The organism is Phaeodactylibacter sp. (assembly GCF_022763345.1).
In the GTDB taxonomy this organism is placed as follows: domain Bacteria; phylum Bacteroidota; class Bacteroidia; order Chitinophagales; family Saprospiraceae; genus Phaeodactylibacter.
In genome coordinates, this window is the sequence record NZ_JALEGS010000042.1 from 1 (window position 1) to 41,855 (window position 41,855).

The 41,855-nt window shown below is 51.7% G+C and carries 33 protein-coding genes and 1 tRNA gene; 19 read left to right on the forward strand and 15 right to left on the reverse strand.

Annotated elements, in window-relative coordinates:
- Nucleotides 1-153 precede the first annotated feature (153 nt).
- The gene (lnt, locus tag MRY86_RS11300; protein ID WP_293566108.1) at nt 154-1,932 is read right to left on the reverse strand and encodes an apolipoprotein N-acyltransferase; all 1,779 of its coding nucleotides are present in this window, start codon (nt 1,930-1,932) and stop codon (nt 154-156) included.
- Between the two features lie 98 nt (nt 1,933-2,030).
- Nucleotides 2,031-3,038, reverse strand: coding sequence for a GSCFA domain-containing protein (locus tag MRY86_RS11305; RefSeq protein WP_293566110.1), 1,008 nt, complete (start codon nt 3,036-3,038; stop codon nt 2,031-2,033).
- Between the two features lie 107 nt (nt 3,039-3,145).
- Between MRY86_RS11305 and MRY86_RS11310 the strand changes: the two genes are divergently transcribed.
- The 11 genes from MRY86_RS11310 (at nt 3,146) to MRY86_RS11360 (ending at nt 16,332) form a co-directional block, all read left to right on the forward strand.
- The gene (locus tag MRY86_RS11310; RefSeq protein ID WP_293566112.1) at nt 3,146-4,477 is read left to right on the forward strand and encodes a hypothetical protein; all 1,332 of its coding nucleotides are present in this window, start codon (nt 3,146-3,148) and stop codon (nt 4,475-4,477) included.
- A 62-nt stretch (nt 4,478-4,539) separates the two neighbouring features.
- On the forward strand, nt 4,540-6,924 hold the full coding sequence (locus MRY86_RS11315) for a TonB-dependent receptor (RefSeq protein ID WP_293566114.1): 2,385 nt from the start codon (nt 4,540-4,542) through the stop codon (nt 6,922-6,924).
- A 58-nt stretch (nt 6,925-6,982) separates the two neighbouring features.
- Nucleotides 6,983-7,480, forward strand: coding sequence for a 1,2-phenylacetyl-CoA epoxidase subunit PaaD (gene paaD, locus MRY86_RS11320; protein WP_293566116.1), 498 nt, complete (start codon nt 6,983-6,985; stop codon nt 7,478-7,480).
- Between the two features lie 33 nt (nt 7,481-7,513).
- Nucleotides 7,514-8,290, forward strand: coding sequence for an enoyl-CoA hydratase-related protein (locus MRY86_RS11325; RefSeq protein ID WP_293566118.1), 777 nt, complete (start codon nt 7,514-7,516; stop codon nt 8,288-8,290).
- Nucleotides 8,291-8,803: 513 nt separating this feature from the next.
- A complete protein-coding gene (locus tag MRY86_RS11330) occupies nt 8,804-9,688 on the forward strand; it encodes a prephenate dehydratase (RefSeq protein WP_293566120.1) in 885 nt (294 codons plus the stop codon).
- 40 nt (nt 9,689-9,728) lie between these two features.
- Nucleotides 9,729-10,919: an aminotransferase class I/II-fold pyridoxal phosphate-dependent enzyme gene (locus tag MRY86_RS11335; protein ID WP_293566122.1), complete on the forward strand. Its 1,191-nt coding sequence runs from the start codon at nt 9,729-9,731 to the stop codon at nt 10,917-10,919.
- A 91-nt stretch (nt 10,920-11,010) separates the two neighbouring features.
- Complete coding sequence (locus tag MRY86_RS11340) at nt 11,011-11,367, forward strand: four helix bundle protein (RefSeq protein ID WP_293566124.1); 357 nt, start codon at nt 11,011-11,013, stop codon at nt 11,365-11,367.
- A gap of 126 nt (nt 11,368-11,493) precedes the next feature.
- Nucleotides 11,494-12,333 carry a prephenate dehydrogenase gene (locus MRY86_RS11345; protein ID WP_293566126.1) on the forward strand — a complete coding sequence of 280 codons (840 nt, stop codon included), beginning with the start codon at nt 11,494-11,496 and terminating at the stop codon, nt 12,331-12,333.
- A gap of 21 nt (nt 12,334-12,354) precedes the next feature.
- On the forward strand, nt 12,355-13,446 hold the full coding sequence (locus tag MRY86_RS11350) for a bifunctional 3-deoxy-7-phosphoheptulonate synthase/chorismate mutase type II (RefSeq protein WP_293566128.1): 1,092 nt from the start codon (nt 12,355-12,357) through the stop codon (nt 13,444-13,446).
- Nucleotides 13,447-13,838: 392 nt separating this feature from the next.
- A complete protein-coding gene (locus MRY86_RS11355; protein WP_293566130.1) occupies nt 13,839-15,032 on the forward strand; it encodes a hypothetical protein in 1,194 nt (397 codons plus the stop codon).
- A 136-nt stretch (nt 15,033-15,168) separates the two neighbouring features.
- A complete protein-coding gene (locus tag MRY86_RS11360; protein WP_293566132.1) occupies nt 15,169-16,332 on the forward strand; it encodes a methylmalonyl-CoA mutase family protein in 1,164 nt (387 codons plus the stop codon).
- 85 nt (nt 16,333-16,417) lie between these two features.
- Here the strand turns inward: MRY86_RS11360 and MRY86_RS11365 are convergent, their stop codons facing one another.
- From MRY86_RS11365 to MRY86_RS11380, 4 genes are all read right to left on the reverse strand, one after another.
- Nucleotides 16,418-17,383, reverse strand: coding sequence for a fasciclin domain-containing protein (locus tag MRY86_RS11365; protein WP_293566134.1), 966 nt, complete (start codon nt 17,381-17,383; stop codon nt 16,418-16,420).
- A 146-nt stretch (nt 17,384-17,529) separates the two neighbouring features.
- Nucleotides 17,530-18,132, reverse strand: a complete 603-nt coding sequence (locus tag MRY86_RS11370; protein ID WP_293571458.1) for a hypothetical protein — start codon at nt 18,130-18,132, stop codon at nt 17,530-17,532.
- The gene (gene queG / locus MRY86_RS11375) at nt 18,122-19,078 is read right to left on the reverse strand and encodes a tRNA epoxyqueuosine(34) reductase QueG (RefSeq protein ID WP_293566138.1); all 957 of its coding nucleotides are present in this window, start codon (nt 19,076-19,078) and stop codon (nt 18,122-18,124) included. The genes MRY86_RS11370 and queG overlap by 11 nt, the downstream gene beginning before the upstream one ends.
- Before the next feature lie 30 nt (nt 19,079-19,108).
- On the reverse strand, nt 19,109-21,700 hold the full coding sequence (locus tag MRY86_RS11380) for an AsmA family protein (RefSeq protein WP_293566140.1): 2,592 nt from the start codon (nt 21,698-21,700) through the stop codon (nt 19,109-19,111).
- 188 nt (nt 21,701-21,888) lie between these two features.
- On the opposite strand from MRY86_RS11380, the gene MRY86_RS11385 reads away from it, so the two are divergent.
- Nucleotides 21,889-21,963 (forward strand) — tRNA-Val (locus tag MRY86_RS11385).
- Nucleotides 21,964-22,116: 153 nt separating this feature from the next.
- Here the strand turns inward: MRY86_RS11385 and MRY86_RS11390 are convergent.
- Nucleotides 22,117-22,605, reverse strand: a complete 489-nt coding sequence (locus MRY86_RS11390; RefSeq protein ID WP_293566142.1) for a sigma factor — start codon at nt 22,603-22,605, stop codon at nt 22,117-22,119.
- Nucleotides 22,606-22,968: 363 nt separating this feature from the next.
- Between MRY86_RS11390 and MRY86_RS11395 the strand changes: the two genes are divergently transcribed.
- Nucleotides 22,969-25,125 (forward strand): sigma 54-interacting transcriptional regulator, encoded by a 2,157-nt coding sequence (locus MRY86_RS11395; protein ID WP_293571460.1) that lies wholly within the window; start codon nt 22,969-22,971, stop codon nt 25,123-25,125.
- Between the two features lie 15 nt (nt 25,126-25,140).
- On the opposite strand, the gene MRY86_RS11400 is transcribed toward MRY86_RS11395, so the two are convergent.
- From MRY86_RS11400 to MRY86_RS11410, 3 genes are all read right to left on the reverse strand, one after another.
- Nucleotides 25,141-27,999, reverse strand: a complete 2,859-nt coding sequence (locus MRY86_RS11400) for a chemotaxis protein CheB (protein WP_293570184.1) — start codon at nt 27,997-27,999, stop codon at nt 25,141-25,143.
- A gap of 268 nt (nt 28,000-28,267) precedes the next feature.
- Entirely contained in the window at nt 28,268-28,651 is a 384-nt protein-coding gene (locus MRY86_RS11405) for a hypothetical protein (protein WP_293570182.1), read from the reverse strand.
- A 123-nt stretch (nt 28,652-28,774) separates the two neighbouring features.
- Nucleotides 28,775-29,230: a DUF2141 domain-containing protein gene (locus MRY86_RS11410; RefSeq protein WP_293570180.1), complete on the reverse strand. Its 456-nt coding sequence runs from the start codon at nt 29,228-29,230 to the stop codon at nt 28,775-28,777.
- A gap of 87 nt (nt 29,231-29,317) precedes the next feature.
- On the opposite strand from MRY86_RS11410, the gene MRY86_RS11415 reads away from it, so the two are divergent.
- Nucleotides 29,318-29,620, forward strand: a complete 303-nt coding sequence (locus MRY86_RS11415; protein ID WP_293570178.1) for a TIGR03643 family protein — start codon at nt 29,318-29,320, stop codon at nt 29,618-29,620.
- 7 nt (nt 29,621-29,627) lie between these two features.
- On the opposite strand, the gene MRY86_RS11420 is transcribed toward MRY86_RS11415, so the two are convergent.
- Nucleotides 29,628-30,866 (reverse strand): Pycsar system effector family protein, encoded by a 1,239-nt coding sequence (locus tag MRY86_RS11420; RefSeq protein ID WP_293570176.1) that lies wholly within the window; start codon nt 30,864-30,866, stop codon nt 29,628-29,630.
- Between the two features lie 143 nt (nt 30,867-31,009).
- Between MRY86_RS11420 and MRY86_RS11425 the strand changes: the two genes are divergently transcribed.
- Together MRY86_RS11425 and MRY86_RS11430 are read left to right on the forward strand one after the other, a co-directional pair.
- The gene (locus tag MRY86_RS11425; protein ID WP_293570174.1) at nt 31,010-31,831 is read left to right on the forward strand and encodes a hypothetical protein; all 822 of its coding nucleotides are present in this window, start codon (nt 31,010-31,012) and stop codon (nt 31,829-31,831) included.
- A gap of 162 nt (nt 31,832-31,993) precedes the next feature.
- Entirely contained in the window at nt 31,994-32,374 is a 381-nt protein-coding gene (locus tag MRY86_RS11430) for a DUF4783 domain-containing protein (protein WP_293570172.1), read from the forward strand.
- A gap of 4 nt (nt 32,375-32,378) precedes the next feature.
- Here MRY86_RS11430 and MRY86_RS11435 read toward each other — a convergent pair whose 3' ends face one another.
- Both MRY86_RS11435 and MRY86_RS11440 read right to left on the reverse strand, forming a co-directional pair.
- Complete coding sequence (locus MRY86_RS11435; RefSeq protein WP_293570170.1) at nt 32,379-33,152, reverse strand: TIGR02757 family protein; 774 nt, start codon at nt 33,150-33,152, stop codon at nt 32,379-32,381.
- Nucleotides 33,145-33,903 carry a glycosyltransferase family 2 protein gene (locus tag MRY86_RS11440; RefSeq protein WP_293571462.1) on the reverse strand — a complete coding sequence of 253 codons (759 nt, stop codon included), beginning with the start codon at nt 33,901-33,903 and terminating at the stop codon, nt 33,145-33,147. Before MRY86_RS11440 ends, MRY86_RS11435 begins: the two co-directional genes overlap by 8 nt.
- Nucleotides 33,904-34,012: 109 nt before the next feature.
- Here MRY86_RS11440 and MRY86_RS11445 point away from each other — a divergent pair, with 109 nt between their 5' ends.
- Both MRY86_RS11445 and MRY86_RS11450 read left to right on the forward strand, forming a co-directional pair.
- Nucleotides 34,013-35,344 (forward strand): DASH family cryptochrome, encoded by a 1,332-nt coding sequence (locus MRY86_RS11445; protein ID WP_293563371.1) that lies wholly within the window; start codon nt 34,013-34,015, stop codon nt 35,342-35,344.
- An 80-nt stretch (nt 35,345-35,424) separates the two neighbouring features.
- The gene (locus MRY86_RS11450) at nt 35,425-35,934 is read left to right on the forward strand and encodes a DNA starvation/stationary phase protection protein (protein WP_293563372.1); all 510 of its coding nucleotides are present in this window, start codon (nt 35,425-35,427) and stop codon (nt 35,932-35,934) included.
- Nucleotides 35,935-36,051: 117 nt separating this feature from the next.
- Here MRY86_RS11450 and MRY86_RS11455 read toward each other — a convergent pair whose 3' ends face one another.
- On the reverse strand, nt 36,052-36,990 hold the full coding sequence (locus tag MRY86_RS11455) for an energy transducer TonB (RefSeq protein WP_293571464.1): 939 nt from the start codon (nt 36,988-36,990) through the stop codon (nt 36,052-36,054).
- 130 nt (nt 36,991-37,120) lie between these two features.
- The gene (locus MRY86_RS11460) at nt 37,121-39,967 is read right to left on the reverse strand and encodes a DEAD/DEAH box helicase family protein (RefSeq protein WP_293568527.1); all 2,847 of its coding nucleotides are present in this window, start codon (nt 39,965-39,967) and stop codon (nt 37,121-37,123) included.
- Between the two features lie 126 nt (nt 39,968-40,093).
- On the opposite strand from MRY86_RS11460, the gene MRY86_RS11465 reads away from it, so the two are divergent.
- Nucleotides 40,094-41,701 carry a hypothetical protein gene (locus tag MRY86_RS11465; protein WP_293568525.1) on the forward strand — a complete coding sequence of 536 codons (1,608 nt, stop codon included), beginning with the start codon at nt 40,094-40,096 and terminating at the stop codon, nt 41,699-41,701.
- Nucleotides 41,702-41,855: the final 154 nt, after the last annotated feature.

A 41,855-nucleotide genomic window follows, 5' to 3' on the forward strand; every position in this document is an offset into this window, starting at 1 on the left:
CCCGGTGAGGCTGTCTCGCCCGGCGCTCTCCTTTCGCCGGGCGTGCTGACCATGAGACCCAGCAAAAAGCACACCGGGTGAATGCCCTGGCAACAGCTTGGCATAGTACACCCGGTGAGCTTCCTGCCCCTTTAACCTTATATACTTTAAAAATTAACCTTCACCCTTCCTCCCCGGCAACAAGCCCCGCACCAGGGTATTCAGCAGCAAAAGAGCCGACCCAAACAGGGCAATGCGCGCAATCAAATCTCCCCAAAGAACGTAGAAGGTCACGCGGTCGCTGAACAAGATGTCCTGCCGGATAGCCGCCGCCTCGTCGTAACGCGTAGGCTGCAGGATGTCCCCCCGCTGATCGATGAAGGCGGAAATGCCGGAATTGGCAGAACGGGCGATGCTGCGGCGGGTCTCAATGGCCCGCAGGGAGGCAAAGTAGAGGTGCTGGCGATGCCCGGCGGTATGGTCCCACCATCCGTCGTTGGTCATGATGAAGATGGCCTGAGCACCTTTTCGGATGTAGCCGTTGACGTACTCGCCAAAAATGGATTCGTAACAGATAGCCGGGGCAACCTTGCCGCTGCCACTGCTCAGTACCGAGCGCTCAGGCTGTGTGCCTACGCCTGCTGTAGTGCCTTCCAGTTGTTCCACCAGGGGCTCCAGAAAAAACAGCGCCTCCTTGAAGGGGAAAATTTCAGGCCCGGGCACCAGCTTGGACTTACGGTAGAGCGGGACTTCTTCCTTTCCAATTTCCACTTGTACGGCGGCATTGAGCACTTCGTACCTCAGGGTATCACCATTGCGGCGAACCTGCTCCCGGACATTTGGGCTCAGGGGCTCGCCTTCCTGAAAAACATGGTAGCCATCAATGCCGGTGATGAGCTTCAGCCCTTCAAAACCGCCCAGCTCATTGCGGATGCGGCGCACCGCCGGGTATCGGTTGATCTTTTGGTCATCAACCAGCCCGAAGCTCGTCTCCGGGTAGACCAGGTAGTCGGTCTCAGGGCGGACGACGGATTTGGACAACTCCAGGAAACGGCCGATCTGCTCTTCCTCAGACAGGCTGAACTTGACGTAGTGCGGCTCAAAATTAGGCTGGACAACAGCAACTTCCCGGGGCTCGCCTTCGGGCGTGAAGGTCGTGTACCATACCAAAGAAACCACCATAGGCACTAGGACAAGCGCCCCCAGCTGCAGCAGCGGCTTCCGGTAGCTTTCCTTCGCCTGGTACTTATTCCAGATGCTCAGGCCCAGCACATTCGCCACCCAAATCCACAGGCTGCCGCCAAAAACACCGGTATAGCTGTACCATTGCAGCAGGCTAGGGTATTCTGCGAAGCTGTTGCCCAGCGTAAGCCACGGCCAGGTCAGCTCCCAGTTGAGGTGGATGTACTCGAAAGTCAGCCAGTAGCAGATCAAAGCGGCGTACCTCAGCCCGGGCATGACCCAGCGTGTCGTATGGAACAAAAGCACCGGGATGGTCATCAGCAGGGCATTGACCCAAATGGCAAAGATACCCGCTGCGAAGGCCGTATTCGCCACCCAGTAGGTTGCGATGACATTCCACAGCACAAAGGTATGGTAGGTGTATTTGAAGACCGTCCAGCGGCGGGCTTTTCCGGCTTGTTCGCTCACCTCATTTTCCACGATGAGCAGGGGCACAAAGCCAATCAGCATCAGCCAGGGCACCGGCAGCAAATCCGGAAACCCTACACCGAGCAGCACCCCACTCAGGGTAGACAAGCCCAGCCATCGCCAGCGGGCGTTGCGGAACCACTTGATGCCCAGCACTAAAGCCCCCCACCCGGAGAGGAAAGCCAGCAGCGGCCGGTAGCCCCAAAGCTGCCCCATGCCCCCTCGTTCCACCATATCGATACCGGCATAGGCGCACAGCAGCGCGAATACAATAAGCAAAGTCAGGTGCAAGGGCTTCTTCATGGATGGATTGTGGATTGAGTTGCTGCAAGTTTAAGGAAAAAAGCGCAGGAATCGGGTGCCGGGCTCAAAGGCTTAACCGTTTGTTGACATTGCTGAAATCACTTGAGCAGTGCGGACTGCAGCCGCTCCCGCTCCGGGGAAAAGTCAGCCCGGGGCAAATGAACTTCCAGCTGCTCAATCCGCTGCAACTGCTGCCGCACGAATGCCTGATGTGCTGCCGATGCCGGAAAAAGAGGGCGGTGCTCACTGCCACGTACGATGGCCTCCACTGCATTGAGCTGTTCCAGGGTGTCCTCCTCAAAGGCGACAGAGGCGAAGCAGGACCAGATGTAATCCACCGCCTCCTCAGAGGGGTGCACAAAGTCCGTCTTGTAAAACCGGTAGTCGCGCAGTTCGTCCATCATCAATTCGTAGGAAGGGAAGTAGTGGACATATTCAGCTTCCGCCAGTGCTTCCGCAGCCAGCAAAAGGGCCGCCTTACTCCGCTGATTCTCCACCACCCCGTCCCGGATGTGTCGTACCGGGCTGACAGTCAGCACTACCTCCAGTCCGGGCCGGAGGGCTTTGCAGGCTGCAAGTACCGGTTGCAGCGCGTCCACGATTGCTTTTGGCGAAAGCCGGTACTTCCGAAAAGCATGAGCGGGTACTTTATGACAGTTGGCCACCACCTGCCCGGAGGCCCGGTGCTTGTAAACAAAAGCGGTGCCCAGGGTAATGATCAGGCGGTCCATCCCTGCAACCGCTATTTTCAGTTCCTCCACAGCCAACTGCATCTGCCGAGCCGCCACTTCACGCTCCGGATGCCCCAGCACCCCGTGAAAATCGAAATGCTGCCAGATGCCCTGACTTTCAATCAAATCGTCTTCAGCAAAGGCTACTTCTCCGAGCCCATACTGCAATGCCCGGCTGAGGGCCAGCGGGTTATACTGAATGCCCATAGGGTTGAGGGCAACGGGAAGCTTGAGGCGCTGCAGGCGGGCACCTACTGCTTCGACAAAACAGGAACCCAATCCCACAGCAGGCGTAGAGTACCCAAAAGCCGGAAAAGGATCCGGCAGCGGCACTTTGAGCCTTAATGGTTGCGATTGAGGGTGCTTTTTGGGCATCTGTTTAGTGGTAATGATTTAAAAGTAGTATTTTCCGCTTCGAAATCAGGCGCAATTTAAAGATATTCACCCGGAAAGCCCGGGCTCCTTAATTTTCAGGTTTCAATATGGGATTACTCGACCGCCTTTTCAGGAATGCTGTACAACATACGGAACAACCGTCCATACGCTTCGGCCGGTATACGGATTCCTATAAGGCGCGCTCCCGATATGACGCCTGGGACCGCGCACAGGACCTCTTTGAAGAGGAACAGTTTCTGGAAAGCTACAAGCATTTTCTCCTCTACCTCCGGGATGACGAGGAAGACAACGTACATTGGAAAGAAATACCCGGCGGGCTGGAATTCGAGCTGTATCAGGGGTCCAAAAAGCTGACGGGTAAAGCCACGCCCCACAAAATCCGGGTGCAGGCACCGGTCGTTAAAGCCGAGTCCTTCAACATAGGCGTACTGCGCCGCCTGCTCGAGCAAAACTTCGACCTGAAGTACTGCCGTTTCACCCTCGACCCGGAAGGCAATATCGTCATCATTTTCGACACCTACACCCTCGACGGCTCGCCTTACAAACTCTACTACGCCCTGCGCGAAGCCGCCATCAAAGCCGACAAGCAGGACGATCTTCTGATCGAGGAGTTCCGGAATCTGCAACCGGTGGAAATCACCCACCTGAAGGAACTCCCACAGGAAGAAAAAGAAGCGAAGTACCGCTACATCAAGCAGGCCATCGGCGGAGTGATGCAGGAAGTGGAGCACGGGGCGCTCGACTGCAAACGCTACGCAAGCAGCTACGGCTACCTCCTCCTCGACCTGATTTTCCGCCTCGACTACCTGATCAAGCCTGAGGGCTTTATGATGGAAACCCTGGAGCAGCTCCACCGGAAATACTACGAAAACGACGGCAAGAACACCGCTGGCAAAAACGAAGACCTCTGCAAGGGGCTTAAAGCACTGGCAGAGCGCCCGGCTGAGGATTTCTACCGGGAAATGTACCGGGGCTGCAGCACTTTTGGCATCACGCATACCGTCAACCACGACCGCGTGGTCTCCATCATTAATGGGGAGCTGTATCACATGGACTGGTACCTGGAAAACGGGCACGAGCGTATGGCGATGGCTATTCCCGGCTACATCGTCGGCTTCTGCCTGTTCAACTACGCCGTGCCAAAACCAGACCGCGACCTTTTCCACCTGTATTATCAGATTACCGAGCCGGCCTACTTCGGCGACCTCGGCTTCACCGTAAAGTACCTGGACGATAGCACCCAACAGCCCGACAAACGTGCCATCCGCCGGGCTATTAACAAAATTGTGGATGAGAACAAGGGCAGCTTTCCCAACTTCTCCTTCCCCACCGGCTCCCTGGACTTCAGCAGCCTGCCCCGCTTTGCCCGCTCTTACCTCACGATTATGAAGTCGCTCAACCTGGTCAAGGCGTTATAGGGATTGTTTTTAATCATTTCCGGCATTTCAACGTTACACCATTGAAATAACACCGAGATGAAATGCCCTTTACACGCTGCACCTTTTTCCTCATTCTGCTAAGCATCCCCTATTTTGCCCTTGCCCAATCTACTATTCCCCTAACCGGACAGCTACAGGAAACCGGCACCAGCAAAAGCCTGCCCTTTGCCACAGTGGGTCTGTATGCCTTGCCAGATAGCAATATGGTGACCAATGCCCTTACGGAAACGGATGGCCGCTTTTTGCTGGAAGCCCAACCCGGCAATTACTACGCCCTGTTTCAATACGTGGGCTATGAGGACCGCTATCGGAGCCCGATTAAAGTGCAGGCAGGACAGGACACGCTCAGGCTGGGCAAGGTGGAAATGTCCACTGATGCCATTGCCCTGCAGGAAGTGGAGGTCCGTGCCGAGCGCAGCCAAATGGAATTCAAGCTCGACAAGCGGGTCTTTAATGTAGGCAAAGACCTCACCAATGCCGGCAATAATGCTGCCGATATCCTCGACAACGTTCCATCCGTAAGTGTGGACCCGGAAGGCAACGTCAGCCTGAGGGGGAGTCAGGGGGTGCGCATCCTCATCAATGGCCAACCTTCCGGCCTGCTGAGTGCCGGAGATACGGAGGCTTTGCAGCGCATGCAGGGCGACATGATCGAGCGGGTGGAAGTCATCACCAACCCTTCCGCCCGGTACGAAGCAGAAGGGGAAGCCGGTATCATTAACATCATCCTCAAAAAGAAGGAGAAGAAAGGCTTCAACGGCTCCTTTGGCCTCACAGCCGGGCAGCCTGCCAATTACGGTGCCTCCTACAACCTCAACTACCGCAGGCGGGCGTTCAACTTTTTCTCCAACTTCGGGCTGGATTACCGGCGGGCGCCAGGTGGTGGCAATGCAACACAGCGCTTTTTTGAGAATGGCGAACTGACCAACTTCTTCACCAGCGAAACCAGCCAAAACCGGGGCGGGCTCGGCGGCTATCTGCAGATGGGCACCGATTACAACTTCAATGAGCGCAATACCATCACCGCGGCCCTACTCTACCGCACAGGAGAAGATGACAACCGCGCTACTGTCACCTTCCAGGACTTTGACCCGGCGGGCAATCTGCTCAACACCACGGTCCGCCGTACCGACGAAGTGGAGGAAGAGCACAACCTGGAAGCCACCCTCAACTACGAACGGCAATACGACAACCCTGATCAGAAATGGACCTTCAATTTCAAGTATATTCTGGACGACGATACCGAACTAGCCGACTACCGGCAGACGGATGAAGAATCGACTATGCCACTCTTGCAGCGTTCCAGCAATACCGAGGACGAAATCAATATGCTGCTGCAGACCGATTACATTTACCCCATTAGCGAAAGCACTAAAGTCGAAGGCGGGCTGCGGGCTGCTTTTCGTACCGTCAACAACGATTTCTTTGTGGAAGAAGAAGGCGCAGATGGGGCCTACACGCCCCTGCCCGACTTCAATGACGAGCTGGAATACACGGAAGATATCTACGCTGCCTATGCCATCGGCGGGCATGAATTTGGGCCCTACGGCGTGCAGGTGGGCCTGCGTGCGGAACTTTCTGACATCACTGCGGCCCTGCTCCGCTCCGGCGAATCCAACGATCAGGACTACCTGAGCTTTTTTCCGAGTGCCTCTCTGTCTTATTCCCTTACCGAAAAGGATCAGTTGCAGGTCAGCTACAGCCGCCGGCTGAGCCGCCCTTATTTCCGGCGCCTCCTCCCCTTCTCCAATTACAATAACCCGCGCAACAACAACATAGGCAATCCCAACCTGCGCCCGGAATTCACCAATTCCTTTGAAGCCGGTTACCTGCGCTATCTGAAGAACGGCACTTTTTTGACGAGCCTTTACTACCGCCGGACCACAGGCGTGATTGAACGCCTGACGCTCCCTGCAGATGATGGGACGGCAATCATTTACCCCGTCAACCTGGCTGTGCGCGATGCCTTCGGGCTGGAGCTCAACCTCAGCGTACAACCTACCGAATGGTGGGACATTACCGGCGATGTGAACCTCTTCCGGGCTATCATTGAGGGCAGCTTTGAAGGTACCGACTACAGCGCAGACACCTACACGATGAGCGGGCAGATCAACTCCAAGGTCAAACCCACCGACCGATGGCAGGTGCAGGTTTCCTTCGACTATACGGCCCCACAGCGTACGCCACAGGGGCGGCGTTTATCCATTTACATGCTCGATATTGCTGCTTCTCTGGATGTCCTGAACAACCGGGGCACCGTCACGCTTTCCGGGCGCGACCTCTTCAATACCCGTCAGCGGCGCTCTGAAGTCGATCTTCCCAATTACGAAGAAGAATCGGTCTTCCAATGGCGGCGCACGCAAAGTGTTATCCTCGCCTTTAACTACCGGCTCAATCAGGAGAAGCGGCAGGAACGACGCCAATAAGGACTGCCGTCAACCAAGGCGTACGAACAAGCGTTAGTACTTCAAAGTCCTAACCATTATGACCACAGCAACCACAACTGATGACATTTGGGCCGTCCTCGAAGCGGTCACCGACCCGGAAATACCAGTACTGACCGTCACCGATCTGGGCATAATCCGTGATGTGAAGCTTAAGGAGAATGGCGGCGTGGAAGTAATTATCACCCCGACCTACTCCGGCTGCCCGGCCATGAATACCATTGAGATCAACATTCGCGCAGTCCTTCAGGAGCATGGCTACGACAACGTCACCGTCACCACTGTGCTGCACCCCGCCTGGACCACCGACTGGATGACCGAAGCCGGCCGCCGAAAGCTGAAAGCGTATGGCATCGCGCCCCCCGTGGACGGTACAGCAGATAAAGGCGCCCTTTTTGCCGAACAGCCCAAAGTGGAATGCCCGCAGTGCGGTTCCGTCAATACGGAGCTGGTGAGCCAATTCGGATCTACCGCCTGCAAGTCGCTTTACCGCTGCCTGGATTGCCGGGAACCGTTCGACTACTTTAAATGCCATTAAAAAACCCTTTACCTTTACCGAAAAACCAACCCAATGGACACCATTCTTCTCGAGAGACGAGGTGCCGTAGCGCACATTACCCTCAACCGCCCCGACAAATACAATAGCTTTAACCGTGAGATGGCCCTGGCCCTGCAAGGCGTGCTGGACGAGTGCAAAACAGACGAATCCATCCGTGCCCTCTATCTTACGGGGGCCGGCAAAGCCTTTAGCGCCGGGCAAGACCTGGGCGAAATTGTTGCGGACGACGGCCCGGAACTTACGACCATCCTTACGGAGCATTACAATCCTATCGTGACCCGGCTGCGGGCTATTGAGAAGCCTATCGTTGCCGCCGTCAATGGCGTGGCCGCCGGGGCAGGTGCTAATATTGCGCTGGCGTGTGATATTGTAGTCGCTGCAGAGTCCGCGAGTTTTATTCAGGCGTTCAGCAAAATCGGGCTCATCCCGGACAGTGGAGGGACTTATACCCTGCCCCGCCTGATTGGCTATCAAAAGGCAGCCGCACTTATGATGCTGGGCGACAAAGTACCCGCCGTGGAAGCCGAGCGCATCGGCATGATTTACAACTTCTTCCCGGACGAGGAATTCGAGGAAAAGAGCTGGGCAATTGCCGAAAAGTTATCCCAAATGCCTACCGTAGGCCTCGGCCTAACCAAGCGTGCCCTCAACTATGCCCTTGATAACGATCTGGAACGGCAACTAGCCATCGAAGATCAACTACAGTCCACGGCCGGGCAGACCGAGGACTACGCAGAAGGGGTGCAGGCCTTTCTGGAAAAGCGCAAACCCATTTTCAAAGGGCAGTAATGCTGGTTGGCGCAACAATACTTAGCAGACGAACAATTGTTTGTTCATACCTCTTCAAAAAAAGAGGGGTTATTTTGCAAAACCCACAAACGAACAATTGTTAGCACAGTAAAAATGCAATAAACCCAACAAAATTTAAAAAAATTCGCATTTCACTTTGCGGAATGCCGAATTAATCCCTAGGTTTGTATCATAACAATAAGCAATGGAACGCAACTACCGCAACTACTTTTTTAGCTTTTACTTTTATGCCGGAGCATAAGGGCTGCTAAATCTTGCGGATTGCGAAAAGATATTTAGGAGCCCTGTACAAGCAGGGCTTCTTTTTTTTCGGGAATAACCAAATCAAAACCACATGTACAGTCCCAAAGCGGCGTATTACTTTTTTTACTTTTTCTTTTTTGGCTATCCACCAAAGGGGCTGCCGTTGAGTACATGTGCATAAGCATAAGAACGAAACGAAAGCCCCGCCCGAAAGCGGGGCTTTTTTATTGGAATAACAATTCATAAACCATGACCAAGACACAGGCCGGCTATGCTGCCGGCGACACCACCTCCACCCCACTGCGGGTCAGTATTCAGGGCTACGCAGGCGCTTTTCACGAAGTGGCTGCCCGTCATTGCTTTCAAAATCAGCCCCTGGAAATTGTACCCGCGCATACCTTTGAAGACCTGGTGGGCATGGTGGAAGCGCAGGAAGAAGCAGATATCGGCCTGATGGCTATCGAGAATACCCTGGCAGGAAGCATTATGCGCAACTATACCCTGCTACAGCAGTCGGGGCTGCATATTACAGGCGAAGTTTTCCTACGCATTAAGCAAAACCTGATGGTATTGCCCGGTGTGCAAATCGAATCACTGCGGGAGGTGCATTCTCACCCCATGGCTATCTCGCAGTGCCGGGAGTTTTTTGCGCAGTACCCGAATATCAGGCTTGTGGAAACGGCAGACACCGCCCTCAGCGCCCGGGAGATCAGTGAAAATGGCTGGTCGCACATTGGTGCCATCGCCAGTACCCTTGCCGCCGAAATGTATGGGCTTGAAATTATCGCGCCAGGCATTGAAACCAATAAAAAGAACCACACCCGGTTTTTGGTGCTGGAGAAAGGCACGCCTAAACTGGATGCTACTCTGGAAAAGGTATCTATCTCTTTCGCGACCGATCACGAAGTGGGAAGCCTGTACAAAGCGCTGGCTGTAATGGCCGCCTACAACGTCAACCTGACCAAAATACAGTCGGCCCCCATCATCGGACATCCCTGGGAGTATCAGTTTTACGTCGACTTCGTGGTGCAGGGCAAAGTAGGGCACGAGCAGGCTCTCGACGCGATCCGGCCACTGACCCGCAATCTGCAGGTGCACGGCGTTTATGCCTGCGGTGAGCATTACGAATACTAAAGCATTCCTCTAAAAACCTTTACCAGAATCTCATTTTGCAATGACCAAATCAGTAGCGAAATCCGACATGATCGTACAACCTGCCAGCCGCCTGGGAGAGGTTAAGGAGTACTACTTCTCGACCAAACTCCGGGAGATTGCGCAAATGCGCGCCCAGGGCAAGCCTGTCCTCAATCTGGGCATCGGCAGCCCCGATTTACCGCCTAGCCAGGAGGTGATCGACACGCTGACCGATGCCGTTCTTCATAATGACGTCCACGGCTACCAAAGCTATATGGGCATCCCCGAGCTGCGGGCGGCTTTCGCCGAATGGTATGAAAAGTGGTTTGGCGCCAACCTTGACCCGGAAGGGGAAATCCTGCCACTTATGGGCTCCAAGGAAGGCCTGATGCACATCGCTATGGCTTTTCTCGAAAGTGGAGATGAAGTGCTTGTGCCCAACCCCGGCTATCCGGCCTACCGGGCAGTATCTAATCTGACCGGAGCCACCATCCGGGAATACAAGCTGGAGCCGGAACGCGGTTGGCTGCCGGACATGGAAGCGCTGGAAAGCACCGACCTGAGCCGGGTAAAAATTATGTGGCTCAACTACCCGAATATGCCGACAGGGACGGCGGCAGATTTGTCTTTTCTGGAAAGTATCGTGGCCTTTGCCCTCCGCCACCGCATCCTGATTGTCAATGACAACCCCTACTCCTTCATCCTGAATGAGCAGCAGCACAGCATTCTGAGCATTCCGGGTGCGAAGGACGTAGCCGTGGAGCTCAACAGCCTCAGCAAGGGGCACAATATGGCAGGATGGCGCATTGGCATGCTGGCCGGGCGGGCGGATTACCTCAAGGTGGTGCTGCGCTTCAAGAGCAATATGGACTCCGGTATGTTCAAACCGGTGCAACTTGCCGCAGTTCAGGCCCTGAAAAGCCCTGCTTCCTGGTATGAACGTCTTAACGGGGTCTATGCTGAACGGCGGGAAACGGTTTTTCAACTCTTTGATGCGCTGGACTGCAAATACGACCCGAAGCAGGTGGGCATGTTCGTCTGGGCTAAAATCCCGGATCCGTATGCCGATGCTTATGAACTGGCAGACGAGGTGCTGTACAAGCATAACGTTTTCATCACCCCGGGCGGTATCTTCGGTTCTCAGGGCGACCGGTACCTGCGGATTTCGCTTTGCAGTGATGGCGCACTTTATGAAGAAGCCATGCGTAGGGTTGGAAATGCAAAAATGTAAAATGTAAAATGTAGAACTGACGAAGGGAAAAGGGCGAGCGGTGCCGAGAGCAGCCGGAGTTAAAAAGGTAAAGTGCTTAAATGAATTGAATATGGAAAAGACGCGAAAATATGATCTGGAAGACCGCCTCATTGCTTTCGCTGTGATGGTGCTCAACCTTGTTGAACAACTACCTAAAACTTTCGCAGGGCAGCATTTGGGCGGGCAGCTGACACGGTCTGGAACGGCACCGGCATTGCTTTATGGCGAAGCCCAGAGCGCAGAATCCAGAAAAGATTTCATTCATAAAATGAGGATTGCTTTGAAAGAACTTAGAGAATCACAAGTCTGCCTTAAAATTATCAAAGCAAAGCCACTCCTGGAACGCGCTGTTGTTGAACCCGTTCTAAACGAGTGTGGTCAACTGGTTGCCATTTTCACAGCTAGTATAAAGAAGGCTCAGGGCTAACCCGAATGGCCTAACCCTTTGAGAAGGAAGGCTCTTTACGCCTAAGAAGCCATCAAGTGAGAAACTTTTACATTTCCGACGGCCCGTATGGGTCACATTAACACAGATTTACATTTTAAATTAAATATGACAGTTGCAATTATCGGTATCGGACTCATCGGCGGATCGCTGGCCATTACCTTAAAGGAAAATGGTTTTGCCGGCCACATCATCGGTATTGATGCCAGTCAGGAGAACCTGGACAAGGCGATAAGAAGACGGCTGATCGATGTGGACCTGCCTCTTGAAGAAGGTGTAAAAAAGGCAGACCTGATTATACTCGCTACGCCGGTCGACGCCATGCTGACTTTGCTGCCGCAAGTCCTTGACTTGATTGAGGAGCAAGTAATCATTGATGTGGGTTCTACCAAAGCAGAGCTCCTCAATGCAGTGGACATGCACCCGAAGCGTGGACAATATGTGGCTACTCACCCTATGGCGGGTACAGAATTTTCCGGCCCGGAGGCGGCAATCCCTAACCTCTTCGACCATAAGTGCGCTGTATTGATTGATGCCGACCGCAGCGCCCCGGAAGCCGTGAAATTAGTACGAAAGATGTACGAAAGCATTCCGATGACCATCGTTGAACTCGACCGGGAGGCACACGATTTGCATTCTGCCTATGTGTCCCACATTTCCCACATCAGTTCCTTTGCGCTGGCGTTGACGGTACTGGAGAAGGAGCGAGACGAAGGGCGCATTTTCGAGCTGGCCAGCGGTGGTTTCAGCTCAACGGTACGGCTGGCCAAGAGTTCGCCGAACATGTGGATCCCCATTTTCCGGCAAAACCGGGACCACGTGCTTGATGTACTGGACGAGCACATCAATCAGCTCGCCCGTTTCCGGTCGCTGCTCATCAAGAAAGATTTTGACACATTTTACCAACTCATTGCACAAGCCAATGATATCAAACGCATTTTACGATAACCTTTGAAAATTCACGTAACCATGGATATGACTTTCCAACCTCTGCTAGAAGAGAAACCGGCTAATAAGCCACTTATTATTGCCGGCCCCTGCAGTGCCGAAACCGAAGAACAGGTACTGACCACCGCCCGTGCCCTTGCAGGCCAAGGCATAGACTTATTCCGCTCCGGTATCTGGAAGCCTCGGACCCGCCCCGGCGCATTCGAAGGCATCGGTACCGAAGGCCTGGGCTGGCTGCGCAAGGTCAAGGAAGAGACCGGGCTTAAAGTGACCACCGAGGTCGCAAACACACAGCACGTCTTCGAAGCCCTCAAGCATCAGATTGATGTGCTTTGGCTCGGTGCCCGCACTACTGTTAATCCGTTTTCCGTACAGGAAGTAGCCGATGCCCTAAAAGGCGTGGACATCCCCGTGCTGATCAAAAACCCCATCAACCCGGATTTTAAACTATGGGTAGGGGCCATTGAGCGCATCTACAAAGCGGGGATTACCCGAATTGGGGTCATCCACCGGGGCTTTAGCTACCACGGAGAGACCAAATACCGGAACGTGCCGCGCTGGCAGCTTGCCATCGACCTGAAGCGGGAATTCCCTGACCTTCCTATTATCTGTGACAACAGCCATATCTGTGGCCGCCGGGATATCCTGCAAACGGTAGCGCAGAAAGCACTCGACCTCAATTTTGATGGCTATATGACCGAAGTGCACCCGGATCCCGACAACGCCTGGAGCGATGCCGCACAGCAAATTACCCCGGCACAATTCCTGGAAATGAAAGAGCAGCTCATTTTCCGTCAGCCGACAACTGATAATATGGAATTCCTCGAAAACCTGGAACACCTGCGGCACGAGATTGACGAGCTGGACGAAGAAATGCTCAACCTGCTCAGCAACCGTATGCGCCTGGCAGAACGTATTGGTGAGTACAAGCAACGCAATAACATCGCCATTCTACAAAGTAGCCGCTGGAACGAAATCCTGGAGCGCGCCGTAACCAAAGGCAAGCTCAGGGGGCTAAGCGAAGAGTTTGTTACGGTTTACCTCAAGGCGGTCCACCAGGAATCCATTAACCATCAGGAGAAAGTGATGAACCAGCCAAGGGCAGAAGCATAAAGTCCTGCTCCGCCCTGCCCCCTACAGGGCGGAGCCACTAACCCTTATCAAACAGCCCTATACAAATAATAAAAATTTAAATCTAATAAATACCGGGTATGCGGTATGGAATAAATTGCAGTAAATCCTATATTTGTATCAAAGAAAGTAGGCACCGTGCTTAGATAAGTCTGTGTATAAGGAACCTCTTTCAGATTTAATTATCCCTTAAACTACATAATCCCATGAAAAAGCAGGTATGTCCTGGTTTTAACACGCTGCGTGTTCCACCCACTTCCCTTTCCGCTAACTTTTCAGTAAGTTTTTCTGAGTACTAAGCTTTAGTTGATTCCTAATCAACCCTGAAAATCGTTTGGTCATAATGTATGGCTGATTAGCAGAAAGTGTACGACATGCGAGTAGTAATCCCAAAACTTAAAAAAATACTTCCCTATTTTTGGTTGTTGCCAATTGGGCTATGTGCCCAGAATGAGGCGGCACCCACCTCCCCCCAACCGCTTGCCCTTACAGGCACGCACGGTACTGTATCCTGTCAGGATTCCTGGCAGGTACCATCACCGGTTCTATCCCATTCATCATCAGAATCCATTTCCTACACTTTTGAAGACCAGTACTTCAACCTGAGCTGCCAAAGCCAGGGCTGGCAAGGCTATTTCGCATGGTCCAACTGGTCCTATGCTACAAGAGATGGTGACGGTGGGGTAGATGTCACCGGAGCTCCCAATTCAGTATTAGTTGAAGGGGCTAATAGTGCTTCAATCCTTCTGACTCCCGGAAGCCAGGCAGCTTACGAGCTCGCCATTCCGGCTGATGGATTTGTCAGATTTGATTGGAGTTACGTTGGGGGCTCCTCTTTTTCAGACCACACATTTAAAGTGTTTATCAATAATGAAGCTGTGCAGGCCCCACGCCCGGAACAGCCTTTCAACACATTTTATTCTTCTTTTCTTAACACCGGAGATACGCTGAGACTTGTCGCCGAAGCCCGGGAAAAAGGCATCGAGATCAGGCTCTCCAACTTTGAATTTCTCAGCAATGCATTAGGCGTAGTGGAGCGTTTGTGGAAAGCTACAGACCAAGAAGCCACTGTCAGTACCTTCCGACAACTGATCAGCGTCGAAAAACCGGGGATTAACAATATTATTTTTCCCGAATCCTTCGATGGTTTTGAAGCACCAATATTGGAAGACCCGGCTGCTTCCGGTCCGGCCTATACTGGTTTCCCTGTTGTAGACACCGATGGGGACCGGTCTACCACGCATGACCAAATAAGCCTTGGCGAAGAATTTTGCAGCTTTACAGCTACTTGGGATGATGAAACACTATATGAAAACGGCTTTTGCATCATCTATCGCAAGTGGAGTGTGAGGGACCTTTGCGGGCAGAATGTTTACCACGCTACTCAAACGCTCAAAGTGGCCGGCGGTTGCCCTAATTGGGGAGCACCTATCCCACACCTGCATCAGGCAGAGAGTGTACCCCAGCCAAGTTTTGAAGATATTGCGCCGGATTCCCACACCCTGACAAAAATCATGCACCCGGCAACGGAATGGCTGCGTGACCCCCTGAATGCCCTGTATCCTTAGCATCTGTAAGCAGGCGGCGAGGCTTCCTGCTTGTAGGTTTGTAAAGGGTTTCTTATTACAGGACACTTTGATGGCAGAGAGCAACGGCTCTCTGCTTTTTTTATTTTAAATTGGCAGGGAGTAAAAAACGCCACTTATGAAAAACCTACTTGAAGAATTTCCTGCCGTAGACAAGGCCACCTGGGTTGCCAAAGTGGAGAAAGACCTGAAAGGCAAGCCGCTGGAAGATTTATTTTGGCACCTGGGCGAAGACATCACTGTTGCCCCATTCTATCACCCGGAAGACATTGATCATCAAACAACGGCTCCCCTCCTCGCTGGCAGACGGGGCAATGACTGGGAAATCGGTGAATACATCAACGTATACAAAGACGTGAAGCAGGCGAATACAGCCTTGCTCGAAGGACTGAAAGGGGGCGTACAGGCTCCGCTCTTTCGGCTATTCCAGCCTTTAGATAGTCCCCGCCTCCATCAGCTCCTGGATGGTGTAGCTCCTGAAATGGTGACGCTGAACTTTAGCGAGCACTATTCTGAAAAACAGCCTGCCCGGCTAATGGAGCTCCTGCTGGACTGGTATCTGCAGAAAGGTGTCACTGGCGAACGGGCCAATTTCACCATTGACTTCGACCCTATACTCGATTTCACGGAGCCTCCCATTGACACCCTTGCAGCGTTTATTCAATCCTGCACTACCCAATGGCCCAACGCACGCCCACTACAGGTTAATGCCAAAACCTTCCACAGCGGACCGGAGCAAGTCGTCGATGAGCTAGCCCTCACTATGGCGAAAGGAGCGGAATACCTAGCCCGGCTTACCGAAACAGGGCTGGATGCAGCAGCCATCAACCAGCATTTACAGTTCGGTATCGCGGTCAGCAAAAGTTACTTTGTGGAAATCGCAAAATTCAGAGCACTTCGCCTGCTTTGGAGCAATATTCTAAAAGGCTACGGTGTAAAGGGTAAGCAGCCCTTTGTAGTGGCTCACTTCGCTCAGGAATCGCAGGATGAGAACCCGAATTCTAATATGATCCGCGCCAGTACGCAGGCCATGTCCGCTGTTATTGGGGGCGTGGACCGGCTGTACGTTTTGCCTTCCAACCGGGCAAAAAAAGAGCCTGATACGCCCTTTAGCCGCCGGGTAGCCCGCAACCTGCAACACCTCCTTAAAATGGAAAGCCACCTCGACCGGGTCATTGACCCCGGAGCAGGTAGCTACTATATCGAGAAACTTACCCGGGAGATTGCCGACCAGGCATGGGCAAAGTTTCAGAAACTGGACCAGGAACGCGCATTCAATTAAATGCTACGCCTGGTATAATACGAAGAGCGCCATCCGGACTGTTCCGGATGGCGCTCTTATCATTTACCCAAATTTAAAGGGAATTTTAGGGCAGGAGTACGGTGTCAATTACATGAACGACACCATTCACACCCTGAATATCAGCTAGCTCAACAGTTGCTGTGCTACTGCCACCAACGATTTGGGGAGCGTCTGGGTTGGAAAGATCCACTTCCAGTGTTGCGCCTTCCGCCAGCGTGCTTACCATCATTCCATCAGCGAGGTCCGTGGAGCGTGCGTTCACGCCGCTACTCACATGGTAGGAAAGTACCGTTTCAAGCGTGCTTGCCGGGATATCATCAAGCGTATTCCAGTCATCATTGCTGTCGAGCAGCGCCTGGAATGCAGCATTGCTTGGTGCAAATACGGTGAATGGACCATCACCGCTCAGGGCACCTACGAAATCAGTGCTGAGATCAGAACGGGTCAGTGCCGCTACCAATGAGGACAGTGCGGGGTTAGACGTTGCGAAGTCAACCACAGTAGGTGGTAGAATGACTGCATCGATACCGTGAATTACTCCATTGTCTACATCCACGTCTGGCACAACTACCTCAGGACCGCCATTCAGTACGACACCATTATCTAGGTTGACATACAGGCTGGTCGTTGCATCACCAAAGCCGGTGGCGCTGAGCGTGGAATAATATCCTGCCATCAGGTCAGAAGAGGTTACTTCTCCTCCAAGTACGTGATTGGTCAGTACTGCTGTCAGGGTTGCTTCGGGGATATCATCAAGCGTATTCCAGTCTGAATTGCTGTCAAGCAATGCCTGGAAGGCAGCGTTGTCTGGTGCAAATACGGTGAACGGACCAGTACCTGACAGTACGCCGTCAAGACCAGCTGCAACTACCGCTTCTGCCAGGATGGTGTAATCGTCGCTATCTTGCGCAAAGGAAACGATTGTTGTGGGCTCCGGCATCGGATCCGTATCATCGTCATCGTCACAAGCTGTAAATGTTAGTGCAGAAAGGGCGAAAATGGCTAATAGCCAAAGATTCAACTTTTTCATGTTTGCTTTTTTAATTGATTGGAGAATTATCATCATTTCGGGTTCTTCAACGAGTACACCCGGCAGAAGTTCACAATCAATTAACATCCCCCCCTAAGAACTAAGCAAAATGCCAATTCCTTTACAAAACCTTCGAAAAGCCTAAACTAATACAACATTTGACGGACTTGCTTAGCCAGGGCATTATGCTGAGTGGCCGTAGGAGGATGTACAAACGAATCGCCTGAGAGTAGTTTTGCGCCATGTTTTTTGGCAAATGCCACTATTGGTTCCCGGTAAGCGGCTTCCCGGGCAGAAACTAAGATGACCAGTTTAAGATCAGGGTATTCAATGAGCTGCTTGCCCAGTGCGTTTAGGTGCTTCTGGAATGCTTTCAGGGGAGCATTCAGCGCTTCATCTTCCTGTCCAATTTCCAGAATCATGCCCTCGGGTTTACGGTCAAGCAGTTGAGGAAGACGCTGCAGCAGCCCCGGAAGCGGCTCACCGGTAATACCCGCATTAACCACGGCAGCTCCCAGCTGATCCGCAAACCCGGCTCCAAGGTCTGCCCCCTCTCCTGCCGTCCAGCGCCCTCCACAGGCGATCCAGCCTTGGTGTGGCTTTGGTGGGACGATTTCGGTTTCCATTCGATTGGCCGATATAGAAGATTGAGACTGCTGCCGGGCCGGACCTCGCGCTTCAGGCGTTTCCGACACCGGGCCGCAACTCCACAGCAGCAAAAGCATACAGGCTAACGCTTTATACTTCATGGTCCGTTTTTTCAGATAGGGGCTTCAAAAAATTGATGTTGCGCTTCAGCCCTTCGTACTTCGTCCGCTTTACGGCTGATTTGCGGAAAAGCTCGCGGAAGACCTCTTCCGTCAGTTCTTCCCAATCACGGGCGGAAAGGTCCAGCAAATCAGGATGGGGCTCGAATTCGGGTTCCTGATGGGGCTTGCTGAAGCGGTTCCAGGGACAGACGTCCTGACAGATGTCGCAACCGAACATCCAGTTCCTGAAGTGGCCACGGTAAGCTTCCGGTATGGCGCCTTTTAGTTCAATGGTAAAGTAAGAAATGCATTTGCTGCCGTCCACCACATACCCTCCGGGGCTGATCGCATCGGTAGGGCAGGCATCAATACAGCGGGTACAGGTACCACAATAATCTTTTATGGGGTGGTCATAAACCAGGTCTAAATCAATGATCAGTTCGGCCAGAAAGAAGTAGGAGCCAGCCTTGGGGTGGATCAGCAGGGTATTTTTGCCTACCCAGCCTATGCCGGTACGCTTAGCCCAGTCGCGCTCCAGTACGGGGGCGGAATCAACAAAAACCCGGCCATTCACCGCTCCAATTTCGGCCTGAATGTACTTCATCAGGTCTTTGAGCTTATGCTTGAGGACGAAGTGATAGTCTTTGCCGTAAGCATACTTCGAAATCTTCGGGGCATCCGGGTCTTTGGGGCGGCGGTCAGTGTAGTGGTTGTACATCAGCGTAACCACTGTTTTGGCACCCGGCACGAGTTTCCGGGGGTCCACCCGCTTTTCAAAGTGGTTTTCCAGATAGCCCATTTCACCGTGCATGCCCTTGTTCAGCCAGGCCTCCAGCCGGCGCGCTTCCTCATCCAGACGGGTGGCTTTGGCAAACCCCACAAAGGCAAAGCCCAGGCGCTGCGCCTCTTCCCGGATCATCTGCGTATGCAAGGTTTTATTGCTCATAAGGGCAAAGGTAATGTACGATAGGCTAAATTACCGCCCGCCCACCTCAAAGTCGAGGTATTCTTCTTCCTGAGGATCGTAGGTGTCGTGGTCAAATTCCGGGATGTCCTTCCAGTTTTCCGGCTCTTCGATCAGTTCAACGATGCCAAACTCCTGCTCCAGCGCACGCTGAATTTCCCGTTTGCGGAATTCGCTCCGCTCGAAGTCTTCCTTCACCCGCTGCTTGGCTGCTGTAATGTTGTAGTCGTCCATCGTCCCTAGCATGGCGTAGTACAGGTTGAAAAAGCCAGACTGCCGGGCCGGCTTGGGCTTCAGGCTCGGGTCATGCTTTCGGAACCGGTCGGCCAGCACCTGCCCTGCATTCACTTTAAGGTAGTAGGCAATTTCGTTATCGAAGGAGTGCTCTCCGCTGATGGTCAGGTTGAGCGCATTGCTCCGGATGAACATCACGGGCAGATAGAGCCGGCGGTTTCTGATCTCCAGGAAATTCTGCATGTCCACAAAATTGATTTTCCGGAGGTCCCCGATATGAACAAAGTCGGAAAAATCCTGCAGCATCTCAAAGCCCTGCAGGGTGCCATCGGAAATACCAATGCCCGCCAATACCCGCAGCCGGTCCATCAGGAAGTTGCCTTGTTCATCCCAGTAGGCATAAATGGCCACTTTGGTATCCAATTGCCCCTCAAGGTGGCGGTGGGTGAGCACTTCCTGCCCAAAGTCATCCGCCTGCTCAAAGAGCGTGCTGACCTCCAGGTTTTGGCAGACCATACGCGCCTTCAGGACCGGGGCGGCCTCAAAGGTGACTTCCCCGTCCAGGCTTACCTGCCCGCCAAAGGCTTTAATCTCGCCTAGTACATTCATAGTATTAGCCCGGAAAGTCAACTTGCCCTGAAAGTCTTCCGCTTCAATTTTTTGATAATTCAGTGCCTCAATATTGGCGTCAAAGGTACCGTTTAGGAACCCCAGGAATAGTGCCTGAGGCTCCTGTTCTTCCGGTGCTAAGTCCGCTTGGGTGGTTGGAGCATCAGCTTCTGCATCTGCTGAAAATGTAAGGGCTCCCATCAGACGGTCAAGGTCAAGGCTGCGGCCCGACAAACGAGCGTCAAACTCCAATTGTGCCCGGCTGGAGTTCAGCGAATCCGCAAAAAGCACCGGAAGCAAATTAAAGGCGGTACCCTCAAAAGTAATGTCGCTTCCGGCTCCTTCCAGGCGCAGCCCTTCGATGCTCAGGCGGTTGCCTTCCAACTGCAGGCGGCCTCTATCCAGCAATAACGCCTCTTCTCCGATGACCAGCCCGGCATCATCAAATTCCAGCATACCTTCAGCTGATACGCGGGCGATTCGGCTGGGGTTGATCATATCCTGGTAGCGCCCTTCGATAAGGACGTCCTGAAATTCAACTTCTCCCGAACCTTCGGTGATTGCCGGTTTGCCCAGCAGGCCATAGGCTGATTCAAGCGGCAGCACCCCATTGAGGAAAAACCGGATTTCAGGTTCTTCAAAATTCCTGACCTCTGCTGTCATTTCGATCAGCTCCCGGTTAAAGTATCCTTTAAACTGGTCCAAACGAAAAACTGAGGATTTGGCATTCCGGTACTTTCCATTCGTAAATACCGCCTGCAAGCTGACATCTTTTAAAGGCTGCTCCAGCAGGTCGCTGCTCAACCGCCCATCTTCGAGGCTAAACTCCACTCGCACTTCGGGCTGCTGCTGCTTGTTGTACTGCCCTTTCACAATTGCATCGAAGGCAAACCGCCCCTTACTGCTAAAGCCTTCCAACTGACTGGCGTAAGTGGCGGGCAACAGGGCCAGGACACCCGCCAGATTGCCCTCCTCTGCGGTGGCGTAAAGATCGAAATATGTCCCTGTCTCCCAATTTTCTACCGTTCCATCCACTTTAAAGATATTACCGTCTACTTCCAGTACCCCCCGTTGCAAGGCATAAGTGCCCGCTTCCAGGTCTACCGCCAGCTCTACATCATAGGAGACCGCCTTGCCTGGGAGATAGCGGATGCCGTCCAGGTCTGCAAATTCAAATTGGACCTGCGCCTTGCTTTCAAGGTCAAAAGCAGTATTGGAAAAAGCTCCGGAAAACAAAGCAGATTGAACAGCTCCTTTTATCTGCTGATTTTGGCTTTGATCGGTATAGGATATCGCAACCTGTCTCAGCTCGGCCAGGGTCAAGTCAATATTTGTAGCCTCTGAGCCACTGCTTTCCGTTTCTCCCGGTTTGAGAATATCATAATTTGCCCTTCCTTGTTTATCGATCAGGATGCGCAGTTGCCCGCCCTCGACCACCACAGAGCCTATCTCCAAACTGGACTTGAAGAGACTGAGCAACCCAAACCGGAAGCCTATCGTCTCCGCTTCCAGTAAGGGCTTCCCTTCAGTATCTTCCAACCGGACGCTCTTTAGGTTAGCCGAAAGATTGGGAAAGCTGCGGAACAGCGTAATGTCGAAGCCCTGAACGGTAAGCTCAGCGGTAAGTTGGTTGTTGATGGTTTTCGTGAGGGCCCGCCCGATGCGGTCCTCAAACAGGTTCGCAATCACCGCTACAGCTCCGATAAGGAGCAGAAAAGTAACGGACAGGATAATCAACAGGCGTTTTAAAAAATTTTTCATGGCAGCAGCAGGTTTTCAAAGCCCTGAAAATAAGCGTTTTCCGGCTAAGAAAGAGAAACGTTTACCGACTACCGATTATTTTTCTTTAATTTTTTCCTGAAAAAGCTTGCGCCGTATCATTTTCGCCTATATATTTGCACTCGCAATTGACGCACAGCGAAGCACAAGCGCTTCGAAAGCGAGAAAAAGGGCGGTTAGCTCAGTTGGTTCAGAGCACCTCGTTTACACCGAGGGGGTCGGGAGTTCGAGTCTCTCACCGCCCACAATAAAGGGAGTACATGCAAATGTGCTCCCTTTCTTTTTTTCCAAAAGTCAGGTCAAAAAAAAGAGCCTCCCGGTGCAAAATGGTGGAAGACTCATCAGTGCGGATTGTTCATAGGAACTGAATCACCGCTATTCGAAACATAACACGTCTTTTATCGAGGCATAAGGACCTGATTGATTTTCATCCGGGCCCGCAATGCCATGACAGATTGCTGTAGCTTGGTATCATCTGGCACTACATCTGCTATGGGGACCTGATGCACGATGAAATGCTTTTCTATGGCTCGCTCAAGGCGGGACAACTGATCCTGATGAATGGCAGCATCTGATCCCAAGTCCAGTTTTAAGGCGCTGATCTCAGAGGCTTTGCGTTCCGGATCAACAGACTCTGCATACTCCACAATTGTGTCAATAAGCACATTGTAAATCCAGGGGAGAGCCCGGTCTTTAGCAATATCAATCGTTTGAGCCTGAGTCCAGGCATTAACATAGGTTTTAACCAATAACTCTTCTATAACCTCATCGGTCTTACCAACTCGCCGTACAGTACCATAGACGATTGGGCTGTAGGCTTCATATAGCCATTCGAGCGCTCTTTTTTCCTGCTTTTTCAGCAAATTCATCATGCTTCGCTCATTCATTTGGCTTCTTGTTTTATTGTTTGCGGATCATACCGCTAGTGTAGTGTTTGTTTTATGTCCTACAGTGTACAAAGACCGGACCAAAAACACAAACCCTTGACTACCAAACCCTTAAACCCGACCCACTTTCATCAACGCCATTATATGAGATAATTTTTATCTTATTTAATAAAATTTTAATTTGATTTGCATTTAAATGGGATTTAATTATATTTAGACTGATTTGCAAGAAGACCAAAGAGGCAAAGTAGGGATGAGGAGAAGCTGTAAATCAAATTAAACTCCAATCCATACGCCCACGCGGCTTTCGGATGGTGACGTATGAAAGAACATTAAACACACATACTTTCTAGGTTTGCCAACATGAAGGAAAAACCAGCTTTAGATGCTGTAGACTTTGCATCATTGTTCCAGCTCATCATGGCAAGGGGCAATGATGCCGTCATTTTATTTGACAAGCAGGGGCATGTCCGGTATGCTAATCCTTTAGCAGGCAAAAGGCTGGGGTATACAAACGAAGCGCTCACGCAACTGCAGATTTTTGACTTGGAGGAAGAGCTCAATATGGTCCGCTACTTGCAACGATGGGAATCGGCTGGCACGAAAAAAAGTAAATCCTGGCTGGTTGAATGGCGGCTTGAGTCCGGCGAAACTCAGCTTTTCCGCATACAGGGCGCACTTTTCAAAAATGCTTCCCCCCCGTTGCTCTGTTGCTTTATACCGACAGCGGGCTCTATTCAGAGCCTGAAAACTCCGACCTACCAGCACCTAAGACACTATCAAATTGGCATATGGGAATGGAATATCATCAATGGGGACTTCCAGATGACAGATAACTTTCTGGATATACTTCAACTGGAACCTAACCAACTCCCACCACCCCGCCAATTGAATATTGTCTCTCTACTCAAGGACCAGCTTCCTTCAAAACAATTTGCTTCCCTCATTCAAAAAATCAAAGCTGCTCAGAAAAACCGCTCTGCTTTTGAGCTACAGCTTCAGTTACACCACGAAGAGCAGCAGGGGCGTGAAATTAATATTTATGCCTACCCGGTGGAAGAAGACAATATTGTCGGGAAATTACAGGGCAGTATTTCCGTAATACAGCACTCATCTGAGGAAAAACACATGGCAGGAGCAGTCTTGGAACGTTCCGAGGCCATGGTTTGCTGGATCAACCCCGATTGCACCCTGCGATACGTCAACCGGGCAATGGCCAGCCGACTTGGATACGAGGCTTCCGAAATGACCGGACAGTTGGAAATTACAGATATCGATGCGGAGAACACCATTGATCAGTGGCATGAAATATGGGACGAAGCCTCGGCCGGAGAAACCATGAAAATGGAAAGCACCCTGAAAACCAGGAATGACCGAATTTTCCCCGCTGAGTTCCACCTCGACTTTCTGGATATCAAAGGTACCAAGCTCATCAGCCTCAGTGCTCATGATATCACAGAGCGTCGGCAACAGGAAGCAGAGCTGCGAAAAGCATTGCTTGAAGTACAAACCCTTTCCGAGCAATTGGAAGAAGAAAATATTTACCTGAAGGAGGAAATCTCAGAGGGCAACAAATTCGAAAACATCCTCACTCAAAGCGATAACTATCAAAAGGTCTTGCAACAGGTAGAGCAAGTCGCCCCAACTGAGGCCACGGTCCTGATAGAGGGAGAAACCGGGACGGGTAAAGAGCTTTTGGCCCGGGCTATCCACAGCCTCAGTAAGCGCAGTGAGCGGTCTTTGGTGCGGGTCAACTGCGCTGCGCTGCCTGAAGATCTCATCCTCTCCGAACTTTTTGGGCATGAGAAGGGAGCTTTCACCGGGGCAACAGCTACTAAAACCGGCCGATTCGAACTCGCGGACAAAGGCACCATTTTTCTGGATGAAATCGGCGAGATTTCCTTGAAAATACAGTCCCAACTTCTTCGGATACTTCAGGAGGGCGAATTTGAACGCGTAGGGGGCGTAGAGACCCTGAAGGTAGACGTCAGGATTATTGCAGCGACCAACCGCGACCTGAGAAAGATGGTCTCCGAGAAACAGTTCCGGGAAGATTTGTACTACCGCCTAAGCGTCTTCCCGTTGCAAAACCCTCCGCTGCGGGACCGCCGGGAGGACATCCCTCTGCTGGTCCGGCATTTTATGAAACAGTTTGCCCGCAAAAACGGCAAAACGATTGACAACATCCGTGCCAGAGACCTCAAGCGCCTAAAGCAATATGATTTCCCCGGCAACATACGGGAGCTTATGAATATCGTGGAGCAGGCAGTCGTCCTTACCAATAACAAGACCCTGGATCTTTCCTATTGGCGCCCGGTGGGTTCAGGACAATCCGCAATCTATTCTGAGGAGGAAGAAGGCTTTCCGACTTTGGAGGAACTGCAACGTCAGCATATTATTGATGCACTGGAAAAAACGCACTGGCGGGTGACTGGTCCGCAGGGCGCTGCCAAATTACTGGGCCTGAAAGGGCAAACGCTGTTTTCTAAGATGAAAAAGCTGGGCATAGAGCGAGAGTGACTCTGAAGTTCACGCCTATTCCAAATCTTCGATTAGAGCGGCATACTTTATGTATCCTTCCAGAACAATCGGCACAATAATCAGAGAAGCCTCTCCTTTCGTACCACCTTGGTAATCATAGCTGAATTGGAGCCGCTCGAAAGGTTTGCCATCAAAGACATTTTGCAACAATTTTTTGACCTCGTCCCGAATATCTTCCGGCAAATAGGAATAAATGGGCTGCCCGATTAGTTCCTCAGACTTCTTGCCGGTAAACCGCACCCGATTAACAAAATGGACCTCTCCTTTTTTATCAATAATTGCAATCTGTTGGTCAGAATGGTTTACAAACTGCTTGAAAATACGCTCCGCTTTCTGCGTTTGATTGCGTGAAGTAGCTAGCTCGTTGATATTCACAAAAGTGAGCACAAGCCCATCAATGTAGTCTTCCTCCGTCCGGTAAGGCAGGACCCGCAGCAAATAATGGTCGCCTTCCTTGTCTACAATCTCTTTTTCAAAAGGAGATAGCGTTCTGAATACCTCCTGACAGACCTCTTCAATGTCCAGCCCCTTAAAAGTGGTGGAAAAATTGGTAATCGAACGCCCTATATCAGAATCAATGAGATTAAACTGACGACGGACAGCGGGTGTAAAGCGCCGGATCTTCAGTTCTTTGTCCAGAAAAATGGTGCCAATATCCGTGCTCTTAAGCAAATTGGAAATATCATTGTTGGCAGTAGTCAACTCCTCGTTTTTCATTTGGAGTTCGCTGTTCACGGTGTAGAGCTCTTCATTGACCGACTGTAGTTCTTCATTTGTGCTTTGCAGCTCCTCATTAGAAGCCATAAGCTCCCGGTTGGAGGTTTGCAGCTCTTCATTAGTCGCTTCCAGTTCATTGACCAGTTCCTGGGAGCGGCGTTTGGAGGCTTTTAGTTGTTTTTGCAGTGTTGTGACCTTACCTTCTGTCAGATTTTTGGGAGATGGCTCTTCCTTTTCAACGGTTTCCTCTTGAGGGAGGTAAACCTCTATGAGCACCACTTTGGGTGTTTTTTCTTTTTCCCCCTCTTCATACAACGCTGGCAAGCGGGGCAAATCAAAGCGGACTTCCGCAATGAACTCCCGTTCGCGCTTCTTTAACAAAACATTCTCAAAGGAAATAGGTCCACCCTCTGACAATACTTGCTGCACACCTGATTTGAAAGTGAGCAGATCCTCTTTGCTCAACATTTTGCTGAGGTTCAACCGGGCTAAAGCCCTTGGCATATTCAGAATTTGCTCAGCTTCACCGTTAAGGTAAAGGATATCCAGTTCTTCGGTTACGAAAAAAGCAATGGGTGCGAAGCGCTCGACCAGGAAGCGTGTAAACGGATCGGTATCCGAAAATGGCGGGTCGAACTCTGATTGGAAGTTACTCATTTGCGGCTTGGATTTTTCAGGAGATGCTGGTTTGGAATGCAGTGAAAAGGAAGACTGTAGCCGTGGAGATTTGTCAGCGCGTTTAGTGAAGATATTCCAGCTTCGGGTATGCTTTTCAAAGGCATATTTCAGGCTGCCAAGGGATTCACTGGGCCCAAGGAACAAAAATGCTCCAGGCTTGAGCGCAAAGTGCAAAGTGGAAAGTGCCTTTTGCTGGACTTCTGGCTGCAAGTAAATCAACAAGTTCCGGCAGGAGATAAGGTCCATATTAATAAAAGGAGGGTCGCCCAGCAGATTTTGAACAGCAAACATAATCCGCTTACGCAGGGAGGGCCTAACCACCATGTAATCGCCTTCACGGATAAAATATTTGGATTTATATTGTTCCGGCACATCAGCTACCATATTCAAAGAATAGGTCGCTTTAAGTGCAAATTGTACCGCGTGCTCATCAATATCAGAAGCAAAGACTTTATAATCTATGTTTTGCCTGTCGTGCTCCTGCAAATAATCTTCGATCAGCATAGCCAGCGTGTAGGCTTCTTCTCCGGTGGAACAGGCGGTTACCCAAAACCGGTAAGTCGAGCCTTTTTCCTGCGGTTGGGAAAATATTCGTGGCAGCACTTCCTTCCTGATTGCATCATAGGCCTCAGGGTCTCTGAAGAAATTAGTTACCCCAATGAGGAAATTACTGAAAAGAGCAGCCACTTCTGACGCGTCCTGCTGAATGACGTCCCAGTAAGCCTCAATATCATTACACTTTCGGATAAGCATGCGGTTTCCCAGCCGCCGGCTCAGTGTAGGTTCACGGTATTCGCTAAAATCAATGTGGGTACGGTCAGAAACGAGTTGTACAATTTTATCGAAATAGGTCTCATCCTGTTTCTTATCTTGAAAACCAACTTCCCTTGTTCCGAAATCCCGATGGGTGAGGATATACTCTATATCGTGCGCCAATTCTTCGGGCGGGCTAATTCGATCCGCAATTTTAAGGTCGATCGCCGCTCTTGGCATTCCATCAAACTTTGCGGTCTCTGGTGACTGCACCAATACAAAACCGCCTTTCTCTTTGATAGTCCGCAGCCCTCTCGTTCCATCCGTACCAGTACCGGAAAGGAGCACACCTACGGCATGGCTACCGAGCGATTCGCCTAAGGATTTAAAAAACTGATCAATGGGTAGGTTGATTTCTGAATTCGGAGGGCGATCTTTAGTAAGTAGCCTTCCGTTGGAGAACACAATATTCTTATTTTCTGCCATCACGTAGATGTGATTAGCTTTAACAGGCTGATCTTGGTACACCATGGTAACAGGCATACTCGTATGCTTCCCCAAAAGCTCCCCAATCATAGACTTCGTATTGGGAGACAAGTGCTGTAAAAAAACAAAAGCGGCTCCGCTTCCATCGGACAGTTTGGAGACAAGCCTTGTAATGGCTTCCAGTCCGCCCGCGGATGCGCCGATACCAATTACTTTCATACGTCCCATTTTCTATTATATAAGGACAGCGCGCGGGCTACATATGTTCTTGCCAACCAACGGGAAGACGACTTCCAGTATCATCATTATGGAAAGATATCCGAAACATCCGGTAAACGCTGTCTTCTTAAATGCTACAGACAGCCTGCCCGCATTAAGCAAACAAGAGCGTTTGATGGGAATATAAGAAAATAAAATGATGAAACCTCAATGTGAGCCTATAATTTAGGAGCAGCAGTGTACCCGCCAGCGAATTTCATGGCAAAAGTTACCAGATTCGAGGCCTGACCGGGCTTTGGTCCAATAACTCAAATACCTCGTACTTTAATGCCATAATTTGAGCGCGGACCGTTTGGAGTTGCTCCAAAAAGAAGCTCATATGGCTCCGCCCGCCTTCTGCAGAGGTGGCATTAGCCGTTTGCCCCTCGAAGGACCGCAACGCCTGTTGCAGTTTCGGCAATGTGGTTTTGGCTGCATACTTTAGGTGGGCACGCAGGGTTTCCACCTGTGGCAGGGAAGGGTTTGTGGAACGAAGCAGTTTCAGGTATAATTTGCACTCCTGCTGATAGAGCTCCAGCTCTTTACGAATATGGCTTAAGGAAATGCCGGGGCTGTTGCCGGCGGTCTTGGAAAAGGCTGTGACAGGCATCATGTTTACTGCAATTTTGGTTAGGTTAAACTTTCAGGCATTCGTGCCCCTGACAAAGGCTTGCCTGAACTTACTGCAAAGATGTGCCTGCTGTAGTAATCAGATCAATGATATTTCTCAGCCTGATTAATAATCTTTCCAGTACTTCAGTGTGATTGAAATGGATTGCTCTGTCTGATTTAGGCGTACTGCTGCATCTTTAAACGTTGGGGCACGCCATTTCACGACTGGGTTGTTGGAGAAAGCGTAAGGCTCAGTAGGGATGCCCAACGCATTCTTATCTAACTGCCCATTCTCATTCATATCCTGATAAACAGCCAAAGCGTAAGTATCATGCACCAGAGGCTCAAGCTGCCCATTCACTTCTTTTTTATCACCCACAGGCGTCAGTACCATACTAGTTAAAGCAGAGGTATCCTGCAAAAAGGTTGCCTCCCTGTGGACAGCCACATAGACATTTCCCCCATTCGCGGCTAAACCTACTACCCGAACGCTCAACCGCCCGGTGATAGCTGACTCCTCTTCAAACTGACCTCCTGCAAAAGTCAGTAGCAATAAACAAACTCCCAGTATTCCATGCATAGGCTTAATATCTTTACAATAGTAAAACATCACCCTCAAAACCTCCCGGGCAACACTTTGTTACAACTCCGAAATTCAATAATCATTATGGGAAGCGTTAAAAAAATTTATCAAAAATACGAATTAACAGACCGGGATATCGACCGGATTGTAGAAATGGCTTGGGAGGACCGAACGCCCTTTGATGCCATCGAGGATCAATTTGGTGTAAAAGAGTCTGAGGTTATCCGCATCATGAAAAAGGAGATGAAGCTCAGCAGCTGGAAAATGTGGCGGAAACGGGTACAGGGCCGGGCAACGAAACACCGAAGGTTGCGGGCTAGCCAAACCACCCGGTTTAAATCTACCCGGCAAAAACACATTTCGCATAACAACATCTCCAAACGATAGGGGTCAATCAAGGTGCTGTTACAAATGCCAGCGCAAATACAATGACCGATACAATCAGCCCATACATGAAGATGCTGTAGCAGATGCGCAGGTATTTGTATTTCTTCGCCAGCACCACTCCGAGGTAATACAAATCACGAGTCATAGAACTGTACAAAAAATCGCTATCCCGGATCATCTCCATCATGCCCCAGTGGAAATCGTCCAGTTCCATATTATAGAAATTACCAAAGAAAAGCAGATTAGAGTTTTTCTTCTCGATATTTTCCCGGGTCACCCGCCCTTCGGTCACTTTTGGCCGGGTAGATAAGATCGCAAAGACCAAGGCAGACAGGCAAACGGCAAGCAGCAATATTGTTGGTAAAATCAACCGGGGATTGTCTGAAAAACGGGGTACCAGGCTGGATACCACAATCGAAATGATTATGGCATTGATCGACAGCATGATGTTAGCCTTATTGTCTGCGATGGAGCTTAGATTGACATGGGTGCGGTAAGTTGTTCTGTACATCGTCTCCACTCCCCTGCCTAAGTTAAGCTCTTTAAGCTGATCTCCATCCTGCCCTTTATTTTTTTTCTTCTTCTTTTTCTTTTTCTTCTTGGACCGCTCTTCCTCCTGCATCACCTTCAGCGTATCGGGGTTCAGGCGTAGCTTTTGCTTGTTCAGCTGTTTGATATGTTTCAGCTTCTGTTCATTAAAAAGCTCGCGTGCCACATCTGTATGGTAGCTGTGCTGCATCAGGAAGTTGATCTCAAATTCCACCCATTCCGGATCAGACATGACGATACCACGGGCGATCGCCATTTCCTGCCGGAGTCTGCCGCAACGGTCCCAGTAGTGGGCGTTGCCCAGGTGGCTGAGGTCTGCATCGCAGAGTATTTGCTGAAGCAAGGTTTCAGGAGACTGAGGTAGGCGGGTCGCCATGATACACGCCTTAACTTTCTCGGTTTGGGCATGCGGATAATCTTGCTCCTGTAAGAAAGCCACTGCTAATGCTGCACTCCTTGACTCATGCCCTTGCGGGGATTCGAAATAGCCCAGGTCATGAAACCAAGCCGACAAGCACAGCACTTCGAGGTCCCCTTTCTCAAGTTCATAAGCCTCCCCAATCAATTGTACTGCGTTGACGACGTTTTCAAAATGCCTGAAATCATGGAAAGGCAGATGGCCCTGAAAGTTTTCTTCGTAAAAACGCTTTACGTATTGCTCTGCGGCAGCAACAATAGGGGTTTCCGTTTTCGTCATAGCATTATCCAGGTTGGCGATGGAAGTTTGAGGGGGTTAAAGATAGTAAACTCCGCGGTCCGTATGGTCATTCGGCTCCTGTTAACGATACCGGCAGCCCAAATAGTATAAAATCCTCCAGTTCCTTACCTTTATCAAAAAATATGCGCCTGTGCCTGAATTTAATGTGGCCGTTCCTGCTTTTGATCACCGTCAGCCCGCTCGCTGCACAATGGCCGGAAGGCGATGTTCCTGCTATTTCCGCCAACCACGTACAACAAGCGCTGAACGAGCTCGAAGCCATCGCGCCCAATTTAATTGGCTTCATCCCTGAGACACAACGCCATTACATTAAAATTCCCAGAAGCAGTGCCTTGCCAGATCAATGGCAGGAGCGGCTGCAGGATGCCTTCTATCAGGACGCGGCAGCGGCCTGCCAGCTTTATGGCCGGTTATACCTTGCTGACTGGCGGGCACTGCTCAGCAAAGCCGCTAGAGAGTCCTTTTGGGGCACCTCTTTTCTGGCCAATCGCACCTTCAACTACTTTGGCATCCGGCACCACGGCAAACCCTGGATTTGCCAGCAGCTCGGCTTTTGTGCCCATCATGTTCGCAATGATCCTGACCCGGCTGCATTTGTGGTATTCCCTAATTTTGAGGCTTCCGTCTGGGCTTTCATACATACCATTTACAGCGGCCATTTCCTCGCCCGGCTGCCTGATGGCGGCATCAAGGTCGCCGATGCTATACAATTTGAGCGGAAACACGGCATTCACTATTGGGAGTATACGGCACCAGGGCAAACCTATGGCGGGATGCTACAGGGCACCGCCTATCCTCCGCAGTCCCTAATCTACAGCTGGAGTGGGCACCCGATCAACAACCTTTGCATCAACTGCGATCGGGCCAGCGACTGGGAATGGGTGCAAAAAATATTTCGGGTGGAAGAACGAACTCAGGTACACACTCCCGCTTTCAACAATTAATGTACGGCAGCACAATTTCTTGAAACCAAAGAGCGTTAACTACCCGTTTTTGGTACTGCCCAAATGACAGAAGTGTGACTTTAACATCCTATGGTGTCTAAATGACAGACAAATGTCGTAAATTAGTATTTGAGGCAACCCATGAACAAAAACCAAAGCAATATGAAAAGCTTACTCTTTCTTGCCTTTTTGCTTCCAACTGCACTCCAGTCCCCGGCAAACCTGTCCGCCATCACGCAGGCGATGAGCCAGGGAGATGCGACAACACTGGGCAACTACTTCGACGAGTCTGTGGAGGTTTCCATCTTGGACAAAGATGATGTCTATGCCAAAGCGGATGCCATAGGCGTTGTCCGGCAGTTCTTCAGCCAGTACCGCCCATCCGGCTGGAGTACTGTACATAAGGGAGCAGCCCGCAATAATGATTCTCAGTACTGCATAGGCAACCTCACCGCCAATGGGCAGACTTTCCGGGTGTACATTTACATGAAAGAAAAAAACGGCCGGCAGCTTATTCAGGAGCTTCGCTTTGACCGGGAATAGAACGCTACTTCCCCTCCAGCACCCCCATTCCAAACAGGGCAAAATCATACTTCACAGGATCGGCAGGGTCATAGCGCCTCAGCGCTTCGGTAAGCTCTAGTACGGCTTGCCAGTCTGCCTGCCTGCGGGTGAGCAATCCCAGCCGCCGGGCCACCCGCTCCACATGCACATCGAGCGGCATCAGCAACTGTCCGGGGCGTATCGTATTCCAAAGCCCAAAGTCCACGCCTCGCTCATCGGAGCGTACCATCCAACGCAGGAACATATTGAGCCGTTTGCAGGTCGACTTCCGCACGGGCGTTGCTACATGCTTCCGGGTACGCTGCGGCGCAAAGGGGTGATCGAAAAAATCTTCGTGAAACCCGGCCAGCGCAGGCCCCACATGCTCCGCGCCTGCATTGAGATGACGGGCAAAAGCGGTTTCCAGAGAATCATGCGCCTGATAGTAGCGCTGCAAGAAATCCAGAAAATAGAGGGTATCGGTAGGCTGAAAGGTCCGGTGCTTAAAGCTAAGGAATCGGGCGCGGTCCTCCTCTGTATGCTGCGTAATAAAATCATAAGGAGCACCGTCCATCAACGCCACCAGCTCCTGCGCTTTATTAATGATCGTTTTGCGCTGCCCCCAGGCGAGCATCGCTGCCCAAAAGCCCATGATCTCGATATCCTGCTTGCGGGTAAACTGATGCGGGATGCTTATCGGGTCATCCTCGATAAAGCCGGGCCGATTGTAGTGATCAACTAATTCTTCTAACTGTTGCTTAAGATCTCGCTTAGGCATGCTTTTGGGGCTGTTCGTAAATCCGGAAACGCCCAAGCCCTATCCGTTGCAGCAGGTGGCTGACGGATACCCGCAACACGCCCAGCCCGTACTTGCTGCTGCGCGCAAAATTGATGGAAGAAGCCTCTTCAAAGTATTTGGTCGGGCAGGTCACTTCTGCAATATGAAACCCGGCATAGATGATCTGGGAAAGCATCTCGTTGTCAAAGACAAAGTCATCGGAGTTGGCGTTGAAGTTGATCGACTCCAGTACTTCACGGCTGAAGGCCCGATAGCCCGTATGATACTCCGAAAGTTTGTAGTTGATCAGAAGATTTTGGGTCAGCGTCAGCGCGCGGTTGGCAATGTATTTGTAGAGGGGCATTCCTCCTGCCAGCGCTCCTTTACCCAGAATCCGGGAGCCCAGTACCACGGGATAAAGCTCATCGCCAATGATGTTGACCATAGCCGGGATCAGCTTAGGCGTATACTGATAATCCGGGTGCAGCATAATCACGATATCCCCCCCCAGCTCCAAAGCCTTATTGTAGAGAGACTTTTGGTTCCCCCCGTAGCCTTTATTGGTCTGATGGGTAATGACGTGCTCAATGCCAATTTCACGGGCCAGGTCAGAAGTATTATCCTTACTGGCATCATCGCAGAGAATAACCTCATCTACCAGATCAAAGGGAATCTCTTTGTAGGTTTTTTCAAGCGTCAGTGCAGCATTATAAGCAGGCAGCACTGCGATGACTTTCTTGCCTTTATACATGATTGCGGTTTATTGCGCGCAAAGATAGCAAAAGTGTGTAGACCATATGGTATTGAGCTGACAAACCAATCACCAGGTTCTTTGTTACACCCACCAAAAACGAGCATCCATGTCCAAAGCCATTCTCTGGTTCCGCAACGACCTGCGGCTTACCGACCACCCCGCGCTGCATGCAGCACTGAGAGCGCATAAAGCTGTCCTGCCTGTTTACATCCTGGATGAACGCCTCTTACAACCCGATCGCTGGGGCTTCACCCGCATGGCCCCCTACCGCCTTAAGTTTTTACTGGAAAGCCTGGAAGACCTTAGGGATGACCTGCAGGAAAAAGGCAGCGACCTGCTGGTCAAGGTGGGCATACCAGAAAAGGTTATCCCCGAATTGGCGAAAGCCCATGACTGTACAGCAGTTTTTGCTTCCCACGAATACACGCATGAAGAGCTGCAAGCCGAAGCACAACTCTCCAGTCACCTTCCGCTTCACCTGTACCACAGCCAACTACTAGTCCACCCCGAAGCAGTGCCCTTCGCGGTGGAGCAGACGCCGGATGTCTTCACGCAATTCCGAAAGCGGGTGGAAAAGTATGCAGAAGTCCCTCTTCCGCTCGACCCGCCTGAAAAAATCCCCCACGTACCTTTTGAGGCAGAAACCCTGCCTACCCTGGAAAGCCTTGGCTACCCTACGCCCGTGCAAGATGACCGTGGTGTGCTGACCTTCAAAGGCGGTGCACTTGCTGCCTACAACCGCCTCGACCACTACCTTTGGGAGACCGACGCCCTGGCTTCCTACAAACAGACCCGAAATGGGCTGATCGGAGCCGATTACTCCTCCAAGTTTTCAGCATGGCTGGCCAATGGCAGCATTTCCGCCCGGGCCATCTGGCATGAAGTAGAAGCCTATGAGGCTGAGCGCACCAAAAATAAAGACACCTACTGGATAAAGTTCGAACTGCTGTGGCGGGAATACTTCAAGTACGTGGCCATGCGGTACGGGCGTAAAATCTTCTTCAAAGGCGGTATACAGGACAAAAGTGTACGCTGGAAAAACAGCCCCAAAGCCCTTCATAAATGGATAACCGGTACCACCGGAGACGATTTCGTGGACGCCAATATGCGGGAACTCCTCTACACGGGCTTTATGAGCAACCGTGGCCGGCAAAATGTGGCCTCCTATCTAGTCCACCAACTGAAGCAGGACTGGCGCAAAGGTGCAGCCTGGTTTGAATCCCTCCTGGTGGACTACGATGTAGCCAGCAATTATGGCAACTGGATGTACGCCGGCGGCGTGGGCAATGACCCGCGCGACCGGGTCTTCAATACCCAAAAGCAAGCCAGGGACTATGATAAGGATGGAGCCTTCCGGCGGCTATGGCTGCACGAGGATCAGCGTGACCCTGAGGAGGTTATCGCTCATCTGGGGGTCCTTCAGGCAGAACATTTCTAAATAAGGTTCGGATAGCCCAATCCGTCAACTTTGGAGGAGCGTCTACGTTGTAATAGTCGAGTCAAAAATCAAAACACAACATGAGTACCGAAACTAAAAATCTGACCCACGAAAAAGTGGACGTAAATATCGGGATTGAAGCTTCTAACCGTCAGGGCGTAGCCCACGCACTGAAACAATTGCTTGCAGACGAGCATGTGCTTTATATCAAATTGCGCAATTATCACTGGAATGTTACGGGCATCCACTTCCAGCAGCTTCATGCTTTTTTTGAAGAGCAGTACGACGACCTGGAAGACCATATCGACGATATTGCAGAGCGTATTCGCAGCCTCGGCTTTTTCTCTCCGGGCTCTATGGAGGAATTTAAGAAAGAGGCCCGACTGGAAGAAACCGGCCATCTCAACGGCAATGCGGAGCAAATGCTCAAGAACCTCCTCGCTGACCATGAAGCCATCATACAGTTTCTGCGCCACGATCAGGATGTAGTAATGGAAGAATACAACGATGCAGGCACACAGGACTTCCTCATCTCACTGATGGAGGAGCATGAGAAAATGGCATGGATGGTACGCGCACACTTGGGCTAATCCATCTTTGCTAAAAGCGTGCCTGTTCTAAAGCAGGACACTAAAAAAGAAAACCGGAGCAGGAAATACATCCTGGCTCCGGTTCTTTTTTGTGCTGTTTGCTTAAGCTAATGTTGCCTAGTTGATCTCCAGTTTAAATTTCACTGGCAAGTTGAAGAGGACTTTCACTTCCCGTCCGCGCTGACGGCCTGGGGTCCATTTTTCATTCATACTGTTCATCATTTCGACTACCCGGAGGGCTTCTGCGCCACAACCGCCGCCGATTTCCCGCACTACCTGAGCATCATCAATAGTGCCGTCGGTATCTACAACGAAGCTTACGACTACCGTACCTTCGATGTTGTTATCCCGGGCCACGGATGGGTACCGGATATTCTCGTAGATGAACTGAAGCATCTTTTTGTTGGCGCACATCCGCTTTTCGGAAGCGCTGGCTGTCATCTCTTCACAGCCGGGGAAGCGAGGCATTTCCTCTACCACCTTGAAGATTTCCGCAGCTTCTTCCTTTGGAGGAGGAGGTGGGGGAGGAGGAGGTGGAGGTGGTGCATCATTCTTCTCTTCATAGACTGGTGCGTCAATGTAGGTGTCGGCGTCGATAGACTGGTCTTCGAACTCGAAGTCATCCTCTTCGTCGATATCGATTTCCGCTACCGCCTCAATTTTTGGAGGTGGAGGAGGCGGCGGGGGAGGAGGCGGCTCCGCAGTACGGGGCTTTTCGATTTCGATGTCTACATCTAATGCCAGTGCATCTTCAGGGATGTAAACCTCTTTCTCGTAGACAGTCCAGTTAAAGGCTCCGATAACCAACACCAGTACGGCGATAGCAGCGACGCGCAGAAACATGGGCGAATAATTGAATACGTTTACTTCCGGATACTTATTGCGTGCAGCGAGGCGGGAGCTCCTCTTCTCATCGCGGTACCGATCGGCCAAGCCGGAACGGGACTGTTTATTGAAATAGAAGCGCCCCAAGAATATAATGGCAAGAAGAACAAGTACTCCAATGCCCACGCCTGTCAGTAATGCTGGTCCTGTGATTGCGAAATTAGGGTTCATGAGTGAGGAGTTTTTGCCCGAGGGCGTTTAAAAATAATTTCTTTTGACACTCACAAGATGCTGGCTTTCAAAAGGATTCCGAATGACGAAACGCAGGGCCCATTTATGACTTTTATCAATTTGTTAAACTTTAGCGCCAGGCTGCCTGCCGCATTACCTCAGGATCGGCAAGGGTTTTGGCGCGGGCGGCCAGCAGCACCCGCCGGCCTTCGAAGGTACGGGTGTACAACAGCTCGAGCGGCTCAGGCATCTGCCGTTGGAGCGACTCCCGGTAGGCTTCTGCCTCAGCGCGGCGCTGGCCAAACAGGCCCGGCACCGCATAGTGCTGTACGCTAAGTAAATCTTCTCCATCGTAGTGCTTCCGCACAATCAGGTAACGGGGGTTGTCAACTGGGCCGAGGGCTTCTTCCAGCAGCTCCAGAAAAAGCTGCTCTTCCTGCAAAGTAACGCCCTCCAGATAGCACCCCGGTTGATCCGCTGCGCTTTCCACCATACGCAGTTGGATTTTGAAGTAAGGGCTGCTCAGCATTTCCAGCTGCCGCAGGGTAAGCAAGATGCCGCGGGCGGTACGCTCAATGAGCAGGCTACCGTTTCCGGCTTCGTCCAGTTGACGCTGTGCTTCCGATAGTTTGGAGCCTTGCAGTATGGAGAGCGCCAGACCGGTAGCTGCACTACCCAGCAAGAACACCGTCAGCCCCGTCACCCATCCGCCAATTGCGCCCGCAGCCAGAGCAGACAGCCCGGCCGCCACCCCTACCCTGCCCCAGCGTACCCTGAGCTGTTGCTCTGCTTCGAACTGCCGTACCAAACGCCGTAAACGGCCGATGTAACCATTGCGCCCCAGGTTAAAAAGGCTGTACAGCAAAAGCAGCAGCACACTAACCAGCAACAGCACCTGCGGAGGGATCAGCCCGGAAATCACCATAGCTACGCTGCCCGCTGCCACCATTGGCATGACGATGTTCCCCATTTCCACAAGTTCTTCCAGCTGAGGAGCCACCATCGCCTGATTCTTCGCCCAGTACACTTCATAAACCTGCTTTTGGCGCCTTGTCCGAATCACCGGCAACGTAATCTCCTCCGCCATATGCACGCCTCGCTGAATACTTTCGCCCCAGGCACGCCTAAGCCGGTCGCGCATACCGGCCTGTTCCAGCATGCGCCTGTTAGTTTGGGCTACCGCGGCAGGCGTGATGGGCAATTCCCCTAAATGGAAACGCCCCACCCCGTTTTCAATACGTGGCGCGGCTTCAAAGGAAGGACCGGCAAAAGCCCGGAAGCGTTGTGCCAGCTTTTTCCAATCCAGTCCTCCTGCGTGGTGGTAGGGGTCCATACATGCGAGGTGCCAAATATTGGCAGCTTTAGCGGGCTGCCGTGGGTCAGTACGGATGACCCGCCCCCGGGCCTGATTGGAAGTTACAAATGACTTGACCACAGAAGCCAGGATCAGCGTATTGGCGGCTGGGGCATCCCAACCTTCGCCGAGCAGGGCGTTGGTGCCCACCAGGACTTGGAGCTGACCGTCGTTGAACAGCTGCGTGACCAGGCCTGTCATCTGCTTTCTCAGGTGTTCCTGGGGCTGAAGGCGTACATAGTGCGGATCATGCGGCAGTGCTGACGCCAGAAGGCCGCTATCCGCCAGTCCTGTTTGTGCCATGTGTTGCCGGAGGGCAGGCAACAGCAATTTAGGCAAAATTAAAAGGCTGCCGGTCAGCACGCCTATTTCGACTTCTACGGGGAAAAGCCGGCGGAGCGCCTCGAAAATAGGGGCTACGCCTATTTTCTGCAATTCAGGACTATCCTCCAGTTCGGCACGGGGCAGGGCTTCCGCTCGAATGTAATCGGTGAGCACCAATAGCCGCAGGTCGCTGCCCATGCTTCCGTACTCTGCCCGGGTGATGGAAGCGATGGCATGCAGTTTGCTGCTGCTCTGCCGGATGCGGCGCTCCAGGTGAGGCGGCTCTTCCAAATAAATACGCCGGCGCTCAATGGCATGTGCTTTCCGCAACCTCCGGTAAATGGATACCATACAGGGCTCCTCTCTTAAAGGCTCAAAGTAGGGGTCTTTATAAAAGGCTTCATTGAAGAACATCTCCAGCCATTCGAGATTCATTTCAGGGATCAGGCTGTCATCAGCGCCAATAATGCCAATAGCGGTGGCAGGGGCTACCCCGCCTATGCCTTCCAGCACAATCATGAGCGCAGAGAAATACGAGGGATTTTCATAGATGGCTTCCAGGCACACCTCCGGGCGGATGAGCCAGGGATGTGCTTTGAGGTGCTCGCGAAACGTATAATTGGCCTTCAGGTGGTCCAGCAAATCACTGATGGCTTCCTGAAAAGCCTTTAGCGGAGCCTGTTCGTCAGCAGCGGGCAGGGTAAACCAGATGTAGTCCTGATGCGGGCAGAGATTACCTTCGGCGATCAGCTCGGGCATACTGATTTCGGCATCGATCAACCCGCAGAGTTCCTGATAGCGTTGCCATTCGTAACCGGATACATCGTAGGGCGGCGTAGCAGTGAGGGCAATGAGGGTAGGCGACCACTGTTCGTAGGTTTTCATCAGGCTCTGCCACCAGGCTTTTTGCAGGTGGTGGCACTCATCGACTATCAGAGTACCGGCAGCAAGCAGCTTGAGGGTATTCCACACTTCGTCTCCCCGCTTTACCGCAGCGTGCAGGGCCTGATAGGTGGTAATGGTAACGGTGCCGGGCTTTTCGAGGTCGTAGGAAAGCCAGTCGGGTTGCTGCCCATTCAGGAAGTCCTGCGTGAGGCGTTCGCCCCATTGCTGACGGATAGCCAGCGTAGGGCAAAGAATAAGGCAGGGCTGATTGAGCTGCCGCATGATTTCCAACCCCAACACCGTCTTGCCCGAACCGGGCGGGGCCACCACATGCAGGCGGTTATCCCCGAGATGCTGCCCCAGCTCAGACAGCAACCGCGCCTGATAGGTACGCCAGGGGAAATTGAATTTCATGTGGGGCGGAAAAGCCATTCGGGTCCGGGCATTAGTTAGCAAACCTTAAAATTAGGGATTCGACGGGGATATTTCCCGTCCTGGATAGCTTCACTTCAGAATACCTTATCTTAGCCTCAAAAAAGAATGCAGCGCTACCCTGCCCTGTTGCAGTACCTTCTGTTTTGGGCCATCACCCAGCTGTTTTACTTTCCCACACGGTATTCGGGCTTCGTCACGGACTTTACGGGGCTGTTGTCCCGTTTTGAAGGAAGGACAGCTGCGGGCATACTGGACTGCTTTGGGTTTCCGGCCATGCAGCAGGTACTGAATGCCCTGCTTTACACCTGGCATTCCATCTTTGGCATTGCGCCACTGCCCTGGTACCTGTTGCAGAGTAGCCTTCATGCGCTCAATGCGTTCCTGCTTTTACAGTTGGGAAAAGCGCTAAGCGAGCGCCTGCAGTTGCCCAATGCTCATCTGATGGGGTGGATGGCGGCTTTTTTGTTCCTGCTATCGCCCTATGCTTCCGAGCCAGTCACCTGGCGGGTGGCACAGAACTTCCTGCTTTCCACTGCAGTCATTTTGGGTACGGCACGCCTCACTTTAGACTGGCTGGACAAGCCTGACCCTCGTCGGTGGGTGCTGATACAGGGCCTCTTTATCCTGGGCTTGTTCACCTTTGAGTTAGTCCTGATTATCCCGCTCCTCAGCAGCTTGCTCCTGTTGATGCTACCCCATGGAAGCTGGACTAAATGGCGGTGCCTGAGCCTGCCGCAGTTTGGGGGCGTAGGGCTTTACTTTATGCTCAACCGGCTTATCCTTGGGTCCTGGGTAGGGCACTACGGAGCGGAGGTCCACCTCAAGTTTGAGCTACCGGTGCTACTCAGTAACGGGCTACGCTACACCGCCAAGCACCTGCTTTTTGCCCGCAACTGGCCGCACGCCGCCAAACAATGGCTTTTTGAGGGGCTGGCACAACCTGCGGTTGCTTTGAGTTTGGGTGGAATATTAATTGTGCTCTTAGCCGCAGGGCTTATCTTCCGGAACAGACTGAGTAACCGGTGGCGGTTATCAATCATAGGACTGACGGGGTTTGGGCTGGCGCTGCTTCCGGTGCTCAACCTGTATTTCAATTACACCCTGCATTTGGAAAATGACCGCTACGGCTACCTGGCCTCTGCCTTTCTCGCGCTGGTCCTGGCCACAGGTTTGAGCGCGCTGCCAAGGTGGGGCCGGCTGCCCCTGCTGCTGGCCTATCTTGGTTGTTCCAGCTATTTCCTTTGGCAGCACAATCAGTTCTGGTGGAAGTCCACGCAGGTTTACCAGCAAATGCTCGATGGGTTTGACTACTACGATGCTCCGGCCGCTTACCTCCTCAATCTGCCGGACAACTTTCAGGGTGCGCCCATGTTCCGCGACTACAGCGGGGAGGACCATGCCTTTCGCGATGCGCTTAAGTACATCAAACAACAGCCTTACGATGGTCAAATCTACGAAGTAGCCCAATACAATATGACCCGTCTTACGGATGGCGCAACCGCTACCGTTGACAGTACGGGCACCTTACGGGTGGAGTTTAATCAGTGGGGCAATTGGTGGTGGAGACGCGGTATTGGTATGGGGCCGGGCTATGACACAGAAGTATATGAGGTCGATAGCAAAGGGCATCATTATTTTTTGACGCTGAGGCAGCCGGAGCAAGGAGCTGTATTTTTGATACAGGAGGGGCTGGAGTGGAGGGAAGTAGAATGATACTTTAACTGACCCTGAGCGCAGGCGCTGCCAGGATGAATATTCCAAACAGCAGGCTGTTGAAAATAGCGGTTATACCGACGACGAAGTAATTTGGAACCAAACATGACTTCGTGTCGGCATATACGCGTGCGTCGGGTTTGTGCCTTAGGCC

Bases quoted from the DNA above. Each gene is read 5' to 3' on its own strand.
- lnt (WP_293566108.1), bottom strand. From the start codon at position 1,932: ATGAAGAAGCCCTTGCACCTGACTTTGCTTATTGTATTCGCGCTGCTG.
- MRY86_RS11305 (WP_293566110.1), bottom strand. From the start codon at position 3,038: ATGCCCAAAAAGCACCCTCAATCGCAACCATTAAGGCTCAAAGTGCCG.
- MRY86_RS11310 (WP_293566112.1), top strand. From the start codon at position 3,146: ATGGGATTACTCGACCGCCTTTTCAGGAATGCTGTACAACATACGGAA.
- MRY86_RS11315 (WP_293566114.1), top strand. From the start codon at position 4,540: ATGCCCTTTACACGCTGCACCTTTTTCCTCATTCTGCTAAGCATCCCC.
- paaD (WP_293566116.1), top strand. From the start codon at position 6,983: ATGACCACAGCAACCACAACTGATGACATTTGGGCCGTCCTCGAAGCG.
- MRY86_RS11325 (WP_293566118.1), top strand. From the start codon at position 7,514: ATGGACACCATTCTTCTCGAGAGACGAGGTGCCGTAGCGCACATTACC.
- MRY86_RS11330 (WP_293566120.1), top strand. From the start codon at position 8,804: ATGACCAAGACACAGGCCGGCTATGCTGCCGGCGACACCACCTCCACC.
- MRY86_RS11335 (WP_293566122.1), top strand. From the start codon at position 9,729: ATGACCAAATCAGTAGCGAAATCCGACATGATCGTACAACCTGCCAGC.
- MRY86_RS11340 (WP_293566124.1), top strand. From the start codon at position 11,011: ATGGAAAAGACGCGAAAATATGATCTGGAAGACCGCCTCATTGCTTTC.
- MRY86_RS11345 (WP_293566126.1), top strand. From the start codon at position 11,494: ATGACAGTTGCAATTATCGGTATCGGACTCATCGGCGGATCGCTGGCC.
- MRY86_RS11350 (WP_293566128.1), top strand. From the start codon at position 12,355: ATGGATATGACTTTCCAACCTCTGCTAGAAGAGAAACCGGCTAATAAG.
- MRY86_RS11355 (WP_293566130.1), top strand. From the start codon at position 13,839: ATGCGAGTAGTAATCCCAAAACTTAAAAAAATACTTCCCTATTTTTGG.
- MRY86_RS11360 (WP_293566132.1), top strand. From the start codon at position 15,169: ATGAAAAACCTACTTGAAGAATTTCCTGCCGTAGACAAGGCCACCTGG.
- MRY86_RS11365 (WP_293566134.1), bottom strand. From the start codon at position 17,383: ATGAAAAAGTTGAATCTTTGGCTATTAGCCATTTTCGCCCTTTCTGCA.
- MRY86_RS11370 (WP_293571458.1), bottom strand. From the start codon at position 18,132: ATGAAGTATAAAGCGTTAGCCTGTATGCTTTTGCTGCTGTGGAGTTGC.
- queG (WP_293566138.1), bottom strand. From the start codon at position 19,078: ATGAGCAATAAAACCTTGCATACGCAGATGATCCGGGAAGAGGCGCAG.
- MRY86_RS11380 (WP_293566140.1), bottom strand. From the start codon at position 21,700: ATGAAAAATTTTTTAAAACGCCTGTTGATTATCCTGTCCGTTACTTTT.
- MRY86_RS11390 (WP_293566142.1), bottom strand. From the start codon at position 22,605: ATGAATGAGCGAAGCATGATGAATTTGCTGAAAAAGCAGGAAAAAAGA.
- MRY86_RS11395 (WP_293571460.1), top strand. From the start codon at position 22,969: ATGAAGGAAAAACCAGCTTTAGATGCTGTAGACTTTGCATCATTGTTC.
- MRY86_RS11400 (WP_293570184.1), bottom strand. From the start codon at position 27,999: ATGAAAGTAATTGGTATCGGCGCATCCGCGGGCGGACTGGAAGCCATT.
- MRY86_RS11405 (WP_293570182.1), bottom strand. From the start codon at position 28,651: ATGATGCCTGTCACAGCCTTTTCCAAGACCGCCGGCAACAGCCCCGGC.
- MRY86_RS11410 (WP_293570180.1), bottom strand. From the start codon at position 29,230: ATGCATGGAATACTGGGAGTTTGTTTATTGCTACTGACTTTTGCAGGA.
- MRY86_RS11415 (WP_293570178.1), top strand. From the start codon at position 29,318: ATGGGAAGCGTTAAAAAAATTTATCAAAAATACGAATTAACAGACCGG.
- MRY86_RS11420 (WP_293570176.1), bottom strand. From the start codon at position 30,866: ATGACGAAAACGGAAACCCCTATTGTTGCTGCCGCAGAGCAATACGTA.
- MRY86_RS11425 (WP_293570174.1), top strand. From the start codon at position 31,010: ATGCGCCTGTGCCTGAATTTAATGTGGCCGTTCCTGCTTTTGATCACC.
- MRY86_RS11430 (WP_293570172.1), top strand. From the start codon at position 31,994: ATGAAAAGCTTACTCTTTCTTGCCTTTTTGCTTCCAACTGCACTCCAG.
- MRY86_RS11435 (WP_293570170.1), bottom strand. From the start codon at position 33,152: ATGCCTAAGCGAGATCTTAAGCAACAGTTAGAAGAATTAGTTGATCAC.
- MRY86_RS11440 (WP_293571462.1), bottom strand. From the start codon at position 33,903: ATGTATAAAGGCAAGAAAGTCATCGCAGTGCTGCCTGCTTATAATGCT.
- MRY86_RS11445 (WP_293563371.1), top strand. From the start codon at position 34,013: ATGTCCAAAGCCATTCTCTGGTTCCGCAACGACCTGCGGCTTACCGAC.
- MRY86_RS11450 (WP_293563372.1), top strand. From the start codon at position 35,425: ATGAGTACCGAAACTAAAAATCTGACCCACGAAAAAGTGGACGTAAAT.
- MRY86_RS11455 (WP_293571464.1), bottom strand. From the start codon at position 36,990: ATGAACCCTAATTTCGCAATCACAGGACCAGCATTACTGACAGGCGTG.
- MRY86_RS11460 (WP_293568527.1), bottom strand. From the start codon at position 39,967: ATGAAATTCAATTTCCCCTGGCGTACCTATCAGGCGCGGTTGCTGTCT.
- MRY86_RS11465 (WP_293568525.1), top strand. From the start codon at position 40,094: ATGCAGCGCTACCCTGCCCTGTTGCAGTACCTTCTGTTTTGGGCCATC.